The organism is Deltaproteobacteria bacterium, assembly GCA_016874775.1.
Classification (GTDB): Bacteria; Desulfobacterota; Binatia; order Bin18; family Bin18; genus VGTJ01.
Genome location: VGTJ01000016.1, coordinates 1 through 48542 on the forward strand (window position 1 = coordinate 1; position 48542 = coordinate 48542).

Sequence of the window (48542 nt, forward strand, 5' to 3'; positions counted from 1 at the left end):
AATACGCGGATGGTAGTTGAACTGCTAACCCCGATTGCGATGGATGAGGGGTTACGGTTTGCGGTTCGCGAGGGGGGGCGCACGGTAGGCGCTGGAGTCGTCACTAAAATCCTCCAGTGACCCATAGTATTAATTCGACGGGAGGCCGTGATGCGAGACCTTATTGCGCTTTCTTGTGAGCAGTGTAAGCAGAAAAACTACACCACAACAAAAAATAAGAAAACAACAACTGAAAAAGTATCTCTTCGTAAATTCTGCCCTTTCTGCCGAACGCATACTTCTCATAAAGAGGGGAAAGTATAAGACTGAGGGGTCAGTAGCTCCAACGGCTAGAGCATCGGACTCCAAATCCGAGGGTTGCAGGTTCGAATCCTGCCTGACCCGCTGATGAAACTCTCTTATTTTTGTAACAACTGGCATTGGTGGTACCACTCATAATGAAAGAATGGGCGCTTACTGTTCAATCCTTTCTTCAAGAAGCTTGGGCCGAGTTCCAACGTGTTCAATGGCCCTCTCGGAAGGAGGTACGAGTTGCCACTATTGTGGTGATTGCTCTTGTGACTATTATCGCACTCTATCTATTCTTCGTTGATTGGATATTGTCTGGATTGTTTCAGTGGGCTCTGAAAAGCTGAAGTAAATCGCGAGATCACCATGGCCAAGCTCTGGTATGTCGTCCACACATATTCCGGATATGAACGTAAAGCAAAAGCTGCACTAGAAGAGCGTATACGAGCGCTTGGGAAGCAGGAGTATTTTGCTGATATTCTCGTTCCTGAAGAACAAGTTGTTGAACTCGTAAAAGGAAGGAAGCGAACCTCAGCGCGAAAGTTTTTCCCCGGTTATATCCTCGTCAATATGGAGATGAACGACGAGACCTGGCACGTTGTAAAGTCTACGCCCAAGGTAACGGGGTTCGTTGGTGGGTCGAACGATCCGAGTACAATCCCGCCTGTCTCAGAAGCCGAAGTGTTGGAGATCAATCATCAGGTACAGGAAGGGACTCTACGTCCGAAACCCAAGGTTCTCTTTGAAACTGGGGAAAATGTGAAGGTTACTGACGGACCTTTCCAAGACTTTACTGGTGTCGTTGAAGAAGTGAAGCCGGAAAAAGGGAAGCTGCGAGTGCTTATCAGCATCTTTGGGCGCGCGACACCAGTTGAACTCGATCTAGTGCAAGTAGAAAAAGCATAACTAGGTAACGCGTATATGGCAAAAAAAGTTGTCGGAGAAGTCAAGCTGCAGATTCCAGCGGGTCAAGCAAACCCGAGTCCACCAGTAGGCCCGGCACTTGGGCAACGTGGTGTGAACATCATGGAATTCGTTAAAGCTTTTAACGCGCGGACACAGGCGCAACAAGGGCTTATCATTCCCGTGGTCATCACGGTGTACGCTGATCGTTCCTTCTCTTTTATAACGAAAACTCCGCCTGCTTCTGTCCTCATTAAAAAAGCGCTCGGTATAGAGAAGGGATCAGGAGAGCCAGCAAAGAAAAGTGCCGGATCAATTACTAGAGCGCAGGTCCGAGAAATTGCGACAATTAAACTGCCAGATTTAAACGCTATAGATATTGACGGTGCAATCAAAACTGTGGAAGGAACTGCCCGCAGCATGGGCATTGAAGTGGTGGACTAACATGGCGAACAAAGGCAAAAGCTACCGAGCTGCAGCGGAAAAAGTCGATCGAGAGAAACTGTACTCACTAAAGGATGCTATCTCTCTTGTTCACCAGGTCAAGAGAGCGAAGTTTGATGAAACCGTCGAACTTGCCCTTCGCTTAGGTGTCGATCCTCGTAAAGCCGACCAAAACGTGAGAGGCACAGTTATCCTTCCCCACGGCACAGGAAAAACTGTACGAGTGGCTGTTTTTGCAAAAGGCGAGAAAGCCCGTGAGGCTGAGGCTGCTGGGGCCGATGTGGTTGGAGCTGAAGAACTGGCCAAACGTATATCTGATGAAGGCTGGCTTGAGTTTGATAAAGCGATTGCTACTCCAGATATGATGGGTGTTGTCGGGCGATTGGGAAAAGTTCTTGGTCCACGTGGTTTAATGCCTAATCCGAAGGTTGGTACAGTAACGATGGATGTGGGCAAAGCCGTTCAAGAACTTAAAGGCGGTAAGGTTGAATACCGCGTTGACAAAGCTGGCAATGTTCACGTGCCAGTTGGGAAATCTTCTTTCTCTGAGGAGCAGCTTGTCGACAATGCGATGTCGCTGTTGACGAGTGTGGTACGTGCGAAGCCATCTTCTTCAAAGGGAACCTACCTGTTGCGCGTTGCTGTGAGTTCGACAATGGGACCTGGGGTACGGGTTGATCCAGTCTCTGTGACTCAACACGCTGCAGCGTAAGCTGGATACTGGCAGGATTCATAACTATGGATAAACGAGAAAAAGAGACAGAGATCAATGATCTCAAAGCGCTTTTAGGAAAGGCGACAACAGCGATCGTTGCTGAGTATAAAGGGCTGACGGTTGCCGAAATCAGTGCGTTACGCAAGGAATTGCGCGAAGTCGCTGGCGAATATCGTGTCGCCAAGAATACCTTGATCGAGTTAGCGATTGAAGGTTCTCCGTACCTTTCTCTGAAAGAAATATTGACCGGTCAGAATGGGATCGCAATCGGCTACGGGGACGCAATTGGCCTCGCCAAGATTGTCACTCGCTACGCAAAAGAAAATCAGAAGTTTGTCGTCAAAGGTGGAGTCACCGATGGGCAATTTTTCCTAGCTTCTGGAGTCGAAGCCTTATCGCAGTTGCCCAGCCGTGAAGCTCTGCGTGCGCAGCTTCTGGGCCTTTTATCTCGCCCAGCCTCTCAGCTTGTGGGCACACTCGCTGCCCCTGGTGGGCAACTTGCTCGTGTTCTGGATGCGCGAAAAGCACAATTAGAATAAACCTCACTATTTGTATTGGAACTGTTTTAAGGAGGAACGTATGGCCCTTACGCCGGAGAAGATGGACGAGATTGTTGGGACCCTTTCTGGGCTCACCATCCTCGAAATTGCTGACTTAGTGAAGAAACTTGAAGAGAAATGGGGAGTGACTGCTGCTGCCCCAGTTGTTGTTGCCGGAGCGGGTGCTCCTGCTGCTGCCGGTGCTGCACCAGCGGCTGCCGTTGAGAAGGAAGACTTTGATGTCGTACTCACTGGCTCTGGTGATAAGAAGATTCAGGTCATTAAAGTGGTGCGTGAGCTTACTGGCCTAGGCTTGAAAGAGGCCAAGGATCTTGTCGATGGCGCTCCTAAGACGGTGAAGGAAGCTGTTGCCAAGGCAGAAGCTGCAGAAATGAAAAAGAAACTGGAAGAAGCTGGCGGGACAGTTGAATTGAAGTAGTTGCACCTTGACCGTAAGGAGAAACGAATGGCCCTCCACCTGGCAAATAACTTCCGCTTTCGGAGACCTTTTGGCCGGATCGGTAAGATTATTGACATTCCGCATTTACTGGAGATTCAACGACACTCATACGATGAGTTCCTGCAAGTCAATGTAGCTCCAGAGCAGCGGAACGATTCGGGATTGCAGGGAGTCTTTCGCTCGGTTTTTCCGATCAAAGATTTCAACGAAACTGCATCACTCGAGTTTGTGAGTTATGCACTCGGAGAGCCGAAATACACGGTTGAAGAATGTCACCAACGAGGGATGACCTACGCGGTCCCTTTGAAGGTGACTATTCAATTGGTGTTGTGGGATGTCGATCAACGAACTGGCGCTCGTACTATTAAAAACGTCAAAGAACAAGAAGTGTATTTTGGCGAATTGCCGCTCATGACCAACCACGGGACGTTCATGGTCAACGGGACTGAACGCGTGATTGTGAGCCAGTTGCATCGTTCCCCCGGAGTGTTCTTTGACCACGATAAGGGGAAAACGCACGCGAGTGGAAAGTTACTCTTCTCGGCTCGCATCATTCCTTATCGAGGGTCATGGATCGACTTCGAGTTCGATCCGCGCGACATTCTGTATGTGCGTATTGATCGGCGTCGTAAGTTCCATGCCACAGTGCTGTTACGAGCCTTGGGCATGTCGACGGAAGACCTGCTTAATTATTTTTACAAGAAAGATACTATCCTTGTTGAGGGACGACGTTCCGTCTCTAAAGTGTTCAAACCTGAACAACTAGTTGGTATCCGTGCGAGTAAAGATGTCCGCCATCCAGAGTCTAATGACCTGATCGTCAAAGAAGGTCGGAAATTCACCCGTGGGTTGCTCAAACAACTGGAGACCGCGGGGGTCGAGCAGATTCCCATTACTGTTGAAGAAGTGATTGGGAATATCGCAGCACACGATATTGTTGATCCGAAAACCAAAGAAGTCCTGGTCGAATGTAATCAAGAAATTACTCAAGAACAGTTCGACCAGCTGGTTGACCGTGGTGTCTCTTCGATTGAAGTGCTCTTCATTGATGACTCGCACATCGGTCCATCACTGCGTAATACATTGCTGCAAGATAAAATCCCCTCTCCTGAGGAAGCCGTTATTGAGATTTATCGGCGACTGCGGCCCGGAGATCCGCCAACTATCGAAGCAGCTACGTTATTTTTCCACAACTTGTTCTTTAACCCTGAACGGTACAACCTCTCGCGGGTTGGACGGCTTAAACTCAACCACAAGCTGCGGATTACCGCTCCTATCGATCAGGGAACGCTTCGACGAGAGGATATTCTCGAAGTCGTTCGTTATTTAATTGAATTGAAAAACGGCAATGGCGTTGTCGATGACATAGACCATCTAGGGAACCGTCGTGTTCGTGCTGTCGGTGAACTTGTCGAGAATCAGTTTCGCATCGGTCTGGTTCGTATGGAACGTGCAGTGAAAGAACGCATGAGCCTACAAGATGTCGAGACGTTGATGCCGCAAGAGTTGGTGAATTACAAGCCGGTGTCTGCTGCGTTAAAAGAATTTTTTGGCTCCAGCCAACTTTCCCAATTCATGGATCAGACGAATCCGCTATCCGAGGTGACACATAAACGCCGCTTGTCAGCGCTTGGACCTGGTGGACTCACACGTGAGCGAGCTGGTTTTGAAGTGCGCGACGTCCATCCTACGCACTACGGTCGCGTCTGTCCGATCGAGACTCCTGAAGGGCCAAACATCGGGCTAATTTCTAGTCTCTCGACCTACGCGCGTGTGAATGAGTTCGGATTCATCGAAACCCCTTATCGTGAAGTCGACAACGGTAGGGTGACGGATAAAGTTCGCTATCTGTCTGCTCTTGAAGAAGAGAGCCAGACGATTGCCCAAGCCAACGTACCTATCGGTCAGCGTGGTGTCTTAACTGGAGAGCTTATTTCAGCTCGATTGGGTGGTGAGTTCGTTATGGTGCGGCCACAGCAAACACAGCTCATGGACGTTGCACCAACACAGTTAGTCAGCGTTGCCGCTGCTTTGATTCCTTTCTTGGAACACGACGACGCGAATCGCGCTTTGATGGGTTCGAACATGCAGCGGCAAGCAGTACCGTTGCTACGCACAGAAGCGCCTCTAGTCGGCACTGGTATGGAACGAGTCGTTGCACGCGACTCTGGTGCGACAGTTGTTGCCCGGCGAAGTGGCATTGTTGAAAGTGTAGATTCTGCCCGTGTTGTGCTGAAAGCCGATGCTCCAGCCGGTCCTGGTGATGTTGGTATCGATATTTATTCGCTCACGAAGTATCAACGTTCAAACCAGGGTACTTGCGTCAACCAGAAACCTGTTGTCGTTGTTGGAGATCGAGTACAGGCAGGGGATGTTCTTGCAGATGGCCCAGCAACCGACATGGGAGAACTGGCCCTCGGGCGAAATGTCCTCGTCGCTTTCATGATTTGGGGCGGGTATAACTTTGAAGACTCGATTTTAGTGAGTGAACGGCTGCTACGCGAAGATGTCTTCACTTCTGTGCATATCGAAGAGTTTGAATGTGTAGCCCGAGACACGAAGCTTGGTCCAGAAGAAATCACCCAAGATATTCCCAATGTCGGAGAAGAAGCGCTCAAGGATTTAGATGAAAGTGGTATTGTCAGGATTGGGGCTGAGGTCAAACCAGGAGATATTCTCGTCGGTAAGATTACTCCGAAAGGAGAAATGCAACTCTCTCCTGAAGAGAAATTGCTACGCGCCATCTTTGGTGAGAAGGCCGGGGAGGTGCGAGATACCTCACTCCGTGTCCCTCCAGGCGTGGAAGGAACCATCATTAATGTACGAGTCTTCTCGCGCAAAGGAGTAGTGAAGGACGACCGCAGTCGTAGTATCGAAGACGAAGAAGTCCAACGACTGCAAAAGGATCAAGAAGAAGAAGTCCGTATCATCAAGGAGAGCACCCTCGGGAAGATTAAAGATCTGCTGATTGGGCAAACAGCGGCGATTCGAATCAGTGATGACGATTCTCGACGTATCCTCATTCCAAAGGGAAAAGAAGTTACGGAAGAATTGCTCAACGAAGTACCTTCGTCAGTGTGGGGAAGGATCAAAGTCGAGAACGAAAAAGTCGAAGAAGAACTCACTCGTACTGTCGAAGCGATGGAAGAGCAGATCAACCAGATCCGTGAGGATTTCGATAAACGGATTGAGAAGATTAAGAGTGGAGATGAGCTGCCGCCTGGAATCATAAAGATGGTGAAGGTCTTTGTCGCCATCAAGCGCAAATTGCAGGTGGGAGACAAAATGGCAGGGCGGCACGGAAACAAAGGGGTTCTCTCTCGTATCCTGCCCGAAGAAGATATGCCTTGTTTAGCAGATGGGACACCTGTTGATGTCGTTCTTAACCCTCTTGGGGTTCCGTCACGTATGAATGTGGGACAGATTCTCGAAACCCACCTTGGATGGGCAATTCATACGGTTGGTAAGCAACTGGAAGAGGAAAGTGCCCAGCAGAACGGCAAAAGCCACGATGAAGGATTGCGCAAACATCTGAAAGAAGTCTACGGCCAAGCTGAAGGTTTTACCCACGTCATCGACTCGCTTTCTGGAACAGACTTGCGGCGGGTCGCAAAACGCGCCAAACACGGAGTGCACATTGCTTCTCCGGTGTTCGATGGTGCAACTGAGGAAGAGATCGTTTCCTTCCTCAAACGAACAGGACTGCCGGAGTCGGGGCAGACGATCCTTTACGATGGACGGACTGGTGAACCATTTGCCGAACCCGTGACTGTTGGTGTGATGTATATCTTAAAACTTCACCATTTGGTTGAAGATAAGATTCACGCTCGTTCGACTGGCCCGTACTCGTTGGTCACTCAACAACCACTGGGTGGAAAAGCGCAATTTGGTGGACAACGCCTTGGAGAAATGGAGGTCTGGGCTCTGGAAGCCTACGGAGCCGCATACAGCCTACAAGAAATGCTTACCGTGAAATCTGATGATGTTGCCGGACGAACCCGCATGTATGAAGCGATCGTCAAAGGAGAAAATGTGCTCGAACCTGGGCTGCCTGAGTCGTTCAATGTGATGATTCGTGAATTACAAAGCTTGGCTTTGAACGTCGAACTATTGGAAGAAACACGTTAGGGTGCAAGGGGAGGAATCATGGAAGATTTTCTCGGTCTGTTTGAGAAACCACAAAATCCGCTCCGTTTTAATGCTATCCGCGTGTCCTTAGCATCACCGGATTTGATTCGTTCGTGGTCGCATGGCGAAGTAAAAAAACCGGAAACGATTAACTATCGAACCTTCAAGCCAGAACGCGATGGCTTATTTTGCGCTAAAATCTTTGGCCCGACCAAAGACTATGAGTGCAATTGCGGAAAATATAAACGCATGCGACATCGCGGTGTTGTCTGCGAAAAATGTGGTGTCGAAGTTATTCAATCAAAAGTGCGTCGTGAACGGATGGGCCATATCGATTTGGCGAGCCCGGTGGCGCATATTTGGTTTCTCAAGAGCTTACCCAGTCGGATTGGGACGTTGCTCGATATGACCCTAAAGGAGCTTGAGCGCGTCCTCTATTTTGAGTCGTATATCATTGTTGATCCTGGTACCACGCCACTCAAAAAGAAAGAATTGGTAAGTGAAACCCGCTATCGCAAACTTGTAGAGGAGCATGGGCCAGGGACATTTATCGCAGAAATGGGTGCTGAGGCGATTCGTAAGCTGCTTCGCGACCTGCATCTGGAGAAGCTTTCTGAAGATTTACGTATCGAAATGGTGGAAACTTCCAGTGAAGCTCGTCGTAAGAAGATCGCCAAACGCCTTAAAGTGCTTAATGCGTTTCGACACTCAGGCAACAAACCTGAGTGGATGATTCTCGAAGTTTTACCTGTCATCCCGCCAGACTTGCGTCCGCTCGTGCCGCTCGATGGTGGCCGATTTGCGACCTCGGATCTGAATGATCTCTATCGTCGGGTGATTAACCGGAATAACCGGCTCAAGCGATTGATCGAACTCAGCGCCCCCGACATTATCGTGCGCAACGAAAAGCGCATGTTGCAAGAGGCGGTCGATGCGCTGTTTGATAACGGTCGGCGTGGTCGCCCACTCAGTGGCCCAAATAAGCGCCCGTTGAAATCCCTCTCCGACATGTTGAAAGGGAAAGGGGGCCGTTTCCGCCAGAACCTGCTTGGCAAACGTGTCGATTACTCTGGCCGTTCGGTTATTGTTATCGGTCCTGAATTGCGTCTCCATCAGTGCGGGTTGCCGAAACACATGGCACTCGAGCTGTTCAAGCCTTTTATCTACAACAAGCTCGAAGAGCGTGGGCATACAACGACTATTAAGAGTGCCAAGAAGATGGTCGAGAAAGAGCGACCAGAAGTTTGGGATATTCTTGATGAAGTGATTCGGGAACATCCCGTCTTACTCAATCGTGCACCAACGTTGCATCGCTTGGGGATTCAAGCTTTTGAACCGACACTCATCGAAGGGAAAGCCATTCAGCTCCATCCACTTGTCTGTATGGCTTATAACGCCGACTTTGATGGCGACCAAATGGCGGTGCACATTCCGTTATCGGTCGAGGCGCAAGTTGAAGCCCGTGGGTTGATGATGTCGACAAATAACATCCTCTCACCTGCGCATGGCAAAGCGATCATCGGTCCAACGCAGGATATTGTCTTGGGTTTGTACTCCATGACACGCGAGAAGCCCAGTGCACTTGGTGAAGGCAAGATTTTCAGCAACCCTGATGAAGTCCGGATCGCCTATGATCAACGCGCGGTTGAATTGCAGGCGCGTATCAAAGTTCGTATCCACGGGGAAATGACTGAAACTACAGTTGGCCGCACGCTTCTCTATGACATTGTTCCGGCGGAGATTTCTTTCTCTGAGGTGAACCGTGTCATGAAGAAAAAGGAACTCGGCTCACTGATTGATAGTGCGTTCCGCAAGTCAGGAAACAAGGCTACCGTGATCTTCGCCGATCGTTTGAAGGACCTTGGCTTTGAGTATGCCACGAGAGCTGGTATCTCGATTGGCATTCAAGATATGGCGATTCCGCCAGCAAAAGAAAAATTGCTGGGCGAAGCGCAGCGGTCACTGGAAGAAATTCAGGATCAGTATACTAAAGGTCTTATCACGGACGGTGAACGTCATAACAAAGTCGTCGATACCTGGGCTGCGGTCACCGATGAAGTTGCCAACGAAATGTTCAAGGGGCTGCAACAAAATCGCAAAGGTTTCAGTCCGATCTACATCATGGCTGATTCTGGTGCTCGTGGCAGTGCGCAGCAGATTCGTCAGCTTGCGGGTATGCGTGGCTTGATGGCCAAGCCCTCAGGCGAAATCATCGAAACCCCGATCACCGCGAATTTCCGTGAAGGGTTGTCGGTGTTGCAATACTTCATCTCTACGCACGGTGCCCGCAAAGGGTTGGCAGACACTGCTTTGAAAACAGCGAATTCTGGATATCTCACTCGCCGTTTGGTCGATGTCGCCCAGGATTCGATCGTCAGTGAGGAAGATTGTGGAACAATCGACGGGATCGAGATGACCCCTCTGGTCGAAGGTGGGGAAATCATCGAAGGTCTCGGCGAACGGGTCCTTGGCCGTGTCGCATTGGAAGATGTTCGCGATCCTTTCTCCAACGAAACGCTCGTCTATGCCAACGAAGAGATTGATGAAGAGCGCGTCAAGTTAATCGAGGATGCTGGACTCGAACGTGTCCGCATCCGCTCTGCCTTAACCTGCCAAGCGCGGCGGGGTATTTGTATCCGGTGCTATGGTCGTGACCTTGCTCGTGGGCGTATCGTGAACATGGGAGAAGCAGTAGGTATCATTGCTGCTCAGTCAATTGGTGAGCCAGGGACGCAGTTGACCATGCGGACTTTCCACTTTGGTGGCGCGGCGAGCCGGCGTGCAGAGCAAACGACACTGACCCCACGGAACGAGGGTATTCTTCGCTTCGTGAATCTTCAGACTGTTACGAGCCGCGATGGTGATCTTGTTGTGATCAACCGTAACGGTGAAGTAATCATTGTTGATTCACCTGAACCTGGCCGAGAACGCGAGCGCGAACGTTACCCGATCGTGTATGGAGCGCGATTCAAGAAGAAGGATGGCGCACGGGTCAAAGCTGGGGACCTCATTGCAGAATGGGACCCGTTTACCATACCGATTCTGACTGAACTCGGCGGTGAGGTGCGTTTCAGTGACCTTGATGAGCGCACCATGCAGGAGAAAGTGGACGAACGAACTGGGTTGTCGAGTCGAGTGATTGTCGACTACCGTGACCCCAACGTACGGCCACGAATTTCCATCGTCGATGAGGCTGGAAAAGTAGCGAAACTCATGAACGGGAACGAGGCTCGGTACGTTCTTCCGGTCGGTGCGAACCTGAACGTTGTTGAAGGGCAAAAGGTATCAGCTGGTGATGTCGTCGCCAAGATTCCACGAGAAACAACCAAAACGAAAGATATCACAGGTGGTTTGCCTCGGGTTGCCGAACTGTTCGAGGCGCGCAAACCGAAAGAATTTGCGGTCATTAGTGAGATCGAAGGTATAGTGTCATTCGGGAAAGATACAAAAGGGAAACGCAAAGTTGTGATTTCTCCAGAAGTGGGAGAACCGCGTGAGTATCTCATCCCACGTGGGAAAAACATCAGCGTTCGTGAAGGTGACCATGTTCGGGCTGGTGAAGCGCTGATGGACGGCTCCTCGAACCCCCATGACATCTTAGGTGTCTTGGGAGAAAAAGAGCTGGCGAAGTCTCTGGTTGATTCTGTACAGGAGATTTATCGCCTGCAAGGTGTCCGTATCCATGACAAGCACATCGAGGTGATCGTCCGGCAGATGATGCGCCGTGTGGCTGTCACTGAGGTGGGAGATTCTGATTTTCTCATTGGCGAGCAAGTCGAAAAGTGGCGCTTCCAGGAAGAAACCGAGAAGATCCTTACTCAGGGAGGAAAACCTCCGGAAGCGAAGTCTTTGCTCATGGGTATCACCAAGGCCAGTCTCTCGACGGATAGCTTCATTTCTGCCGCCTCGTTCCAGGAAACCACGAAAGTCCTCACTGAGGCGGCTATTCATGGCAAGATCGACATGCTCTTAGGGCTGAAAGAGAATGTCATCATGGGACGCCTCATTCCTGCAGGGACCGGAACGCTAACATATAACAAGTCGATTATGCACACCGCTGAAGGCGAGGGTGACGAGCAGTCTCCTTCCAGGGCAATGGGAGCATAAGGAAATCGGAGAAGGAGATCGCATGCCGACGATTCAGCAGCTTATTCGTCAAGGAAGAGAGCAACAAAAGGCAAAACGCACGACACCCGCCTTGCAGGCCTGTCCGCAACGGCGAGGGGTATGTACACGTGTGTATACGACTACACCCAAGAAGCCCAATTCCGCCTTACGAAAAGTTGCTCGTGTACGTTTGACGAATGGCATCGAAGTCACAGCCTATATCCCAGGCATCGGCCACAACTTGCAAGAACACTCCGTCGTGCTTATTCGTGGTGGTCGAGTCAAAGACTTACCAGGTGTTCGTTATCACATCATTCGCGGCACACTGGATTCGATCGGAGTTCAGGACCGTAAACAAGGACGATCCAAATATGGAGCAAAGAAACCGAAATAGCGAGACAGGCCAAGGAGGATATCAGTATGCCGCGTAAAGGGCCTGCCCCACGTAGAGATATTATTCCCGACCCCAAGTATCGGGATGTGATTGTGGCAAAATTCGTCAACATGATGATGGACGGTGGGAAGAAGGGTACAGCGGAGCGAATTCTGTACGGAGCGCTTAACATACTCGGGAAGCGAATCAACGACGATTCTCTAGAAACCTTCCGTAAAGCGCTCGATAACGTGAAACCCATTGTCGAAGTCCGGTCGCGGAGGGTCGGTGGAGCTACCTACCAAGTGCCAGTAGAGGTGCGGACCAATCGGAGAAATTCTCTTGCTATGCGCTGGCTGGTGCAGTCTGCTCGTTCACGACCGGAGAAAAACATGCAGGAGAAACTTGCAGGCGAACTCTTTGAAGCGTCGCAAAATCGTGGGGGAGCAGTAAAGAAGCGTGAAGATACGCATCGTATGGCAGAAGCCAACAAGGCATTTGCACACTACCGTTGGTAAGTGATAATCTAGACCGCCGTTGACTCTTCTGAAATAGCCACTACAATTGCGGCTTTCCAAAAAGAATAACAACAGGTAGAAGCGGCGAACGAGGTTGTTACATTCTCAAAAGTAACAACCCCAGGACCCGTCTTTTCTAAGAATTTCTTTTTACTGACTTTAGCGTAAAAGGAGTGAAGCGATGGGTAAGGCGCGGTTTGAGCGGACGAAGCCGCATGTGAATGTGGGGACGATAGGGCATATTGATCATGGGAAGACGACGTTGACGGCGGCGATAACGAAGGTGTTAGCGGACAAGAAGATGGCGAATTTCGTGCCGTTTGATCAGATCGACAAGGCGCCGGAGGAGCGGGAGCGGGGGATCACGATCAATACGGCGCATGTGGAGTATGAGACGGAGAAGCGGCATTATGCGCATGTGGATTGTCCGGGGCATGCGGATTATATCAAGAACATGATCACGGGGGCGGCGCAGATGGACGGGGCGATCCTGGTGGTGGCGGCGAGTGAGGGGCCGATGCCGCAGACGCGGGAGCATATTCTCTTAGCCCGTCAGGTGGGAGTGCCGGCGATTGTGGTGTTCATGAACAAGGTGGACATGGTGGATGATGGGGAGCTGTTGGATCTGGTTGAGTTAGAGATGCGGGAGTTGCTCTCGAAGTATGAGTTTCCAGGGGATGACACGCCGATCATCAGAGGGAGTGCGTTGAAGGCTCTTGAAGGGGACAAGGGGGAGTTGGGGGAGCCGTCGATTATGCAACTCATGGGAGCAGTAGACTCGTTCATTCCGGAGCCGAAGCGGGATGTGGACCGAGCGTTTTTGATGTCGGTGGAGGATGTGTTTACGATTTCTGGACGTGGGACGGTGGCGACGGGGCGAATAGAGCGGGGGAAGGTGAAGGTGGGGGAGGAAGTGGAGATAGTGGGGATCAAGGCGACGGTGAAGACCACGGTCACGGGCGTGGAGATGTTTCGCAAAGTGTTAGATGAGGGGGTGGCGGGGGATAATGTGGGGTGTCTCTTGCGCGGGGTGAAGCGGGAGGACATAGAGCGGGGGCAGGTGTTAGCGCAGCCGGGGAGTATTACGCCGCATACGAAGTATGAAGCGGAGGTGTATGTCCTCACCAAGGAAGAGGGGGGGCGGCACACGCCGTTTTTCAATGGGTATCGGCCGCAGTTCTACTTCCGCACGACGGACGTGACGGGGTCGGTGGCGTTACCGGAGGGGGTGGAGATGGTGATGCCGGGGGACAATACGCGGATGGTAGTTGAACTGCTAACCCCGATTGCGATGGATGAGGGGTTACGGTTTGCGGTTCGCGAGGGGGGGCGCACGGTAGGCGCTGGAGTCGTCACTAAAATCCTCCAGTGACGTTAGCTGAATGATGTTGATGTTATGGCTACGATGAACGAAAAAATTCGTATCCGTCTCAAGGCATACGATCACAGAGTGTTAGACACTTCAGTGAAAGAGATTGCTGAGACGGTAAGGCGTACCGGTGGACGGGTGGCGGGGCCAATTCCCTTGCCGACACGGACTGAGCGATTCACTGTGAACCGTTCTCCGCACGTGGATAAAAAATCTCGCGAACAGTTCGAGATTCGCACCCACAAACGATTACTTGACATTCTTGATCCAACACAGCAGACCATTGATGCTTTGGGAAAGCTTGAATTAGCTGCTGGCGTTGACGTTGAAATCAAGCTTCAGTAAGGAAGCGCGTCGTTATGATCGGTCTTATTGGCAAAAAACTAGGGATGGCGCAGATCTTTGCCCCTGATGGAACGCTCACTCCAGTAACGGTTATTCAAGCCGGACCGTGTACGGTTGTGCAAAAGAAAACCAACGAACGGGATGGATATTCAGCCATCCAACTGGGATTCGGCAAGAAGAAGTTACAGCGGGCAACAAAACCATTGATCGGACACTGTAAAAAAGCCAACGCAGAACCGTTTTCAGTGCTGCGTGAGTTTCGCACCGATGATGTCGATCAGTATGAAGTAGGGAGCGCTGTTACCGTCGCTTCTCTCTTTCAGCCGGGGGAAGTTGTTGACGTCATTGGTAAGACCAAAGGACGTGGGTATACCGGTGTCATGAAACGGCACGGCATGGCGGGCTTCCCTGATGGACGTGGGACACACGAGTACTTTCGTCACGGTGGGTCAATCGGGAACCGATCGTTTCCTGGCCGCATCTTCAAAGGCAAACGGATGGCTGGCCAATATGGCAACGATCGCATGACGCAGTTGCATCTTCGCGTCGTTGAAGTGCGAGACGATGGTAACTTATTGTTTGTCCGTGGTGCGGTTCCTGGGGCAACCGGAGGAATTGTCCTCGTACGCAAAGCAAAAGTAGGAAAGAAATAACGATGGAAGGGCAAGCGCAGCGTATTCCGGTGCTGTCGCCGGAAAGAGAAACTGTTGGTGAGGTAGAGCTACCTGCAGAGATCGCACAGCAACCCGCGCGTGAGCATCTGCTCTATGAAATAGTCAGAATGCAGCGTGCTGGCTGGCGTGCAGGAACTGCCGCAACGAAGACTCGTGGCTTTGTGAGTGGTGGAGGCAAGAAGCCCTGGCGACAAAAGGGAACTGGCCGAGCCAGATCTGGGAGCACGCGATCGCCTATTTGGGTTGGTGGAGGCACTATTTTTGGTCCGCAGCCGAGATCCTACGCTTATCGATTGCCAAAGAGTGCCCGGGCGACGGCGTTAAAGGCTGCTTTGGCGGATAAACATCGCACGGGAACGCTCTTTGTCGTCAACGACATCAATTTACCGGAAGTCAAAACCAAGAAGATGGTTGAGTTCCTCTCCCGCTTACAACTTGGACAGAGCGTACTGGTCGTCATTGCTGAAGCAAACGAGCAAATCGAGCGAGCGACCCGGAATATCCCGTGGGCGAAGGTGTTGCGATGTGAAGGAATCAACGTGTACGACTTGCTGCACTACAAACAAGTGCTCTTTACGCAAGCCGCATTTCATAAAGTAAACGAAAGGCTTGCGGCATGAGCAAAGATCTCTATTCGGTCCTCACAGCGCCGCTCATTACCGAAAAATCGACGCTCGTGAACGAGACTGGGAATCAGATTATTTTTCGTGTACGCCCTGAGGCGGATAAAGGGACAATTAAGCGAGCGGTCGAGACCCTGTTTAAAGTGAAAGTCCAGAAGGTTCATACAATTCAGTATTTGGGGAAACAACGTCGTGTCGGTAAGTCTGCAGGACGACGGCCCGCCTGGAAAAAAGCCTACGTTACCCTTGCCGAGGGCAATCACATCGACTTCTTTGAGGGGGCCTAGCTTATGGCCGTAAGACAATACAAACCAACGTCTGCAGCGCGGCGTTTCCAGAGTGTCGTTGACTTTAGTGACCTGAGCAAAAAAGCGCCGGAACGCTCTCTCCTTGCCCCGCGCCACGAAAGCGGTGGCCGCAATAACCGTGGCCGTGTCACTACTCGTTTCCGTGGTGGAGGACACAAACGCCGCTATCGGATTATCGACTTTCGCCGAGAAAAGGATGGGATTCTCGCCAAAGTCGCTGCTATTGAATACGACCCGAATCGGTCGGCCCACCTTGCGCTACTTCACTACGTTGATGGTGAGAAACGTTACATTCTCTCCCCGGTTGGACTCTCGGTTGGTGATGCGGTGATGTCAGGTCAAGAGGCTGACATTAAGCCAGGGAACGCTCTACCCCTCAGTAATATCCCACTCGGCACGATGATTCACAACGTGGAACTGAAGCTGGGGAAGGGAGGGCAACTGGTTCGCAGTGCTGGTGCGGCTGCGCAATTGATGGCGAAGGAAGGCGACTATGCTGCTGTGAAACTTCCTTCTGGAGAAGTCCGTCGAGTTCACATCAAGTGTAAAGCCACAATTGGTCAGGTGGGCAATCTCGACCATGAGAATATCTCCATCGGGAAAGCTGGTCGTTCGCGCTGGCTCGGTCGTCGCCCGCACGTACGTGGTGTAGCAATGAACCCGGTCGATCACCCTATGGGTGGCGGCGAAGGACGTGGAAAAGGAAATCATCCACAGAGTCCGTGGGGAGTCCTAGCAAAGGGATATAAAACAAGAAAAAATCCGCGGACTGATAAATACATCATGCAGAAAAGAAAGAAGAAGTAGACCACTATGCCGCGCTCGGTAAAAAAGGGACCATTTGTCGACGATCATTTGCTGAAAAAAGTCGATGCACTTACTTCCAGTGGTAACAAACAGGTAGTGAAAACCTGGTCGCGACGTTCGACGATTATTCCTGAAATGATCGGCTATACGTTTGCGGTGCACAACGGTAAAAAATTCGTGCCGGTGTATGTCACCGAGAATATGGTCGGTCACAAACTGGGTGAGTTCTCTCCGACTCGAACCTTTTACAGTCACTCAGGCGACCGCAAAGGTGAAGTCAAGAAAGCGTCAGCAAAAGGATAGGAGCGAACATCATGGAAGCACGGGCAGTGTTGCGCCAGGTGCGCATTTCTCCGCAAAAAGGTCGCCTGGTTGCGGATCTTATTCGCGGCAAACAAGTCGAACAAGCGTTCGCCATCCTGCAATTCACACCGAAGAAAGCGGCACGATTGCTGGCAAAGACACTGCGCTCTGCGGTTGCGAATGCCACTGATACGCAGAACGTTGACCCTGATAAGTTATACGTCAAAGCGACGTACGTCGACGGTGGGACGACATGGAAGCGTTTCACTCCGCGGGCGCATGGTCGCGCTACACCAATCCGTAAGCGGACGAGTCATTTTACGGTTATCGTCGAAGAACGGGAGTAAGGGAGTCGAGCATGGGGCAAAAAGTACACCCAAAAGGCTTTCGCCTGGGCGTTATTGAAGGATGGGAGTCGCGCTGGTTCGCAGAAAAAGAATACGCTCCTTTTCTGCATGACGACATCAAGGTTCGCAACTTCATCAAGAAACGTTTGCAGCACGCTGGGATCGCCAAAGTAGAGATCGAGCGAGCAGCGAACAAGGCGAAAATTAATATTCATACTGCTCGTCCAGGAATCGTGATTGGCAAAAAAGGTGCGGAGATTGAAAAACTCAAAACCGAACTTGCCAAATTATCAGATCGAGAAGTGTACCTGAACATTCACGAAGTTCGTCGCCCTGACCTTGATGCGCAGCTCGTCGCAGAAAACGTTGCGTTACAACTTGAACGTCGTGTCGCATTTCGTCGCGCGATGAAGGAAAGCGTGGCGCGTGCCATTCGTATGGGGGCACAAGGGGTCAAGGTGCGATGCTCAGGGCGATTAGCTGGAGCAGAAATTGCACGCACTGAGTGGTACCGTGAAGGGCGCGTCCCGCTCCATACGATTCGTGCAGACATCAGTTACGGCGTAGCTGAAGCAAAAACCACCTATGGCATCATTGGTGTCAAGGTGTGGATCATGCGAGGAGAGATCATCACTCGCGAAGAAGAGCAACAGCGGACAGCAGTGAGTGCCTAAGGAGTCAGGATCATGCTAGCGCCGAAGAAAGTTAAGCATAGGAAACAAATGCGAGGGCGACTCTATGGAGATGCCCATCGTGGTAGTTCCCTTGCGTTTGGTGATTTTGGTCTCAAGACGCTTGAACGAGGTTGGATTAGTGCGCGAGAGATTGAAGCGGCACGCGTTGCGTTAACGCGTCACGTGAAACGTGGTGGCCGTGTATGGGTGCGCATCTTTCCAGACAAACCGATAACGAAGAAACCGGCAGAAACGCGAATGGGAAAAGGAAAGGGGCCACCGGAAGGATGGGTCGCTCCAGTGAAGCCAGGGCGCATGCTTTTCGAGATGGAAGGAATTCCACGAGATGTTGCGCAAGAAGCGTTGCGTTTGGCTTCGCATAAACTCTCCGTCAGTACCCAATTTTGTGAACGCCGCGGAGCAACCTATGCGAGCTAAAGAAATCCGCGATTTAACTGAGAATGAAGCAGAACAAAAAGAGAAAGACACGGCAGAAGAGCTCTTCCGGTTACGCTTTCGTCGCAAAACCGGGCAACTAGAGAATCCAATGCACGTGCGTAACCTCCGGCGTGATCTCGCACGGATCAAGACGATCCGACAAGAACGCAGTCGTCGGGCTGCAGGAGAATAGCTATCGTGCCAGGGCAGAAAAAAGAACGACAGGGGATTGTCGTTAGCGACAAGATGGATAAGACCGTGGTGGTTATGGTCGAACGCTTCGTCCAGCACCCTGTGTATAAAAAATATGTTCGGCAACGGAAAAAATATAAAGCTCACGATCCCGAGAACCGTTGTCACACCGGTGACCAAGTAACCATTGTCGAGACCCGGCCGTTGAGTCGAGAGAAACGCTGGCTGGTGCGCTCGATCCTCAAATCAGCAACTGCAGGATAAGTGGCCAGGGAGATGTAGACTATGATTCAGGTTGAGACCATTTTGGACGTGGCCGACAACTCTGGCGCACGGAAAGTTCGCTGTGTACGCGTGCTCGGCGGGACGCGAAGACGTTACGCGTCAATTGGAGACGAGATTGTCGTTTCCATACGTGAAGCGATCCCCAATGCGAAGGTGAAAAAAGGGGATGTCATGCGAGCCGTTATCGTACGTACGGCCAAAGAAGTAGGGCGTCCGGACGGGTCGTATATTCGCTTTGATAACAACTCAGCTGTGTTGCTCGATAATCAACGTGAACCGATCGGAACTCGTATTTTCGGTCCTGTCGCCCGCGAGCTGCGAGCGAAGCGATTTATGAAGATTATCTCTCTGGCACCGGAAGTATTGTAAGGGATTGCCATGTTAGCGCGAATAAAAAAGAACGATACGGTGATGGTAATTGCCGGCAAGGAACACGGAAAGATCGGCAAGGTCTTACGTGTGATCCCCGAAGAAAACCGTGCGGTGGTTGAGCGTATGAATGTCGTGAAACGACATGCGAAACCGCGCGGCCCGCAAAGTCCAGGTGGAATCATAGAGAAGGAAGCTCCCATTCATCTCTCGAATCTGATGCCGATGTGCGAACGTTGTAATGCACCGGTCCGTGTTGGGACACGTATACTCCAAGATGGCAATAAGGGGAGATTCTGCCGCAGGTGTAACGAATTGTTGGATAAATAATTATGGCAGCACGTCTCAAAGAGTTCTATCGACAGAAAGTCGTTTCTGCTCTTAAGCAGGAGCTTGGCTACGGTAACGTGATGCAGATTCCGCGGCTCGTAAAGATCGTTGTGAACATGGGCTTGGGAGATGCAGTCCAGAATGCCAAGGTGCTTGAGACAGGGGTCGCTGAGCTTACACAAATCACGGGACAAAAACCTGTGGTGACAAAGGCTCATAAATCGATTGCTAACTTCAAGTTGCGCGAAGGCGTAGCGATTGGTTGTGCGGTCACATTACGGGGAGACCGCATGTATGAATTTCTTGATCGTCTCGTGAGCGTCGCTTTACCGCGCGTTCGCGATTTCCAGGGAATTTCGGACAAGTCGTTCGATGGACGTGGTAACTATTCGTTAGGTATTCGCGAACACGTTATCTTTCCTGAGATCAACATTGATAAAGTCGAACAAGTGAAAGGCTTTACGTGCTCCTTTGTAACCACAGCGCAGACGGACGCTGAAGGACGTGCGCTCTTACGTGCACTAGGGATGCCGTTTCGGAGTTAATACTATATGGCACGAACCTGTTTACGAGTTAAAGCTCAACGCAAGCCAAAATTCTCGGTCCGCCAACATAATCGTTGTGGTCTGTGCGGACGTCCACGGGCTTTCTATCGCCGCTTTCGCATGTGTCGCATCTGTCTGCGTAACTACGCGCTTAAGGGACAGATTCCTGGTCTTACTAAAGCGAGTTGGTAAGGAGGATGACAGATGTGCACTGACCCCATATCTGATTTGCTGACCAGCGTTCGAAACGGTTTACATGCCCACAAGGAACGAGTGAATGTACCGTGGTCACGCCTCAAAGAAGCTATCATCAAGGTTGCTATTGAAGAGGGGTTTCTCAAAGAATATGCGAAAGTTGAAGAGCAAGGGCGCCCTCAGCTCCGTATTTGGCTCAAGTACGATGCCGCAGGGAAACCAGTGTTACGTGGAGTAAAGCGCATTAGTAAGCCGAGTTTACGAACCTACACAGGAACGAATAACATTCCCCTCGTGCAAAATGGGCTTGGGGTTAATATTCTATCGACTTCCCGCGGTATCATGGCTGACCGGGAAGCTCGAAAACAACATGTCGGTGGCGAGATTCTGTGTAGCTTGTGGTAAGACTCTGGCGAGAGGAGAAACGGAAAAATGGCAGGTATTGGACGCTGGCCAGTGCCGGTACCAGATAAGGTGAAGGTTTCCGTACAAGACGGAAAAATCGCCGCCCAGGGAGCGAAAGGGCAACTTGAGGTTGCGATTGACCCCTGTGTCAGTGTTGAAATGAAGGATGGCGGTATTGTCGTCGCGCGTTCTGAAGAAACGCGGCGAGCTAAGGCGATTCATGGCATGACGCGAAAGATGATTGCCAACATGGTCGAAGGGGTAAGCAAAGGCTTTACACGCACCCTTGAGATCAGCGGTGTCGGCTATCGAGCTGAAGCTGTGGGTAAGGTTGGTGTTCAGTTCAGTCTCGGCTATTCGCATCCGATTCTGTTCCAACTTCCGGAGGGGATCCAGGCTAAGATCGAACGCCAGACCGTCATTACGTTGGAAGGGATAGATAAGCAATTACTGGGTGAAGTCGCAGTTGCGATTCGGCGTCTGCGCCCACCTGATCCTTACAAAGCAAAAGGTATTAAGTACGCCGAAGAAACGATTCGTAGAAAGGCCGGCAAGACAGCTGGGGCGAAATAGGTCAGACGTATGGCACGGACAAACTCGCGAGAACGCGCTCGCTCTTTACGACAAAAACGTGTTCGCGATCAGATACACGGAACCAATGTACGTCCCCGGTTAAGCATTTATCGCAGTGGACGACACATGTATGCCCAAGTCATTTCTGATGAAAGTGGCACGACGGTGACGTCCGCTTCTACGCTCTCATCCGAATTGCGAGGAGCCGCTAAGAAGACTGCGACCGTTGACGCCGCCAAAGAGGTCGGTGCTCTTATTGCCCGCAAGTGTCAAGAAAAGGGCATCTCACAGGTTGTTTTTGACCGTAATGGTTTCTTATATCACGGCCGTGTCCGAGCAGTAGCAGATGGGGCACGCGAAGGCGGATTGCAATTCTAAGGAGTAGCGAGTGGCTGAAATTATCGAACGGATTAACTCCGACGGGCTCGAGATTAAAGAGAAAGTGGTCCACATTAGCCGTGTGAGTAAGGTGGTGAAAGGTGGACGCCGATTTAGTTTTAGCGCCGTCGTTGTTGCTGGTGACGGCTCAGGCCATGTCGGGTACGGTTTGGGAAAAGCCCACGAGGTTCCTGAAGCGATTCGCAAAGGCATCGAACAAGCAAAGAAATCCCTTATTCAGGTCCCGCTTGCAGAAGGGACGATCCCACATGAAGTGATCGGGAAACATGGCGCTGGTCGAGTATTTATTAAGCCTGCCTCGCAAGGAACTGGCCTTATTGCTGGCGGAGGTGTCCGAGCGGTTATGGAACTGGCTGGCGTAAAAGATGCCCTCACGAAGTGTCTAGGATCGACCAATCCGCATAACTCGGTCCGAGCCACGCTTGAGGCGCTACGATCTCTCTCCGTTCCTGGGCAAGTTGCTGAACGCAGAGGTAAGAGTGTCGCTGAAATTCGCTAGAAGAGTGAAGGCTATTATGTCTGAAGCAAAAGGGAAAGTTCTGCAAATTACCCTAAAGAGAAGCGGGATAGGGTGCACTCGCCGGCAGCGTGAAACTTTACGTGGGCTGGGACTAACGTATAGAGAGAAGACGACCCTGCGCCATGACTCCCCATCGCTACAAGGTCGGTTGCGTACGGTTGAGCATCTCATCGAGGTAAAAGAACATGGATCTTAGTAATCTTCGCCCAGCGGCGGGAGCGACAAGAAAAAGAAAACGCATTGGGCGTGGCCCTGGTTCAGGGCATGGGAAGACTTCGGGGAAAGGTCACAAAGGGCGTGGCTCTCGGTCTGGCGGCAATACTCCTCCAGGGTATGAAGGTGGACAGATGCCGTTGTCTCGAAGATTACCAAAGTACGGATTTAATAACATCTTCCGGGAAGAGTTTAACATTGTTAATATTGGCAGCCTCGAACGATTCGATACTGGCTCTGTAGTTGACGCAGCAAAGCTCGTTGAAGTTGGACTAGTGAAAAACACCAAGAAAAAGGTTAAGATCTTAGCGGATGGGACTCTGACGAAATCGCTGATTGTGAAAGCCCAAGCGTTTAGTAAACAAGCACAGGAAAAAATTGTGTCGCTCGGCGGTACTGCTGAGGTCATCTGACAATGCTTGAAGGTTTTCAAAACGCAACGAAAATAGTAGAGCTGCGCAAGCGGATCTTCTTTACATTCGCGTTACTCGCTATCTACCGTATCGGCGTTGCGATCCCTACGCCGGGCATTGATGGGCAAGCGCTTGCCAACTTTTTCGAGCAAGCACGCAATACCGTCTTTGGCCTGGTTAATCTTTTCTCAGGAGGAGCGCTTGAGCGCTTTTCTATCTTTGCGCTGGGCATCATGCCCTATATTAGCGCATCGATTATCCTTCAGCTTTTAACCGTCGTCTTACCTCCATTGGAGCGGTTGTCGAAAGAGGGAGAGTTAGGGCGAAGAAAAATTACTCAATATACACGGTACAGCACGATCGCCTTAGCGCTATTACAAGGGCTTTTCATTAGCATGGGACTGGAGCAAATTAGTACCCCCAGCGGCGGGTCAGTAGTCTACAATCCTGGCTGGGAATTCCGTCTGATGACAGTGATTACCCTAACTGCAGGGACCGCGTTCATCATGTGGCTTGGCGAACAGATTACTGAACGCGGCATTGGTAATGGTATCTCGCTTATCATTTTTGCTGGTATTGTCGCGAGTATTCCTTCAGCCATTACGTCGACGATGGAATTCGTTCGAGAGGGCGAACTAAGTATCTTTATTGTCCTCCTGCTTCTTGTGTTAATGGTTGCCGTTGTTGCGGCCGTGATTGTCATGGAGCGAGGCCATCGACGTATTCCGGTACAATACGCCAAACGCGTAGTTGGGCGGCGAGTCTATGGTGGTCAAACTTCGCACCTGCCATTGAAAATTAACACGGCTGGCGTGATTCCGCCGATTTTTGCATCCTCTGTCCTCGTTTTTCCTGCGACTATTGCGGGATTTTCTGATGCTCCGTGGTTGAAATCTATGGGCGACGCTTTGACCCCCGGAAACTGGATGTATGAAATCCTGTACGTCGCGATGATCATTTTCTTTTGTTACTTCTACACGGCAGTTGTCTTTAATCCTGTGGATGTTGCCGACAACATGAAGAAGAATGGTGGCTTTATACCCGGCATTAGACCTGGACAGCGGACTGCTGAATATATGGACCGTATCCTCAGCCGTATCACATTAAGTGGCGCAATTTATATCTCGCTCGTCTGTGTATTGCCAACGCTGCTGATCGGCTCTTTGAATGTGCCATTCTTCTTTGGTGGCACAGCATTGCTGATTGTTGTTGGTGTTGCACTTGATACGGTAGCGCAAATTGAGACGCAAATCATTGCGCGTAATTACGAAGGATTTATGAAACGTGGACGGTTGCGGGGACGCACGCCTGGGAGGATGAACTGATGCGCATTGTACTAGTCGGTCCCCCTGGTGCTGGAAAGGGGACACAAGCGCGAGTCCTGCAGGGAACCTTTGGCATCCCACAAATCTCGACTGGTGACCTTCTGCGTGAAGCGGTAAAAGCCGGAACTCCGCTCGGTAAACAAGCACAGGGATTCATGGATAAAGGCGAGTTGGTTCCCGATCAACTTGTGACAGACCTCGTCGCAGAACGCATCCAAAAGCCAGACTGTACCCCTGGATTCTTGCTTGATGGTTTTCCTCGCACCATCGCCCAGGCTGACGCGCTGAGTAAGGAGCTTGTGCGACACAACCAACGTCTTGACGCGGTTGTGAGTATTGTGGTTCCGCGGGGCGATCTTTTCGCTCGCCTCGGGGGACGCTGGGTTTGTCGGTCGTGTCAGGCGATGTATCACGAATTGTTTAGTCCACCGAAGAAAACTGGGATGTGTGATACCTGTCAGGGAGAGTTGTATCAGCGTAATGATGATAAGGCAGAAACTGTTAACGCTAGGTTAGAAGTGTACGAACGATCGACGGCTCCGTTGCTCTCGTATTATCGACAGGGTTCACTCTTGCATGACATTAATGGTACTGGGAAACCTGAAGAAGTATTGGATCGGATTACAAAAACAATTAAAAGCCTAAAACCTGCAGCTGTCTCATGATCTTCCTTAAATCTCCCCAGGAAGTCGAGATTATGAGTACTGCGAATCGTATCGTCAGTGAAATCCTGGCGGAGTTGCGGGAAAATATCCGTCCCGGCATTACAACAGGGGAGATTGACCGGGTCGCTTCTGATCTGATCAAGAAGAAAGGTGCCCGCTCTGCCTTCAAAGGATATCAGATGCGTAACGGGACCGTGCCGTTCCCCGCGACCATCTGTATCTCGCTGAACGACGAGGTGGTACATGGCATTCCTTCCGCACAACGTACCATCCGAGAAGGAGATGTCGTCAGTCTCGATTTTGGTGTGATTTATCGCGATTTTTATGGCGATGCGGCGGTTACGTTCGCCCTTGGTCGCGTGGAAGAGAAGGCGAAGCGATTAATTGAAACGACCGCAGCAGCTTTAGAAGAAGGAATTGCCCAGGCTCAAGTGGGAAGTCGGTTGGGAAATATCTCTGCAGCAATTCAAGAGCGTGTAGAAAAAGACGGGTTTTCCGTGGTACGTGAGTTTGTTGGGCATGGTGTTGGTCGACGACTACACGAAGATCCGCCAGTACCAAACTACGGTGCTCCTGGTCGAGGCGTACGCCTACGCGAAGGCATGGTGATTGCCATTGAACCTATGGTTAACGCTGGCCAAGCGGATGTCATGCTGAAGAGTGATGGATGGACGGCCGTGACAAAGGATGGCAGTTTGTCTGCACATTTTGAACACTCAGTGGCGATTACCGAGAAAGGACCACAAGTTCTTTCTCGGTTATGAAGTAATGTACGAGGGATAGATCTATGAAAGTCAGGGCTTCTGTGAAACAAATCTGTCGCAAATGTAAGATCATTCGCCGGGCCGGCGTGATTCGCGTCATCTGCGAGAATCCGCGCCATAAACAACGACAAGGCTAATGCTCCCACACAGGTGAACCGGAGCGGAGGAAACGTATGGCACGTATCGCAGGTATTGAATTGCCACGTAATAAGCGGTCAGAAATCGCGCTCACTTACATCTATGGCATCGGCAGAACGACGGCAGTGCGGATCTTAACCGAAGCCGGAGTGAATATTGGCAAGAAAACAGATGATCTGACAGATGAAGAAGTCGTTAGCATTCGTCGAGTCATTGACCAATCGTATCGAGTCGAAGGAGATTTGCGACGCGACATCACGGCCTCTATTAAGCGCCATCTCGATATCGGTTCCTATCGTGGACTACGGCATCGTAAGAATCTGCCAGTGCGAGGGCAACGGACACGAACCAATTCGCGTACTCGCAAGGGGCCACGACGTACCGTTGCCGGTAAGAAGCAAGCTCCGACGAAGTAAACTGACGAGAACATAGAGGAGAGAGTTCATGGCGAAAGCGGCAGCGGCTGAACGTGCATCGGCACCACGAAAAAAGAAAACCCGCAAGGCAATTCCTGAAGGAGTGGTGTGCATTCATTCGACATTCAATAATACGATTGTGAGTATTACTGACCCACAAGGAAATGTGATTGCGTGGGCAAGTGCTGGAACGGTTGGCTTTAAAGGATCACGGAAGGGAACACCATTTGCTGCTCAAGTCGCAGCAGAAAGTGCCGCCCGTAAAGCCGCAGATGCAGGTATGCGCAATGTCCAAGTCCACGTCAAAGGCCCAGGCGCTGGGCGAGAGTCTGCGTTACGGTCTCTACAAGCTGCCGGGTTTGCGATTAATGTCATTCGTGACGTAACCCCTATCCCTCACAATGGATGTCGTCCGCCAAAGCGTAGACGTGTCTGATCACTGAGGCGGTGTTACTCTTTTGGGGAAATTCAGTACGATAGTCAGGGAACAGGAAAAGCAGGAGGTTTTGTGGCTCGCAACATCGGTCCGGTCTGCCGGATGTGTCGGCGCGAAGGAATTAAGCTCTTTCTCAAAGGAGAGCGCTGCTATACCGACAAGTGCGCCATCGAGAGGAGGGCATACCCTCCTGGTCAGCATGGGCAAGGACGTGGAAGAAAGGCAACTGAGTACAGCGTACAGTTGCGGGAAAAACAGAAACTCCGTCGTATCTACGGTATGCTGGAAGTTCCCTTCCGCCGATTCCTTGGTTTGGCTGAACGGCGCAAAGGAATTACCGGCGAGAATCTTGTCTCGTTGCTTGAGCAGCGCCTCGACAACATGGTGTACCGCATGGGGTTCGCTACCTCTCGCGCAGAGGCCCGGCAATTAGTACGACATGGACATTTTCTCGTGAATCAACGCCGGGTGACTATTCCTTCATACCTTGTCAATTCAGGCGATGAAGTGCAAGTGAAAGAAGCAAGCCGTAAGATCGCGCGGATTCAAGAGTCTGTTGACCTTGCTCAACGTCGTGGAGTACCGGAATGGCTAGAAGTGAACAAAGATACGTTCACTGGCCGGGTCCGATCGTTACCAACCCGCGAGCAGTTGAATCTACCGGTTAATGAGCAGCTTATTGTCGAATTGTATTCGAAAGTGTAATGCTGGTTCGGTACTCTGGGGATGATGAGTACTGGGAAGAGGGAGCAGGATGCAAGACAGTTGGCGTGACCTAATTAAACCCAAGGCCTTGGAGGTTGAAGGGAAGACGCTCACTTCGACATATGGTCGGTTTGTTGGAGAACCGTTCGAACGTGGATTTGGGACGACGTTAGGAACTTCACTCAGACGTGTGCTACTGTCTTCTCTGCCTGGGGCTGCGATCACCAAAGTCAAAATTCGCGATGTGTTACACGAGTTTTCCACCATCGCTGGTGTCACCGAAGATGTGACCGATATTCTGCTGAATCTGAAGGAAATCCGTTTCCGGTTACGTGAGAGCGACGCTGAAGCAGTGCGTCTTGATTTACGTGGTGAACGCCGGGTTGTAGCTGGCGATCTCACAGTGGGACCGCACGTTGATATCCTCAATCCTGAAGTGCACCTTGCTACCCTTGGCAAGGGCGCCCGCCTTGAAATTGAAGCTTCGATTCGACGTGGGCGTGGTTACATCACTGCTGAACGCCATAAAGCTATGGATGAAAGCCCGGTAGGCACTATTTTCCTTGATGCGGCTTTTTCTCCTGTTCGTAAAGTGAATTTTACCGTTACCAATGCCAGGGTTGGGCAACGAACAGACTACGAGCGACTAACCCTGGAGGTATGGACCGATGGGAGTATTCGTCCGGATGAAGCAGTAACAGATGCCGCACGGGTTCTCCAGGATCAACTAGGGATCTTTGTCAGTACGCCGGAAGAGAGCGAGCGCCCCTTTGAGGTGCGTGAGGAAATCCCAGTACCGCAGAGTACGAACCTCTTCCGTCCCATCGAAGAACTGAACTTTTCTGTACGTTCAGCGAATTGTTTGCAGAGCGCAGACATTCGTTACATCGGCGAGTTGGTACAGAAAACGGAAGGGGCTCTTCTCAAGACCAAGAATTTTGGCCGCAAATCTTTAAATGAAATTAAGGAAGCTTTGCAGTCGATGGGATTGGAATTGGGAATGCGGATTGATAATTATCCTTCGCGCGAAGAACTTGAGCGACTCCGTGCTGCCGCAGAGGTAAGCCAATAACGATTTGATAGAAGAGAAGTAATTATGCGACATCTTAAAGATGGACGAAAACTGAACCGCAGTGCAGCGCACCGCAAGGCGCTCATGCGTAACCTCGTGAAGGCTTTACTCCTGCGAGAACAGATTCGTACGACGGATGCCAAAGCAAAAGAACTCCGCCGTTGGGCTGATAGAATTGTCACGCTAGGAAAACGCAATACTGTCCATGCCCGTCGTTTGGCCTTTGCCTATCTTGGTAGCAGAGCGCTTGTCCACCGCCTGTTCGATGAGGTTGCTCCACGCTTTCAAGGGCGCGCTGGTGGTTATACCCGAGTGTTGAAAATTGGTATCCGACGAGGCGATGCCGCGCCACTGTCGATTGTTGAATTCACCGAACGCGGAGAGAAAAAGACAAAGGCTGAAGGAGCTGGAAGCCAACAGACTTCATAGACAACATTCTGACACCTGGACTTCTGTATGAAGGGGGAGCGCTGTTTATCGGCCTCCCCCTTCGCTTTTGGGGCAACTGTGACTGCATTTGAAGATGCCGCAAGAAAAAAGCGTGACGAGACGAAAAAGTCATGCTAAATGAAGGAGGAATGCGAAAGAACTAGCTTCCCCCTTTGTGGATTGTGGTAGGTGGGGATGTGGGAGGGGTGTGACAATGACAGGACGGCACTATGGGTTTCGTTTCAATGGCGTGGAAGGTGGCTTGCTCCTGGGTAGTATATTGCTTGCCTCTTTTTTAATCTTTGTTTCTGGTGTGTATGTAGGGCGGGAGGTTGGGGGACGGAAAGTGGTCGCTCCTTCTCATGTGGTTCGTGTTCCAATCAGCCCCGTTCCTGACCCGATCGTCACAAGAACAACGCCGACAAGTGAATCCAATGCTGCGGTGCGGACTGACGCGACGAGTCAAACGTCAATGACGTGGCCAGTAACAAGCGAGAAATCCGTTTCACCCACGCCCCCGTTACCACGAGCGGAGGTGACTCAGCGTCCAGCCCAAGAAAAACCGAGGCTCTCGCCGTCAGCTGTCCCCACTCCCGCAACGAAAGAGCCGCGAACGGTTTCATCACTAGTTGTGAAAGAAGACCCGAGACCAGCGCGAACGAAACCACCCGCTGAACCTTTCGCTCCGAAGATCCCTGTGGCTGTGGAATCACGGCCAGAAAAAGCGACGACCACAATTGCTGCACGGACAGAAAAGCCCAGTCCCACAGTTACTCAACGTGCAGAGAACACCGCGAAGCGACCGACACCAGTGACGGTTGCTCATGTTGAAAGAACCGAGCCACCCGCTCGGCCTCGATCCGTCGTGGCCGAGGGAAAACGAGCAGAGGATGGCAAGAGTAGTGAAGTAAAGAAGCCACAAGAGATTGCCAAGAAAGTGGCGAAATCTCCCGCGACTTCGGCATGGCGAGTACAGGTTGGTGCGACGACATATCAAGAAACCGCTCAGGATATGGCGCGGGAACTCCGTGAGTTAGGTTATCGTCCCTCCGTAAGCAAGGTGCAAATCAACGGCGAGACGCTCTATCGTGTTCGTATCGGCAGTTTTGGGAAACAAGGGGAAGCGGCGGCTACCGTTGGTCGCTTCCGTCGCGAAGGTCGCTTCTCACAAGCGTACCTGGTGACAGAGTAAGGATGTATGACGGTTAGAGAAGCGATTGCTCAGGTTGTGACAGGTCGTGATCTGACGGAAGCCGAAATGGCTGCGGTCATGACCGAGATCATGGATGGGCAAGCGACACCAGCGCAGATTGGTGCGCTTCTCACCGCTCTCCATATTAAAGGAGAAACCGTCGCTGAGATTACCGGGGCTGCACGCGTCATGCGTGAGTTGGCTGCGAAAGTCCATGCTCCGTCTGCGGTACTCGATACCTGTGGCACTGGTGGTGACGGTCGTCATACGTTTAATATTTCTACCGCATCCGCCTTTGTGGCTGCAGCGGCTGGTCTGAGAGTTGCCAAGCACGGTAACCGCGCTATGTCTGGTGCCGTCGGTGGTGCGGATGTCCTTGAGACTCTTGGGGCTCATGTTGAACTGACGCCCGCCCAGGTCGAGCACTGTCTGCACGAAGTGCACTTTGGTTTCCTCTTAGCACCAGCCTTCCATCGGGCGATGCGCCATGCCGTTGGTCCTCGTCGCGAGATCGGTATCCGGACGATGTTCAATGTCCTTGGACCGCTGACCAATCCTGCTGGAGCACGTCACCAACTGTTAGGAGTGTTTGCGCAGCAGTGGGTGACGCCGCTAGCTGAAGCGTTGGGGCGGCTGGGCAGCGTTCATGCGTTAGTGGTACATGGGGAAGATGGACTCGACGAAATTTCCTTGACTGCGCCGACCGTTGCGGCTGAATGGCGTAACGGTGCTTTGCATACGGCAACCCTGACTCCGGAAGAGTTCGGTTTCACTCGCTGTTCGTTGGCAGCATTGCAAGTACAAAGCGCCCAAGAATCGGCTGACATCATTCGCGCAATTTTTGCGGGCACCCACGGCCCTCACCGAGACATCGTGCTCCTCAACGCTGGGGCAGCGTTGTATGCTGGTGATGCCGTTCCCTCTATCGCGGTCGGGGTTGAACGCGCTCGTATGGCGATTGATAGTGGTTCCGCAGCGCGAACCTTAGAGCGATTTGTGGCTCTGACCCACACAGGAACCGTATGATTCTCGACGACATTGTAGCGTACAAAAAAACTGAACTCGCGACGCAGAAACAACGCGTGTCTCTTCAGCAACTGCAGGATATGCCCCTGTTTCATGCCATGCCATTGCCGTTCACCAAAACACTGCGTGAGTGGCCTGGGCGCACGATCATTGCTGAGGTGAAAAAAGCTTCGCCTTCAAAAGGTGTGATTCGTGCAGATTTCGAACCGCTTTCTTTAGCGAAAACCTATGAAGCCAACGGAGCGGCAGCGATCTCGGTGCTGACGGAAAGTCGGTTCTTTCAGGGGAGCCTCGATTACTTGCGCCTGATTCGTGAACAGGTACGCTGCCCATTGTTACGCAAAGACTTCCTCTTTGATCCATATCAAGTGTATGAAGCGCGCGCATTCGGGGCGAGCGCCATCCTCTTGATCGTGTCGATCTTATCTGATGGGCAAATGAATGAACTGAGTGGCCTCGCTCATGCGCTTGGCCTCGATTGTCTGGTGGAAGTCCACGACGAAGGCGAACTTGAACGTGCCCTTGCCGGTGGTGCTGAACTGCTTGGCGTCAACAATCGTGATTTGCGCACGTTTCATACCACGATTGAAACCAGCGAACGGTTGGTGCGCCTGGTTCCCAAAGAGACAATCGTTGTATCTGAAAGTGGTCTGTCACGGAGTGCGCAGTTGACCCGACTTGAATCACTGGGAGTGAAAGCATTTCTGATCGGTGAAACGTTTATGGCCGCTCCTGATCCTGGGGGGCCGTTGCGCGGACTGATTCGAGGAGAGCTGTGAGCGTTCGGGTGAAGATTTGCGGGGTGACGAGTGTTGATGATGCCCTGCTAGCGGTCGATCACGGTGCGGATCTCATCGGTCTCAACTTCTACCCTCCAAGCCCTCGTTACGTGTCGCTCGCCACTGCTCACGCTATTCGTGCGGTGTTGCCAGAGCATGTCCACTGTGTCGGCGTATTCGTCAACGCGGAGCGGGCCCATATTGCTGATCTCTGCAGCCAGTTGCGCTTGCATGCCGTGCAATTTCATGGGGACGAAACCACTACCGATGTTCAGCACTGGTCATGTATAACGATTAAAGCGCTACGAGTTCCAGTGGATGGGCCATTGCCAGACTGGCAGCAATTTCCGGTGAATTACCTCCTCCTTGACACTCTCAAGCCTGGACGATACGGGGGAACAGGCGAGCGATTCTCTTGGGAGCGTCTGACGACTCTTCCAGTAGACTGCCGTAACCGCCTGATTCTTGCCGGTGGACTGACTCCAGAGAATGTGACTGAAGCTGTGCAGGCGGTTCGACCGTGGGCGGTTGATGTTGCCAGTGGAGTTGAGTCTGCTCCTGGCCGCAAAGATCCAGAAAAAGTACGAGCGTTTATTACCAATGCCAAGACAACCTGATGCTGGCGGACACTTCGGCCCTTATGGGGGGCGGTATGTTGCCGAAACCTTAATGCCCGCCTTGTTAGAGCTTGAAGAGCTCTATCGACGAAGTCGGCGCGACATTACCTTTCAGCGTGAACTGCGCACGTTGCTGCAAGAGTATGTCGGTCGCCCAACCCCCCTCACTTTTGCGAAGCGCCTTACTGAACGGTGGGGCGGTGCCAAGGTCTATCTGAAACGTGAAGATCTGAATCACACTGGCGCACACAAGATCAACAACACGATTGGCCAAGCACTCCTTGCGCGACAAATGAAAAAGGGTCGCCTCATTGCCGAGACCGGCGCTGGGCAACATGGTGTTGCAACGGCAACCGTTGCTGCCTTATTTGGACTTGAGTGTGAAGTCTTCATGGGCAGTGATGATGTCGCCCGCCAAGAGCCGAATGTCTTTCGTATGCGCCTGCTTGGGGCGAAGGTCCGCGAAGTAAAAAGTGGGACGCGAACGCTAAAAGATGCAATGAACGAGGCCTTGCGCGATTGGATCTCGCATGTGGCGTCGACCTTCTATGTCATTGGTACGGTTGCTGGTCCGCATCCCTACCCCATGATTGTCCGCGACTTTCAGGCGGTGATCGGTCGCGAAGCCAAGAAACAAATTCTCCAACATGAAAAACGTTTACCCGACTATCTGATCGCGTGCGTTGGTGGGGGAAGTAACGCGATGGGGCTTTTTGCGCCATTTTTGCATGACAGTTCGGTACGCATGATCGGCGTTGAAGCCGGTGGTCTTGGGGACGGGCAAAACGCAGCGTCGATCTCTGGTGGGCACATCGGTGTACTGCACGGGAGCAAGAGTTATGTGCTGCAAGATGAGAATGGCCAGATTCGTGATACGTATTCATTGGCTCCAGGCCTTGATTATCCTGGCGTCGGGCCTGAATTGAGCTATCTCAACGATCAAAAGCGGGTACAGTATGTGACAGTCAAAGATGCCGAAGCGGTTGCGGCGATGCAGCTACTGGCTGAGACCGAGGGCATCATTCCAGCGCTTGAGAGTTCTCACGCGATTGCCTATGCGGCGATGTTCGTGCCCCGACTTCGTCGCGACGACATCGTCGTGCTCAATCTCTCCGGGCGTGGGGACAAGGATTTGCAAGCCGTGGCGCGCTTTTTGGGAACGGTTCACTAATAGTTATGACACGTATAGCGGAGACTTTCGCCAACTTAAAGGCGCGTGGCGAAGTGGCGTTAATTCCTTACATTACGGCTGGTGATCCGCATCTGGAGACCACCGAGCAACTGGTACTGGAATTTGCCCGTCAGGGAGCAGACCTCATCGAGTTAGGCGTGCCGTTTTCTGATCCGATGGCCGATGGGCCAGCCAACCAACTGGCGGCAGAACGTGCGCTGAAAAGCGGAACCTCTCTCCGTCAGATTCTCGCTATGGTCCAACGCCTGCGACAAAAGGCGACCGTACCGTTGATCCTGTTTACCTATTACAATCCGATTTTCCGTTATGGTGGTGCTCAGTTTGCCGATGATGGGCATGTTGCTGGGGTCGATGGAGTATTGTGTGTCGATCTGCCTCCTGAAGAAGCGGATGAACTGAAACAGGAGACCGACCGTGCCGACCTCGATCTGATTTTTCTTCTTGCACCGACCAGCTCTCTCGTGCGCGCACGCAAAGTCCTTACCCGTGCACGTGGCTTTGTCTATTACGTCTCTGTAGCCGGAGTGACTGGGACTCGAGACTCGTTGCCGGAAGATTTGGGAGAGATGGTCAGGCGGATTCGCGCAATTTCTCCAGTCCCGGTCGGTGTTGGGTTCGGTATTTCCTCGCCGGAGCAAGCCGCCCACGTGGCGATGATTGCTGACGCAGTGATCGTTGGCAGTGCGATTTCTCGTATTATAGAAACTCACTGTGATCAGCCTGACCTCGTGGCTCGCGCGGGGGCATTTGTCGGAAGCTTGAAGCAAGCGCTCCGCACAGCGCGGCAGTCATGAGTTGAACCGTATGAAATCGGAACCCTGCAACGTAGCGGGTGCTGCGCGCACGACTTCTTTCTCGCCGCTCACCTGTGTATGCTTGATGAGGCCACCAACCGATGCTGTCATTCTGAGCGAAGCGAAGAATCTCTCTGAGAGACCCTTCACGAAGCCTGTCTTGAGCCTGTCGAAGGGTTCAGGGTGACAACGATGGTGTACTGAACCCTTGAAGTTTGGTTTAGGTGAGTTGCAATACCAAGAACACCCCAACCTAAGGAGGGGACAATGGCCGCTGTTGACCAACGCCCTGTCCAAGAGGAAGCCGAGTCAATCTGGATCAAATGTGCATCCTGCCAGGAGATTCTGTTTCGTAAAGAAGTTGAGCGTCGTCTGTTTGTTTGCCCCAAATGCAATGCCCATCTGCGTTTAACGGTTGAGCAACGACTCCTCATCACTGTCGATCGGGGATCATTCACTGAACATGACTCGACGTTACAGTCGAACGATCCACTGCACTTTACTGATCGCAAACCCTACGCCGAACGGTTAGCGTCTACACAAGCCAAAACTGGACACCAAGAAGCGGTGGTTTGTGGCGTTGCCACGATTCATGGTCGTGCCGTGGCGCTCGGGATTTTTGACTTCGCTTTTCTCGGTGGCAGTATGGGTGTCATCGTTGGCGAACGGCTGACACGCATTATCGAACATGCGATTCGCGAACGTTTGCCAGTGATCTTTTTTGCTGCCTCAGGTGGCGCACGTATGCAAGAAGGTGTCCTTTCTTTGATGCAAATGGCCAAGGTCAATATGGCGCTGGGTCGCTTACGCGAACAGGGATTGCCATATCTATCAGTGATGACTGACCCGACGACTGGTGGTGTTGCTGCCTCGCTCAGTATGGTGGGCGACATCAACATTGCCGAGCCGCAAGCACTGATCGGTTTTGCTGGGCCGCGAGTCATCGAACAGACCATTCGTGAAAAATTACCCCTGGGATTCCAACGTGCAGAATTTCTCCTCGAGCATGGCATGGTAGACTTGGTGGTCGAGCGCGCGGAGTTGCGGCGCGTGTTGCATCAGGTGTTAGGGCTGCTGTGTGATGACAAGGCAAAGAATGAAAAATGAAAAATTAAAAATGCAAAATTAATGATAAAAAAATCTGCCAAGGATTCTTCGAAATTTTTCATTTTTCATTCTTAATTTTTCATTGCCCTCATGTTGTCCTACCAACAAACCCTCGACCATGTGTACCGACTCGAAGTCGAGCGCATGGATCTGAAACTCGAACGTGTTGCCGCGGCCTTACAGCTTTGCGGGTCACCGCAGCTTCGCTACCCGGCGCTGCATGTCGCTGGAACCAATGGCAAAGGTTCAACCGCGACTTTTTTGTATGCGATGTTGACTGCGGCAGGCTATCGTGCCGGTCTGTTCACGTCTCCACACCTGGTCGATTTTCGTGAACGTATTCGTCTTGGCGATACCTGGATTAGTGAACAAGAAGTGATCGACGGTGTCGCCGCGATTCGTGCGGAGATTGAACCGGCAGGAATCAAGCTGACGCCTTTTGAGATGATGACCGTACTCGCCTTTCGTGCTTTTGCGCAAGCATCGGTCGATGTCGCGGTCGTTGAAGTGGGGCTTGGCGGACGACTCGATGCTACCAACGTCCTGACACCGTTGGTGGCAGTGATTACCAGCATTGGCCTTGATCACCAAGCGTATCTCGGCAATACCATCGCTGAGATTGCGCGTGAGAAAGGCGGGATCATTAAATCGCACGTGCCAACGGTGATCGGTCGGATGGAGGCAGAAAGTCGAGAGGTGCTCTGTTCCATCGCTCGTGAACGCGAGAGTACCGCGTATCTTCTTGGGGAAAATTTTACCGTAGCGCAACAGCGGGATGGCTCTGGACACTACATAGGCCTTCGTTGGCAACTGCACGATTTGCATCTGGGTTTACGTGGACAGTTCCAGCATAACAACGCAGCGACAGCACTTGCCGCACTTGAATTGGCGCACCAGACTTTCCCGATCAATGAAACCCAGGTGCGCCAGGGGTTACTGAGTGCCCGCTGGCCAGGGCGAATAGAAATTGTGTCCCGGCAGCCACTCGTGATCTTGGACGGAGCGCACAATTCCCAAGCCATGCAGACACTGGTGGCAGAATTGCCAGCACTCTTACAAGGCAGACGGGTGAAGTTGCTCTTTGCGGTAATGCGAGATAAAGACTGGCGGGTAATGATTCCACTTCTTGCCCCATTGATAACGGAAGCGGTTGTGACTCGCGTGCAACAATCACGTGCTGAAGATCCTGCACTATTGCGGGACGCCTTTGCGCCGTTCTGTCCAGTCCACATCGTTGATAATGCGCAAGCTGCCTGTCGACACCTCCTTGCCTCAACACCATCAGACGAAGCGGTGCTCATCGCCGGTTCGTTGTTTTTAGTTGGAGAAGTGTATCCCCTGTTTGCGCCAACCGCGATGAAACCTCTGCTTGAGCGAGAACAAGGAGCAACCGCGTGAAACATCGGTGGCAGGTTGTGGTTGGGTTGATGGTCTGGCTGCTGCTCTCGTCCGCCTGGGCTCAAGATGAGAGCGCGGAGCTGGATGAGCCTGTCCAGATCAAAGGTAATACGTTGACCTATGAACAGCAAAGCAATGTTGCAACGGCAACTGGTGACGCGGTGGTCACGAAAGGCACGACAAAACTTTCAGCCGATTCGATCAGTGTGAACCGCGACACCAATGAAATGAATGCGAAGGGAAACGTGACGCTGCAGTCTGATCAGGGCAATATCAAAGCTGATGCCATGCGCGTCGAAATGGAGAATGAGACCGGTGATATTACCAATGGGACAGTGACGCTGCCACGACAGCAATATGTACTGACTGGGAAAAGCCTGCAGAAGTCATACGGCCAAAGCTATCACATCGAGAATGGGGCATTGACGACATGCCAATGCGACGATTTTGCTAAAGCCGATTGGAGTATCGGCGGTCGCACGATCGATGTCAACTTGCACGGCCAAGGGACTGTACGCGACGGAGTATTTCGTGTCCGTAATTTTCCGTTGCTGTATGTTCCATATGGATCGGCTCCTGTGACGAGTGATCGGCAGAGCGGATTCCTGTCTCCGAATTATGGGTTCTCCAGCAAGCGCGGGTTTGTCTGGCAGCAACCGTTCTACTGGGCGATTAATAAGAGCTATGACGCAACGGTCACTACTGACCTGGAAACCAGCGCTCGTATCGGAATGTGGGGGGAGTTTCGTTATGCTCCCAATGAAACCACAGAAGGTATACTTTCTGCCTCGTACTTCAACGAGCGAATTCGTGGACCAGCGTCGACAACCTCGCCCATGAATCGCTGGAGCGTCACTGGCGCTCACCGTCAGTTACTCGGCAATGGCTGGCGTTTGTATAGCGACCTTTTCTTTGTCAGCGACGACTTCTTTTTGCGAGAAATTAGCCATCGGGCGCTCAATCTGCGATCGGCACTCGAGATAGACGATTGGGATCTGCGCACGCGCCGTTTCACCGACTCACGGGCTGGTGCGGTAAAAACCTGGCAGCACGCCCTGTTTCGTGGTGAGGCTGCCTACTATCAAGATTTACGCCGAAATCAAGATTTTGCCTTTCAAGAGTTGCCACGTTTACAGTTCCAAGGGCAGCGCCGGATCTGGAAGGATCGATTGGACGTTGGTATCAGTATCGACGGTGCGGACTTCTATCGTAACCGTGGCTACGCTGGGCAACGTCTCGATATTGCCCCGTGGATAGGCATGCCTTTTCATCTGGGAAAGTACCTCTTTGGTTCGGTCAAGGTCACTGGCCGCGAGACCATTTATCACATGACCTCTGAAGACGTCTTTCCCGATTCCCAGAGATACCCCGACTTTTCGCCACTTCCTGAAGGTGGCCGACTACGGGGTGACCGTACCCGTGAAACCGTGCAATTCCAGGCTGAGGTCGGGACTCGTATTTCACGAGTCTTCGATGCACGGTGGGGGAAGTTGCGACAGCTCCATCATGTGATCGAACCAACCGTGAGTTATTACTATACTCCGTATGTCAATCAGCTTGATCTCCCGTTGTATGATGCATTGGATCGCATCAATAAACGGAACCTCTTTGTGTATGGCGTTGATAACTACATCTTGGGGAAGTTCGCGTCGTCAACGACGACGGAGTCTGGCGAGGTCGAAACAACGCAAGTTCGCGAACTCGCCCGTTTCTCTATTCGACACGCCTACGACCCCTCGCGTCCGATTGGCCGCCTCGGGGATAAATATTCAGATCTGGATTTGAGCGCGCGCCTTCAGCCACTTCCGTATGCGACCTTCTCCTTCGATTCGACATATGACGTGGCCCGCGGAGACCCAACAACTATTCGCGTTGGGGCGTTTCTTACCGACCCCCGTCCGTTACCGGCGACGAGTCCATTACTCCAACATCTGCAGCGACGCACGACCGTTGGGGTTTCGTACCGAACGATTGCTGATCGCCGCTTACTCCGAGAAATGAATGCGTATGTGATCTTTCGTCTGAACGACTACCTCACGACCGCGTACATGGGGCGCTATGATTTCAATGCTGCGTCGTTCATTGGGAATCGCTATTTTGTTCGATTCATCTCGCCGCAGAAATGCTGGTATGTCGATCTTGGGCTGATTGATCGTGTGAACCCGCAAGAACTGGAATTTCGCGTCTTCTTCACCTTCGTGGGGTTAAGTTCCTCTGGCCGAGCGGCGTTCTAACTGCTCGTGGATTGCATTTTCTCATGGCTTCAGCGAAGGTAAGGCGCTAGGAGGACGGAGCGATGATAGAAGTCGGCATCGTTGGTGGTTCTGGGTATACCGGTAGTGAGCTGTTACGCATTCTGTTGCAGCACCCATCCGCACGCGTCAAATGGGTGACCTCTCGCGGTGACAAGAAGCTCGAACACCTTCACCGTAATTTCTATGGCATGGGGCTGGAATTTATTACCCTTGAAGAAGCACGCGGAGGAGATGTCGTCTTCCTGTGTACTCCATCACGAGAGTCGATGTTGCATACGGAGCGATTTCTGGAGCAAGGCAGCAAGGTGATCGACCTTGGGTCAGACTTTCGGCTCAAGAATCGTGAAATTTTTGAGACGGTCTACAAGGCAAAGCATACGTGCTGGAATTTGGTTGGTGAAGCACCATACGGGCTGACCGAACTCCGGCGTGACGACATCAAGAAAGCGCGACTTATTGCCAATCCTGGCTGCTTTGCCACGGCGATGATCCTCGGACTTGCTCCGCTCATTAAAGAGCGATTGATAGACCTTGAACACATCTTGGTTGATGGCATGTCTGGTACCTCTGGTGCTGGTGCCGTTCCCGAGACGCAGAGCCAGCATGCAGAGATCGGCAACTCGGTCTTTGCGTATAACGTGACCGATCATCGTCATACCTACGAAGCAGAACAAGAACTGTCAGTGATTGCCGGAGAGAAACTCCAGATTAACTTCACTCCGTTCTATGCGCCATTCTCACGCGGCATTCTGGCCGCCTGTCACGGATTCCTGACCGATCATCTTGATCGTGGGCAAGTGCTCGATCTGTTCAAAGAGTTTTATCAAGGCCAGTACTTTGTCCAGATTCTCGATATGGATAAAGACCCGAAAGTGTCGTGGCAATACTTGCCGTATCCGAGCGTGGCAACGTTAGCGGGTTCGAACTTCTGCCAGATCGGTCTTGATGTTGATAACAAACGTGGACGTGTCGTCGTCTTCTCCGCGCTCGACAATCTCGTCAAAGGCGCGGCTGGGGCAGCGGTGCAGAACATGAATGTGATGTTCGGTTTGCCGGAAGCGACCGGGTTGACGATGTTGGGGATGCATCCCTAGGGGCTGGGGGCTAGGGACTAGAGGCTGGTTTCTGAAGAGACTGCCTTCTTCACTTTCGTCTTGCTTGTTGCGTTGATGTAACGGCTTCGCTTATAGGTTCCCTCTCCCCTTGTGGGAGAGGGACAGGGTGAGGGGGAGAGTCAAGTCGTATGCTCCCAGCAAAATATCAGCCTGCTCAGATACTCGCACCTCTCATTGCCAACCTCCGCCAGACGGGCAACACCATCGTCTTCACCAACGGCTGTTTCGATATTCTCCACCCTGGCCACATTCACACGTTGACCCACGCCAAAGCCCAGGGCGATGTGTTGATCGTTGGCGTGAACAGCGATGCTTCGGTCAAACGACTCAAGGGCGAGAGACGCCCAATTCTCAATCAAGACGAACGAGTTGTGATGTTATCTGCGCTTGAAGCAGTTGATTACGTCACGATTTTCGATGAAGACACGCCACTCGCGCTCATCCAACTGCTCCAACCCCACGTCTTAGTCAAAGGTGGCGATTGGAATTCTGAGGCCGTTGTCGGGCGAGAAGTTGTCGAAGCGAATGGCGGGAAAGTCGTTCTCATTCCGTATCAGGAAGGGCTCTCGACGACCGGTATTATCGAACGTATTCTTCTGACTGCCCGTCAATCCGCATAGATCTTCATTCCCACGTTTCCCTGCCATTCACTATTGCTCATCCTTGCTGCACGTCGATCGACAGAAGGCGCAGGCATGTGACCGTCTTCGCGCGCAGCACGATCGCTTCTGCACCGCGGTATAGGCTTTCTGCCAGCGTATCCACCTCAAACGGCAGAAAAGCATACTGTGCCGACTTCATCGTCCACGCCCTCTCCCTGCTCACAGAAAAATTAAAGAGAGATCTAGCGACGTTGTAAGGACTTTTCTCCTCACACTTCGTAAACCTCATTCCATGGTAAAAGACAGTTCCTCAGGAGGTAAAAATACACTGTACTGATCGATGGAGCAGCAAAGAGAGGAGACCGTATGTCACGAATCCCACAACTTTCCCACAATTCTCCCATAACTTCCTGTGTGCTGATTCGTCTTCTACACTTAAGACATCAATCCTGCAGGATATGTCAAATTCAGCTCAAGATCCTTGAGGAGGAATAGTTATGAAACGTGTAACATTTCGTATTCTGTGTTTTTTATTGAGTGCCACGCTGACTTTTACGCCAGCGACTCACGCTCGTATGAACGGAAGTACCCCTCAAACAGGCCTGACAGCCACAACGAGTACCCCCGATTCTCATGGCTATATCACTTCCGTACTGTTTGATGGTCAGTTGCTGTCACGGGGGTTTGTTACCAACCTTGCGGCAGACCCGGTCATGTCCTGGGGCGCAATTTTCAACGAGACTGGGACAGATACCGTTGACGGTGAGTTGTGGTTCATTGTCTCGAAGGACGACCAGTTTATCTATTACCATCTCACAGACGAACCAAGTTCAGGCACCGGGTCCGCAGCTTACGGTGGCTATACTGTCAAGATGAAGACAGTGATGACGTTGCAGGTCTACAATTTCGGTTCTGGCGGGACAGTCCCTATCATAGGCAATACCACCGATGCGTTTGTCGTGACAACAGCAGAACTGTATGTGAATTCTAGCTTCATCAACTATCCGCGTCCCAGATACCGCGACCCGATTACCGGAGCAATCGTCAGCTCTGACATTCTCATCCATCTCTTCAATCAGGTGGAATCCTACAACCTTCCACTCGCTGCCAGTACAGGACGCTAGGCGGGTTTCAGCCTGCAAGCGCCAGATGGAACGCTCCTCGGAGAAGAGTGGTCATTCGGTATAATTGCCAACTCAGCGACCTCTACAGACTGTGAAGCGTTTGGCGAAGCATTTGCAGATTGGCCAACCTCAGCGCAGTCATGGGCGCTCAGTGCGCAGAATTATATCGCAGCCCTGGAAGGAGGAGCACTGGCCGCAAGTATAGGCACAGCAGCAACGCTACTAGGTGGTCCCGATGTCGAGGTGAGCTTCACGATCGTCACCGACGTCCAGAAGGGTATCAACAACGCGGTTGCTCCTCTCGCCATGGCTGTTACGGACTTCTTGTGCTCTTCACTGGCGGAAGCAGCCTGCAAAGTGGCAAACAATGTCATTGATGACCTCTCCCTCGTAGAAGTTGATTTTCCTGGTGTAGAAAACATCTCTTTCACGCAAACTGCTCTTGTGTGTGATCAATACGGAACAGCACTTGTGGGTTCCAGTGCCTCTGATGATGGCAATGGTGGCATCATTGTGACCGGGCACACAGAACAAGTCTGCACCAAATGGCATTATGAGCAGGTCCCAGCATAAGGAATCTCTCTTCTCGTGACGAGTTCACGGGGCGACCTAGTGGTCGCCCCCATTTTTTGCTGCCGACGTCGCCACCACTATTCTCTACAACTCCTCTAGCAGAGTTTTCGCTTCACGCAGGTCAGGGGTGTCAAACCCTTCAGTGAACCAAGCGTAGAGTTCGGCTAACATGCGGTGTGCTTCAGTAAGCGTAGAGCATGTATCGTGTTGCGTATTACGTGTTGCGTGTTGCGTGTTGCGTGATTCAGATTGCAGAAATTGTTGTTGTCGTAGCCGCGCGAGGCTCATCACTGCGCGCAGTTCGAGTGACTTGGCTTGCTGCTGCGGGGCGATGTGGATGGCTTTGTGAAAAGCCCTCTCCGCCTCCTCCATTACCTCCATTGGGACTAGGGGCTTGAGACTAGGGGTTTGTGGCGCAGACGACGACTGAGGATTGCAGGCTGAGGATCGACTATCAGAAATTTTTGCACTTTGCACTTTGACTTTTGCACTTTGACTTGCCTTCTGAAGCGTCAGCTCCCCCGCAAGCCGATACAACTCTGCCTCAAGGCTTTGCTGTCCGGATTGCTCAACTTGCGCTATTGCTGAAGCAATCGCTTGTAATCCCGCCTCAGGTTGTCCTAGATCTAGATATGCTTCGGCCAAAGCTGCTAGAGCTTCTGGTTCGACCAGTTTGAAGCCAAACGTGTGATAGAGCGAGAGTCCATGTTGTATCCGTGCAATCCCTTCTTTGGGCTGACCGTGTTGAACCGCAAGCCAGCCCTCTATAACGGCACCAAACGTTGTCCACAGGTCTAGGTCGTAGTCGGTTGCAATCTTCAACAACGCTTGTAGGTGCGTTTTGACGGTTTCAGGATCGCGAAGGCTTTTGTAGAGAGAAGCCGCCAGGCTGTGGACAATGGCTGTACTCTGTGGATGTCCAAGGGTTGACGCCCAATGTAACGCTTCGCCCATAGTAGAACGTGCTTGGTCGTAATGACCTAAATGCCACAACGTCAAAGCCAAATAGCCAAGACTCGCACCGATCGGATCTTCCCCATGAAGCGAAGCAAAGAGCCGTTGTTCTTCAAGGTCTCGGACATCTGAACACAGAACAAACTGTTGATGAGCAACCGTAAAATGCCCGCGCATGAGCGACACCATCGCTACGGTAAGTAGACTTCCCTGCGTAAGAGACGGGGAACTATATGGTTGCACTTGCTGCACGAGGCTAGCGCTAAACTTCTCGGCTAGATCGAACTCAGCTCGACAGAAATGGAAACGAAAGAGTCCAACAAATGCAACGACTAATTGCGGTTGTTCGCCGAGGCGTTGGCACAGTTCGCGGATTCTCTCGAAACAGTGCTCGGCTTCCGGTACCGCGTAGCCTTTGGAGTGGAGCAACGGTGCCGCCAGAGACACCTGAAGCATCAATTCATCTTGGTCACGCTCCGCGCTCTCAGGCAGGACGTTCAGCATCTCGATGACACGGAGAAAATGGTGTGCTGCTTCCCGATGCGCTGCGCGTTGTTGGGCATGGCGTGCAGCGTGTTCATGGTAGTGGCGAGCCCGGTGCGGGTCGTGCCCCTGTTCAAAGTGATAGGCAAGAACGGTCGCCACTTCCTGCGTTTTGTTGTTGTATGCCTGCTCGATGCGTTCGCCGATCCGCCGATGGAGGTGTAGTCGTTGCGTGGGCGACAGGCGTCGTAAGAGCACTTCTTGATACAACGTATGCCGAAAACTATAGCGTACGGTTATCGTCCGATCGGGCCAGGTGCTCACATCATGGGCCTGCACGAACTGGCGACGCCGCGAGAGGGCTTCACACTGTCTTTCAATCTCAGCAGGAGTTTTCTCTAGTGCCGCGGCAACAGCGGGAATGGGGAATTCCATCCCGACCACACTTGCGGCTTCCAGCACTGCTCGCTCTTCTGTTCCAACTCGCTCAAGCTGCTGCTCGATGAACTGCCGAAGCCCGACCGGCACTTCGCGGTTCTCTTCGTTGCCGACTATTTCCCATTGTTCTCCTCGTTGTACTATCACTCCTTGTTCTAGTATCTCATTTGCGACTGTCACAACAAACAGTGGATTCCCTTCCGTACGCCGATGTATCACCGCGCCCAACCGCGCCGGTAAAGATCCATCGGAGAATCGGCGAGCCACATACTCTTCAACCTGCGCTGGCGTGAGATATGGCAAACTGATTTCTTGGCAGTGATCATGCAACGCGAGTTCTTGTGTCACAGCGTATAAAGGGTGCTCTTGTCGCAAGACATCTCCTGGACGATACGAGCCGATGATCATCAGTCGCGCGGGTGACTGCCGACGTGCGATGAAGGAGAGCAAATCTAGCGTTGAGTAGTCACTCCAATGTAGATCTTCGAGCACTAAGAGGAGCGTAGAATCTGTAGTGAGAGCTTCGAGTGCCCCGGTCATCTCACGGAGCATGCGCTCACGCGTGGCCCCGACAACCCGTTTCTGCACGGCTTCCAGCTCTGCCTCGGTGAGAAACTCTGGCATTTGTACCAACCACGTCGGGGCATGGCGACTCAGAAGTTCCACCACTTGCTCTCCACCTTCGCCACGGCACAGGTGCCCAAGGGCATCGAGAATCGGCAGATACGCCTCTCCTGCACCGTAGTGCTCAATACACCGCCCCACCGCCACTTCCCACCTCGGGGCTAGGGGCTGGAGGCTAGGGGCTGGCTCAGAAGGTGAGGAAAGTGCGGAGTTCGGAGTTTGAGACTTTAGACTATCTTTAATGCGGAACAAAAATGTCTCAACCAATGTTGTCTTGCCGATCCCCGGCTCACCGGTGACAAAGACGAGTTGGCGTTGGCCATTGTTCGCTTTAACGAACAGGTTGTGAAGAGTAGCAATGTCGGTATCGCGGCCAACGATGGGTGCGGCTAGAGGCTTGAGACGAGAGGCTGGTGATGGGGAGGGGCTCGTCTCGAGCCTCCAGTCTCTCGTCTCTTTTTCGCTACTGACTACTTCCGCGACAAATCGATACCCCCGCTTGGTCACCGTCGTGATGTATCGCGACTTCTTGGGGCCATCCCCCAACGCTTTGCGTAACTCCGTCATGCATACGGTTAGCGTACTATCTGTTACGTACGTTCCTGCCCAAACGTTCTTGAGGAGTTCCTCTTTGCTTACCAGGTGTCCGGGCCGTTCAAGCAGATAACACAACACCGCGAACGTTTTGGCGCGCAACGCAATCGTTTGAGAGTTACGGCGTAAACTGCCTTCACGGGTATCGACGACAAAGGGGGGAAATTCGTAACGCTCTGACTTCATTCTGCGGACCTCATCATTGCTCAAAGAAAAATTAAAGAACAATTAAAGAAAGATTTAGCAACTTTGTAAGGACTTCCCTTCTCACACTTCGTAAACCTTATTGCATGAAGAAAGACAAGTCCGCAGGAGAGGGAAAACCTGCTCACCCAATCACTCGAGTACACAAGAAAGGAGGAGAGTACATGCATCACACACGGCAAGAGCGAACAGGGAGTTTGCGGCGCACGGAGAATCCCGCGACTTCCTGCACGCTTTTGCCGTCTTTTACGTACACGTTAGGTATTCGCACGCAATCAATTTTTACCAACCTTTTATAGAGGAGGAATAGTTATGGATTCTTTTTTCTCAGCGTTGTCTCTTCGTCGTATGCTACTCGGTGGGTTGTTCGCGACATGTATGTGGCCCCTCACGGCTGAGGCGGTCAATCGGTACGTATCCGACACTGGTACCGACGGCTTCAGTGGGACAAAGACCTGTACAAGTGCTACTTCGCCGTGCCTGACCATCAATCATGCGGTTAGAAAAGCTCTCGCAGGAGACACCATTTTTGTCACGTATTCATCCGTGACGTCTCCTACTGTAAACAACATCACGATTAACAGGAGCCTCAATATCACGGGAAATGGGCTCAAGCGCTCGATTCTCAACGCCAACGGCACAGGTCAGCATTTCAGTATCACCGGAGCGACTACCGTTGTCACACTAACGAACTTGGATTTGAGAAATGGGGCAGCCTCCACTGGAGGATCTATCTCCAACAGCGGACTTACCCTTACGCTGTCAAACACTGCTCTCAGAGCTAACACAGCGACAAGCAATGGTGGAGCCATTTACAACACAGGTACACTTATAGTGACCAACAGCGAAATTGAAACCAGTTCTACAACAGGAAACGGTGGCGCTATCTACAATTCAGGAACGGTTCGTGTGACCAGTGGCAGTACGGTCAGGAGTAGCACCGCACGGTATGGTGGAGGGATCTATACAACAGGTGGCAACGCAAACGTACAGATCAATCAAAACTCCACGGTTAAAGACAATCGCGCCAGCCAGGACGGTGGTGGTATCTATGTTGATGAGGGTGGGACGATGCAGATCTCGGACAGTACCTTCGACGACAATGACGCGGAGGGTGAAGGTGGTGCAGTATACGCGGGTGGTGGAGATGTAACAATTACGAAAAGTACCTTTGAAGATAACGCGGCAGATTTTGATGGTGGTGCCGTTTCTATTCATGAGGGTAGGGTTACAGTCACGACAAGCTTCTTTACTACCAACAGTGCAGAAGGCGCTGGTGGTGCCATTTTTGCTGGTGAAAACGGTAGGTATTCCATCAACCACAGTAGTTTTGCGGATAACTCTGCCAGTCTTGGCGGTGCGCTTTCAGACTACACCGATGGGGCCTTAGCATCACCTTCCCGCATCTCAGCCAGCACTTTCGCTTTTAACGACGCTACCTACGGGGGGGGGGAGCTATTTTCTACATTGGGTATGAAGAGCTGAATATCGTCAACAGTACGTTCTCAAGCAATCAGGCTAGTCAGGGTGGCGCCTTTGAGGCTGGTTTTACCACTGGGCCAATCACTATTGCGAACTCTACATTTTATGGTAATGCCGCCACTACCGGAGCCACACTCTCCACGCAACAACCGTTAACCTTAAACAACAACATCATTACTCATAGTGACGATCCTAGTACGGCGACCGTTTTCGGCGATGGCACGGCATGCGCGGGCACCATTCTACCCTTAGCAGGACGTAACAATCTTGTCGGTACTAGTATCAGTACCGCCGCTGGGTATACCACGTATACAGAGGGTAGTTGCGGGCCCTTTCCTTCTTTCACCCTTCCCAGTGTCACGTATTTCGATACCGTTTTAGGCGACAACGGTGGGCCAGACGTCGGTGTCGATAATGATCCTTTGGAGACTCATGCCCTTCTCACAGGCAGTAACGCTCTTGGCGCAGGCTGGAATAGTTGTCCAGACCCGACAACCGGAGCTCCACTCACGCTCGACCAGATCAGCCAACCTCGGCCTGGCGGCGCCGTCGCTGGCTGTGATGCCGGAGCTTTCGAGTTGCAATAGAAATGACGTAGGTGGGTGGGACGTGACCCACCCAACCTATCCTACCGCCTCTTCACTGCAGCAGCTGAAGAAAAATTAAAGAAGAATGTAGGAACTTTGTAAGGACTTCTCCGCTCACGATTCGTACAACTCATTACATAGCGCAAGACAAAAGCGCAGCAGAGGTAAACCTGCTCATCCACACAATCGAGCCGCGCAGAAAGGAGGTCGTATGCCGCACATCCCATAACTATCCCACAACTATCCCACAACTTTGTCGACGTTTTCCGCATCTTCTCTCCTCAAAGACTACACCCCTGCAGGGAACGTCAAATTTCACTTACTCGAACAGAGTACAATAGAAGGAGAGTCGATTATGGCAACAAAAGTGACTGAGCATTATCTCGAGTTTGGCGGCATGAAGTATTTTCGCGAAAACGCCCATAACGTAGAAATGTGCTCGTACGGTGAGAAAAAAGATCCGATCGGCCCCAGAGTGTATTTAGACGTACAAAACAAAATCAAGCCAGAGTACCTCGAAGGTCGCGTTAGGCATGGGCAAGAATTAAGTTACCGATTAAGAGCGAGGAAGAAGCGTATAGTTCCAATCGCCATGAAACTTACCGGGTTTGATATTGAGCGCTTGAAACTCATCGTCGGAGACCTGTAGG

General features: G+C 51.9%; 59 protein-coding genes and 1 tRNA gene. 59 read left to right on the plus strand and 1 reads right to left on the minus strand.

The genetic code is table 11. The features are described from left to right. The 57 genes from FJ147_04360 to FJ147_04640 form a co-directional block, all read left to right on the plus strand. Window positions 1–120 (plus strand): hypothetical protein (locus FJ147_04360; protein ID MBM4255113.1); only part of this gene is annotated, 120 nt, incomplete at its 5' end. Window positions 121–150: 30 nt separating this feature from the next. After that, window positions 151–303 carry a 50S ribosomal protein L33 gene (gene rpmG, locus FJ147_04365; protein ID MBM4255114.1) on the plus strand — a complete coding sequence of 51 codons (153 nt, stop codon included), beginning with the start codon at window positions 151–153 and terminating at the stop codon, window positions 301–303. Window positions 304–310: 7 nt separating this feature from the next. Then, window positions 311–384, plus strand: a tRNA-Trp gene (locus tag FJ147_04370). 38 nt (window positions 385–422) lie between these two features. Next, window positions 423–635, plus strand: a complete 213-nt coding sequence (secE, locus tag FJ147_04375; protein MBM4255115.1) for a preprotein translocase subunit SecE — start codon at window positions 423–425, stop codon at window positions 633–635. Between the two features lie 19 nt (window positions 636–654). Beyond that, window positions 655–1194 carry a transcription termination/antitermination protein NusG gene (gene nusG / locus FJ147_04380; protein ID MBM4255116.1) on the plus strand — a complete coding sequence of 180 codons (540 nt, stop codon included), beginning with the start codon at window positions 655–657 and terminating at the stop codon, window positions 1192–1194. A 15-nt stretch (window positions 1195–1209) separates the two neighbouring features. Then, the gene (rplK, locus tag FJ147_04385; protein ID MBM4255117.1) at window positions 1210–1635 is read left to right on the plus strand and encodes a 50S ribosomal protein L11; all 426 of its coding nucleotides are present in this window, start codon (window positions 1210–1212) and stop codon (window positions 1633–1635) included. 1 nt (window position 1636) lies between these two features. After that, a complete protein-coding gene (locus FJ147_04390) occupies window positions 1637–2347 on the plus strand; it encodes a 50S ribosomal protein L1 (protein ID MBM4255118.1) in 711 nt (236 codons plus the stop codon). Window positions 2348–2373: 26 nt separating this feature from the next. Then, entirely contained in the window at window positions 2374–2889 is a 516-nt protein-coding gene (locus FJ147_04395; GenBank protein ID MBM4255119.1) for a 50S ribosomal protein L10, read from the plus strand. 40 nt (window positions 2890–2929) lie between these two features. Then, entirely contained in the window at window positions 2930–3328 is a 399-nt protein-coding gene (locus FJ147_04400; protein MBM4255120.1) for a 50S ribosomal protein L7/L12, read from the plus strand. 27 nt (window positions 3329–3355) lie between these two features. Next, the gene (rpoB, locus tag FJ147_04405) at window positions 3356–7477 is read left to right on the plus strand and encodes a DNA-directed RNA polymerase subunit beta (protein ID MBM4255121.1); all 4122 of its coding nucleotides are present in this window, start codon (window positions 3356–3358) and stop codon (window positions 7475–7477) included. Window positions 7478–7495: 18 nt separating this feature from the next. Continuing rightward, window positions 7496–11584, plus strand: coding sequence for a DNA-directed RNA polymerase subunit beta' (rpoC, locus tag FJ147_04410; GenBank protein MBM4255122.1), 4089 nt, complete (start codon window positions 7496–7498; stop codon window positions 11582–11584). Window positions 11585–11606: 22 nt separating this feature from the next. Further along, complete coding sequence (locus FJ147_04415) at window positions 11607–11978, plus strand: 30S ribosomal protein S12 (GenBank protein ID MBM4255123.1); 372 nt, start codon at window positions 11607–11609, stop codon at window positions 11976–11978. 26 nt (window positions 11979–12004) lie between these two features. Beyond that, window positions 12005–12475 carry a 30S ribosomal protein S7 gene (gene rpsG / locus FJ147_04420; GenBank protein ID MBM4255124.1) on the plus strand — a complete coding sequence of 157 codons (471 nt, stop codon included), beginning with the start codon at window positions 12005–12007 and terminating at the stop codon, window positions 12473–12475. Between the two features lie 181 nt (window positions 12476–12656). Next, entirely contained in the window at window positions 12657–13847 is a 1191-nt protein-coding gene (gene tuf / locus FJ147_04425; GenBank protein MBM4255125.1) for an elongation factor Tu, read from the plus strand. A 33-nt stretch (window positions 13848–13880) separates the two neighbouring features. Continuing rightward, on the plus strand, window positions 13881–14189 hold the full coding sequence (gene rpsJ, locus FJ147_04430; GenBank protein MBM4255126.1) for a 30S ribosomal protein S10: 309 nt from the start codon (window positions 13881–13883) through the stop codon (window positions 14187–14189). Window positions 14190–14203: 14 nt separating this feature from the next. After that, on the plus strand, window positions 14204–14842 hold the full coding sequence (locus FJ147_04435) for a 50S ribosomal protein L3 (GenBank protein MBM4255127.1): 639 nt from the start codon (window positions 14204–14206) through the stop codon (window positions 14840–14842). A gap of 2 nt (window positions 14843–14844) precedes the next feature. Beyond that, window positions 14845–15483, plus strand: coding sequence for a 50S ribosomal protein L4 (gene rplD, locus FJ147_04440; GenBank protein ID MBM4255128.1), 639 nt, complete (start codon window positions 14845–14847; stop codon window positions 15481–15483). After that, entirely contained in the window at window positions 15480–15773 is a 294-nt protein-coding gene (locus FJ147_04445; GenBank protein ID MBM4255129.1) for a 50S ribosomal protein L23, read from the plus strand. The genes rplD and FJ147_04445 overlap by 4 nt, the downstream gene beginning before the upstream one ends. A gap of 3 nt (window positions 15774–15776) precedes the next feature. Continuing rightward, window positions 15777–16601 (plus strand): 50S ribosomal protein L2, encoded by an 825-nt coding sequence (rplB, locus tag FJ147_04450; protein ID MBM4255130.1) that lies wholly within the window; start codon window positions 15777–15779, stop codon window positions 16599–16601. A 6-nt stretch (window positions 16602–16607) separates the two neighbouring features. Next, on the plus strand, window positions 16608–16904 hold the full coding sequence (gene rpsS / locus FJ147_04455; protein MBM4255131.1) for a 30S ribosomal protein S19: 297 nt from the start codon (window positions 16608–16610) through the stop codon (window positions 16902–16904). 11 nt (window positions 16905–16915) lie between these two features. Beyond that, a complete protein-coding gene (locus tag FJ147_04460; protein ID MBM4255132.1) occupies window positions 16916–17251 on the plus strand; it encodes a 50S ribosomal protein L22 in 336 nt (111 codons plus the stop codon). An 11-nt stretch (window positions 17252–17262) separates the two neighbouring features. Next, window positions 17263–17925: a 30S ribosomal protein S3 gene (gene rpsC / locus FJ147_04465; protein ID MBM4255133.1), complete on the plus strand. Its 663-nt coding sequence runs from the start codon at window positions 17263–17265 to the stop codon at window positions 17923–17925. A 12-nt stretch (window positions 17926–17937) separates the two neighbouring features. Further along, window positions 17938–18363 carry a 50S ribosomal protein L16 gene (rplP, locus tag FJ147_04470; GenBank protein MBM4255134.1) on the plus strand — a complete coding sequence of 142 codons (426 nt, stop codon included), beginning with the start codon at window positions 17938–17940 and terminating at the stop codon, window positions 18361–18363. Beyond that, window positions 18353–18556, plus strand: a complete 204-nt coding sequence (locus tag FJ147_04475) for a 50S ribosomal protein L29 (GenBank protein ID MBM4255135.1) — start codon at window positions 18353–18355, stop codon at window positions 18554–18556. The genes rplP and FJ147_04475 overlap by 11 nt, the downstream gene beginning before the upstream one ends. After that, complete coding sequence (rpsQ, locus tag FJ147_04480) at window positions 18553–18819, plus strand: 30S ribosomal protein S17 (GenBank protein MBM4255136.1); 267 nt, start codon at window positions 18553–18555, stop codon at window positions 18817–18819. Before FJ147_04475 ends, rpsQ begins: the two co-directional genes overlap by 4 nt. Before the next feature lie 21 nt (window positions 18820–18840). Beyond that, window positions 18841–19209 (plus strand): 50S ribosomal protein L14, encoded by a 369-nt coding sequence (gene rplN, locus FJ147_04485; protein MBM4255137.1) that lies wholly within the window; start codon window positions 18841–18843, stop codon window positions 19207–19209. Between the two features lie 9 nt (window positions 19210–19218). Next, on the plus strand, window positions 19219–19539 hold the full coding sequence (locus tag FJ147_04490) for a 50S ribosomal protein L24 (GenBank protein ID MBM4255138.1): 321 nt from the start codon (window positions 19219–19221) through the stop codon (window positions 19537–19539). Window positions 19540–19541: 2 nt separating this feature from the next. Next, window positions 19542–20084, plus strand: a complete 543-nt coding sequence (rplE, locus tag FJ147_04495; protein ID MBM4255139.1) for a 50S ribosomal protein L5 — start codon at window positions 19542–19544, stop codon at window positions 20082–20084. A 6-nt stretch (window positions 20085–20090) separates the two neighbouring features. Continuing rightward, entirely contained in the window at window positions 20091–20276 is a 186-nt protein-coding gene (locus FJ147_04500; protein MBM4255140.1) for a type Z 30S ribosomal protein S14, read from the plus strand. A 12-nt stretch (window positions 20277–20288) separates the two neighbouring features. Continuing rightward, window positions 20289–20684, plus strand: a complete 396-nt coding sequence (rpsH, locus tag FJ147_04505; protein ID MBM4255141.1) for a 30S ribosomal protein S8 — start codon at window positions 20289–20291, stop codon at window positions 20682–20684. 27 nt (window positions 20685–20711) lie between these two features. Then, on the plus strand, window positions 20712–21257 hold the full coding sequence (locus FJ147_04510; protein ID MBM4255142.1) for a 50S ribosomal protein L6: 546 nt from the start codon (window positions 20712–20714) through the stop codon (window positions 21255–21257). Between the two features lie 9 nt (window positions 21258–21266). Further along, entirely contained in the window at window positions 21267–21635 is a 369-nt protein-coding gene (locus FJ147_04515) for a 50S ribosomal protein L18 (GenBank protein ID MBM4255143.1), read from the plus strand. Window positions 21636–21657: 22 nt separating this feature from the next. Further along, complete coding sequence (locus FJ147_04520; GenBank protein MBM4255144.1) at window positions 21658–22155, plus strand: 30S ribosomal protein S5; 498 nt, start codon at window positions 21658–21660, stop codon at window positions 22153–22155. A gap of 16 nt (window positions 22156–22171) precedes the next feature. Then, window positions 22172–22372 (plus strand): 50S ribosomal protein L30, encoded by a 201-nt coding sequence (gene rpmD / locus FJ147_04525; protein MBM4255145.1) that lies wholly within the window; start codon window positions 22172–22174, stop codon window positions 22370–22372. Next, window positions 22362–22802: a 50S ribosomal protein L15 gene (locus FJ147_04530; protein MBM4255146.1), complete on the plus strand. Its 441-nt coding sequence runs from the start codon at window positions 22362–22364 to the stop codon at window positions 22800–22802. Before rpmD ends, FJ147_04530 begins: the two co-directional genes overlap by 11 nt. Before the next feature lie 2 nt (window positions 22803–22804). Continuing rightward, entirely contained in the window at window positions 22805–24127 is a 1323-nt protein-coding gene (secY, locus tag FJ147_04535; protein ID MBM4255147.1) for a preprotein translocase subunit SecY, read from the plus strand. Next, complete coding sequence (locus FJ147_04540) at window positions 24127–24792, plus strand: adenylate kinase (GenBank protein ID MBM4255148.1); 666 nt, start codon at window positions 24127–24129, stop codon at window positions 24790–24792. The genes secY and FJ147_04540 overlap by 1 nt, the downstream gene beginning before the upstream one ends. Next, the gene (gene map, locus FJ147_04545) at window positions 24789–25556 is read left to right on the plus strand and encodes a type I methionyl aminopeptidase (GenBank protein MBM4255149.1); all 768 of its coding nucleotides are present in this window, start codon (window positions 24789–24791) and stop codon (window positions 25554–25556) included. The genes FJ147_04540 and map overlap by 4 nt, the downstream gene beginning before the upstream one ends. 23 nt (window positions 25557–25579) lie before the next feature. Further along, window positions 25580–25693, plus strand: coding sequence for a 50S ribosomal protein L36 (rpmJ, locus tag FJ147_04550; protein ID MBM4255150.1), 114 nt, complete (start codon window positions 25580–25582; stop codon window positions 25691–25693). Between the two features lie 36 nt (window positions 25694–25729). Beyond that, window positions 25730–26110 carry a 30S ribosomal protein S13 gene (gene rpsM / locus FJ147_04555; protein MBM4255151.1) on the plus strand — a complete coding sequence of 127 codons (381 nt, stop codon included), beginning with the start codon at window positions 25730–25732 and terminating at the stop codon, window positions 26108–26110. A gap of 28 nt (window positions 26111–26138) precedes the next feature. Next, complete coding sequence (gene rpsK, locus FJ147_04560; protein ID MBM4255152.1) at window positions 26139–26546, plus strand: 30S ribosomal protein S11; 408 nt, start codon at window positions 26139–26141, stop codon at window positions 26544–26546. 72 nt (window positions 26547–26618) lie between these two features. Then, complete coding sequence (rpsD, locus tag FJ147_04565) at window positions 26619–27251, plus strand: 30S ribosomal protein S4 (GenBank protein ID MBM4255153.1); 633 nt, start codon at window positions 26619–26621, stop codon at window positions 27249–27251. 49 nt (window positions 27252–27300) lie between these two features. Beyond that, the gene (locus FJ147_04570; protein ID MBM4255154.1) at window positions 27301–28323 is read left to right on the plus strand and encodes a DNA-directed RNA polymerase subunit alpha; all 1023 of its coding nucleotides are present in this window, start codon (window positions 27301–27303) and stop codon (window positions 28321–28323) included. 24 nt (window positions 28324–28347) lie between these two features. Continuing rightward, complete coding sequence (locus tag FJ147_04575; GenBank protein MBM4255155.1) at window positions 28348–28752, plus strand: 50S ribosomal protein L17; 405 nt, start codon at window positions 28348–28350, stop codon at window positions 28750–28752. Window positions 28753–28966: 214 nt separating this feature from the next. After that, a complete protein-coding gene (locus FJ147_04580) occupies window positions 28967–29944 on the plus strand; it encodes a hypothetical protein (protein ID MBM4255156.1) in 978 nt (325 codons plus the stop codon). 6 nt (window positions 29945–29950) lie between these two features. Then, the gene (gene trpD / locus FJ147_04585; GenBank protein MBM4255157.1) at window positions 29951–30970 is read left to right on the plus strand and encodes an anthranilate phosphoribosyltransferase; all 1020 of its coding nucleotides are present in this window, start codon (window positions 29951–29953) and stop codon (window positions 30968–30970) included. Continuing rightward, complete coding sequence (gene trpC / locus FJ147_04590; GenBank protein MBM4255158.1) at window positions 30967–31749, plus strand: indole-3-glycerol phosphate synthase TrpC; 783 nt, start codon at window positions 30967–30969, stop codon at window positions 31747–31749. The genes trpD and trpC overlap by 4 nt, the downstream gene beginning before the upstream one ends. After that, window positions 31746–32366: a phosphoribosylanthranilate isomerase gene (locus FJ147_04595; protein MBM4255159.1), complete on the plus strand. Its 621-nt coding sequence runs from the start codon at window positions 31746–31748 to the stop codon at window positions 32364–32366. Before trpC ends, FJ147_04595 begins: the two co-directional genes overlap by 4 nt. Then, window positions 32350–33537 carry a tryptophan synthase subunit beta gene (gene trpB, locus FJ147_04600; GenBank protein ID MBM4255160.1) on the plus strand — a complete coding sequence of 396 codons (1188 nt, stop codon included), beginning with the start codon at window positions 32350–32352 and terminating at the stop codon, window positions 33535–33537. The genes FJ147_04595 and trpB overlap by 17 nt, the downstream gene beginning before the upstream one ends. 5 nt (window positions 33538–33542) lie before the next feature. After that, window positions 33543–34352, plus strand: coding sequence for a tryptophan synthase subunit alpha (locus FJ147_04605; GenBank protein ID MBM4255161.1), 810 nt, complete (start codon window positions 33543–33545; stop codon window positions 34350–34352). 267 nt (window positions 34353–34619) lie between these two features. Beyond that, window positions 34620–35459: an acetyl-CoA carboxylase carboxyltransferase subunit beta gene (locus FJ147_04610; protein ID MBM4255162.1), complete on the plus strand. Its 840-nt coding sequence runs from the start codon at window positions 34620–34622 to the stop codon at window positions 35457–35459. A gap of 90 nt (window positions 35460–35549) precedes the next feature. Continuing rightward, on the plus strand, window positions 35550–36857 hold the full coding sequence (locus FJ147_04615; protein MBM4255163.1) for a bifunctional folylpolyglutamate synthase/dihydrofolate synthase: 1308 nt from the start codon (window positions 35550–35552) through the stop codon (window positions 36855–36857). Then, window positions 36854–39091 (plus strand): LPS-assembly protein LptD, encoded by a 2238-nt coding sequence (locus FJ147_04620; protein ID MBM4255164.1) that lies wholly within the window; start codon window positions 36854–36856, stop codon window positions 39089–39091. The genes FJ147_04615 and FJ147_04620 overlap by 4 nt, the downstream gene beginning before the upstream one ends. Before the next feature lie 62 nt (window positions 39092–39153). Beyond that, window positions 39154–40206, plus strand: coding sequence for an N-acetyl-gamma-glutamyl-phosphate reductase (gene argC, locus FJ147_04625; GenBank protein MBM4255165.1), 1053 nt, complete (start codon window positions 39154–39156; stop codon window positions 40204–40206). 149 nt (window positions 40207–40355) lie between these two features. Further along, window positions 40356–40847: a D-glycero-beta-D-manno-heptose 1-phosphate adenylyltransferase gene (gene rfaE2 / locus FJ147_04630; GenBank protein ID MBM4255166.1), complete on the plus strand. Its 492-nt coding sequence runs from the start codon at window positions 40356–40358 to the stop codon at window positions 40845–40847. A 479-nt stretch (window positions 40848–41326) separates the two neighbouring features. After that, window positions 41327–41953 (plus strand): hypothetical protein, encoded by a 627-nt coding sequence (locus tag FJ147_04635; GenBank protein MBM4255167.1) that lies wholly within the window; start codon window positions 41327–41329, stop codon window positions 41951–41953. Window positions 41954–42310: 357 nt separating this feature from the next. After that, window positions 42311–42526, plus strand: a complete 216-nt coding sequence (locus FJ147_04640; GenBank protein ID MBM4255168.1) for a hypothetical protein — start codon at window positions 42311–42313, stop codon at window positions 42524–42526. Between the two features lie 84 nt (window positions 42527–42610). Here the strand turns inward: FJ147_04640 and FJ147_04645 are convergent, their stop codons facing one another. Then, window positions 42611–45805 (minus strand): hypothetical protein, encoded by a 3195-nt coding sequence (locus tag FJ147_04645; GenBank protein ID MBM4255169.1) that lies wholly within the window; start codon window positions 45803–45805, stop codon window positions 42611–42613. A 330-nt stretch (window positions 45806–46135) separates the two neighbouring features. On the opposite strand from FJ147_04645, the gene FJ147_04650 reads away from it, so the two are divergent. After that, entirely contained in the window at window positions 46136–47308 is a 1173-nt protein-coding gene (locus tag FJ147_04650) for a hypothetical protein (protein ID MBM4255170.1), read from the plus strand. 939 nt (window positions 47309–48247) lie between these two features. Beyond that, window positions 48248–48541: a hypothetical protein gene (locus FJ147_04655; GenBank protein ID MBM4255171.1), complete on the plus strand. Its 294-nt coding sequence runs from the start codon at window positions 48248–48250 to the stop codon at window positions 48539–48541. Window position 48542: the final 1 nt, after the last annotated feature.

Coding starts and splice junctions, on each gene's coding strand:
- rpsH (MBM4255141.1), top strand. CDS start 20,289: ATGTGCACTGACCCCATATCTGATTTGCTGACCAGCGTTCGAAACGGT.
- rpmG (MBM4255114.1), top strand. CDS start 151: ATGCGAGACCTTATTGCGCTTTCTTGTGAGCAGTGTAAGCAGAAAAAC.
- FJ147_04650 (MBM4255170.1), top strand. CDS start 46,136: ATGGATTCTTTTTTCTCAGCGTTGTCTCTTCGTCGTATGCTACTCGGT.
- FJ147_04635 (MBM4255167.1), top strand. CDS start 41,327: ATGAAACGTGTAACATTTCGTATTCTGTGTTTTTTATTGAGTGCCACG.
- FJ147_04530 (MBM4255146.1), top strand. CDS start 22,362: ATGGATCTTAGTAATCTTCGCCCAGCGGCGGGAGCGACAAGAAAAAGA.
- FJ147_04510 (MBM4255142.1), top strand. CDS start 20,712: ATGGCAGGTATTGGACGCTGGCCAGTGCCGGTACCAGATAAGGTGAAG.
- FJ147_04460 (MBM4255132.1), top strand. CDS start 16,916: ATGGAAGCACGGGCAGTGTTGCGCCAGGTGCGCATTTCTCCGCAAAAA.
- FJ147_04415 (MBM4255123.1), top strand. CDS start 11,607: ATGCCGACGATTCAGCAGCTTATTCGTCAAGGAAGAGAGCAACAAAAG.
- rplB (MBM4255130.1), top strand. CDS start 15,777: ATGGCCGTAAGACAATACAAACCAACGTCTGCAGCGCGGCGTTTCCAG.
- FJ147_04395 (MBM4255119.1), top strand. CDS start 2,374: ATGGATAAACGAGAAAAAGAGACAGAGATCAATGATCTCAAAGCGCTT.
- rpsK (MBM4255152.1), top strand. CDS start 26,139: ATGGCGAAAGCGGCAGCGGCTGAACGTGCATCGGCACCACGAAAAAAG.
- rplN (MBM4255137.1), top strand. CDS start 18,841: ATGATTCAGGTTGAGACCATTTTGGACGTGGCCGACAACTCTGGCGCA.
- rplK (MBM4255117.1), top strand. CDS start 1,210: ATGGCAAAAAAAGTTGTCGGAGAAGTCAAGCTGCAGATTCCAGCGGGT.
- rpsM (MBM4255151.1), top strand. CDS start 25,730: ATGGCACGTATCGCAGGTATTGAATTGCCACGTAATAAGCGGTCAGAA.
- FJ147_04390 (MBM4255118.1), top strand. CDS start 1,637: ATGGCGAACAAAGGCAAAAGCTACCGAGCTGCAGCGGAAAAAGTCGAT.
- secY (MBM4255147.1), top strand. CDS start 22,805: ATGCTTGAAGGTTTTCAAAACGCAACGAAAATAGTAGAGCTGCGCAAG.
- FJ147_04490 (MBM4255138.1), top strand. CDS start 19,219: ATGTTAGCGCGAATAAAAAAGAACGATACGGTGATGGTAATTGCCGGC.
- FJ147_04605 (MBM4255161.1), top strand. CDS start 33,543: ATGACACGTATAGCGGAGACTTTCGCCAACTTAAAGGCGCGTGGCGAA.
- FJ147_04645 (MBM4255169.1), bottom strand. CDS start 45,805: ATGAAGTCAGAGCGTTACGAATTTCCCCCCTTTGTCGTCGATACCCGT.
- FJ147_04475 (MBM4255135.1), top strand. CDS start 18,353: ATGCGAGCTAAAGAAATCCGCGATTTAACTGAGAATGAAGCAGAACAA.
- FJ147_04515 (MBM4255143.1), top strand. CDS start 21,267: ATGGCACGGACAAACTCGCGAGAACGCGCTCGCTCTTTACGACAAAAA.
- FJ147_04445 (MBM4255129.1), top strand. CDS start 15,480: ATGAGCAAAGATCTCTATTCGGTCCTCACAGCGCCGCTCATTACCGAA.
- trpB (MBM4255160.1), top strand. CDS start 32,350: ATGCCAAGACAACCTGATGCTGGCGGACACTTCGGCCCTTATGGGGGG.
- rpsS (MBM4255131.1), top strand. CDS start 16,608: ATGCCGCGCTCGGTAAAAAAGGGACCATTTGTCGACGATCATTTGCTG.
- rpoC (MBM4255122.1), top strand. CDS start 7,496: ATGGAAGATTTTCTCGGTCTGTTTGAGAAACCACAAAATCCGCTCCGT.
- FJ147_04575 (MBM4255155.1), top strand. CDS start 28,348: ATGCGACATCTTAAAGATGGACGAAAACTGAACCGCAGTGCAGCGCAC.
- rplP (MBM4255134.1), top strand. CDS start 17,938: ATGCTAGCGCCGAAGAAAGTTAAGCATAGGAAACAAATGCGAGGGCGA.
- rfaE2 (MBM4255166.1), top strand. CDS start 40,356: ATGCTCCCAGCAAAATATCAGCCTGCTCAGATACTCGCACCTCTCATT.
- FJ147_04435 (MBM4255127.1), top strand. CDS start 14,204: ATGATCGGTCTTATTGGCAAAAAACTAGGGATGGCGCAGATCTTTGCC.
- rpmD (MBM4255145.1), top strand. CDS start 22,172: ATGTCTGAAGCAAAAGGGAAAGTTCTGCAAATTACCCTAAAGAGAAGC.
- rpsJ (MBM4255126.1), top strand. CDS start 13,881: ATGAACGAAAAAATTCGTATCCGTCTCAAGGCATACGATCACAGAGTG.
- rpsG (MBM4255124.1), top strand. CDS start 12,005: ATGCCGCGTAAAGGGCCTGCCCCACGTAGAGATATTATTCCCGACCCC.
- tuf (MBM4255125.1), top strand. CDS start 12,657: ATGGGTAAGGCGCGGTTTGAGCGGACGAAGCCGCATGTGAATGTGGGG.
- FJ147_04400 (MBM4255120.1), top strand. CDS start 2,930: ATGGCCCTTACGCCGGAGAAGATGGACGAGATTGTTGGGACCCTTTCT.
- FJ147_04570 (MBM4255154.1), top strand. CDS start 27,301: ATGCAAGACAGTTGGCGTGACCTAATTAAACCCAAGGCCTTGGAGGTT.
- FJ147_04615 (MBM4255163.1), top strand. CDS start 35,550: ATGTTGTCCTACCAACAAACCCTCGACCATGTGTACCGACTCGAAGTC.
- rplE (MBM4255139.1), top strand. CDS start 19,542: ATGGCAGCACGTCTCAAAGAGTTCTATCGACAGAAAGTCGTTTCTGCT.
- rplD (MBM4255128.1), top strand. CDS start 14,845: ATGGAAGGGCAAGCGCAGCGTATTCCGGTGCTGTCGCCGGAAAGAGAA.
- FJ147_04540 (MBM4255148.1), top strand. CDS start 24,127: ATGCGCATTGTACTAGTCGGTCCCCCTGGTGCTGGAAAGGGGACACAA.
- trpC (MBM4255158.1), top strand. CDS start 30,967: ATGATTCTCGACGACATTGTAGCGTACAAAAAAACTGAACTCGCGACG.
- rpoB (MBM4255121.1), top strand. CDS start 3,356: ATGGCCCTCCACCTGGCAAATAACTTCCGCTTTCGGAGACCTTTTGGC.
- FJ147_04500 (MBM4255140.1), top strand. CDS start 20,091: ATGGCACGAACCTGTTTACGAGTTAAAGCTCAACGCAAGCCAAAATTC.
- FJ147_04610 (MBM4255162.1), top strand. CDS start 34,620: ATGGCCGCTGTTGACCAACGCCCTGTCCAAGAGGAAGCCGAGTCAATC.
- rpmJ (MBM4255150.1), top strand. CDS start 25,580: ATGAAAGTCAGGGCTTCTGTGAAACAAATCTGTCGCAAATGTAAGATC.
- nusG (MBM4255116.1), top strand. CDS start 655: ATGGCCAAGCTCTGGTATGTCGTCCACACATATTCCGGATATGAACGT.
- map (MBM4255149.1), top strand. CDS start 24,789: ATGATCTTCCTTAAATCTCCCCAGGAAGTCGAGATTATGAGTACTGCG.
- trpD (MBM4255157.1), top strand. CDS start 29,951: ATGACGGTTAGAGAAGCGATTGCTCAGGTTGTGACAGGTCGTGATCTG.
- argC (MBM4255165.1), top strand. CDS start 39,154: ATGATAGAAGTCGGCATCGTTGGTGGTTCTGGGTATACCGGTAGTGAG.
- FJ147_04655 (MBM4255171.1), top strand. CDS start 48,248: ATGGCAACAAAAGTGACTGAGCATTATCTCGAGTTTGGCGGCATGAAG.
- rpsC (MBM4255133.1), top strand. CDS start 17,263: ATGGGGCAAAAAGTACACCCAAAAGGCTTTCGCCTGGGCGTTATTGAA.
- FJ147_04580 (MBM4255156.1), top strand. CDS start 28,967: ATGACAGGACGGCACTATGGGTTTCGTTTCAATGGCGTGGAAGGTGGC.